This window comes from Sphingobacterium sp. SGG-5 (genome assembly GCF_011043525.1).
GTDB lineage: Bacteria > Bacteroidota > Bacteroidia > Sphingobacteriales > Sphingobacteriaceae > Sphingobacterium.
The window spans coordinates 173,015-224,152 of the sequence record NZ_JAAKGO010000008.1 but is presented as its reverse complement, the minus strand read 5'-3'; the positions used below and the strand labels follow the sequence as shown (position 1 = coordinate 224,152).

Below are 51,138 nucleotides of genomic sequence, written 5' to 3'. Positions count from 1 at the left end.
AAGAAAAAAGCCCCCCGTCATGAACAGAGAGCTTCATTTTTGTTGGTCGGGGTGGCAGGATTCGAACCTACGACCTCCACATCCCAAATGTGGCGCGATACCGGGCTACGCTACACCCCGAAAAGGTATCACCTTTATTTTGTGAGGACAAATATACAGCTAAAAAAAAGCTTTGTCAATAAATAATTTTTTAAAAGCTTTAACCCCTTGATTTATTGTTTTATATTTTCATAAAACACATCGTTCCCATATCCTCAGGATAAGCTTTCTGTCCTATTTTATACTTTTGAACTGCATCAAAACATACGAAACCAAGTATTTGAAAAAACATTTTCAGAATTAAAATAAAACCCGTAATATTGCATTCCGATTTTTACAGGATGTAAATCGTTTATAATTACTCAAAATCATGGATTTAGTAAAATTTGTAGAAGAACAAGCGGTCGTAAAAAATGAAATTCCCGCTTTTAAAGCAGGAGATACCATTAGTGTGCATTACAAAATTCGCGAAGGAAACAAAGAGCGTATTCAGGTGTACCAAGGTGCAGTAATCCAATTAAACAGCGAAGGTGCTAATGCGACTTTTACCGTTCGTAAAATCTCTAACGGTATCGGTGTTGAACGTATTTTCCCTGTAAACTCTCCAAACATTGAAAAAATTGTAGTAAACGCACACGGTAAAGTACGCCGTGCTAAGCTTTTCTACTTACGTGGTCTTACCGGTAAGGCAGCGCGCATCAAAACAAAGCGTGTTTAATCTTATCTAAAGATTTAAATAAAAAAGGGTTTTGGCTATATAAAAGTAAGCTAAAAGCCTTTTTTTTATTTTAAATAAAGACTCGCCAAGCATACCCAACCCGGGATTATGTATAACAACCTATCTTTCTTCCCCAATCTAAATGCTCTTCGTTTTTTTGCCGCATTGCTCGTCATATTTCATCATGGAGAAGTTATACGTGCTAAAAATGGGTTTGATGCTTTTGAATCGGCAAGCTTCTTCCTCAACGGCGGAAGTGCAGTTAAGTTTTTTTTTGTGCTCAGTGGCTTTTTAATCACTTACCTTTTATTAAAAGAAAAGAAAAAAACTCGCAACATCGCGATAAAAAACTTTTATATGCGCCGGATTATTCGAATATGGCCGCTATATTTTCTATTGTTTTTTATAGGTACCGTGCTGTTTCCCTCTTTATTTCGTTTGCTACACATTGACTATGCCTTTCCTTACAACCTGAGCCAATCTTGGGTATTTTTCTTACTTTTTATCCCGAGCATTGTAACATTCAGATATGGTTCTCATCTTCTAGAACCACTATGGTCTATTGGCGTCGAAGAATGGTTCTATCTCCTATGGGCTCCCCTATTCAAATGGACTAATAAGCCATTATTCCTTATTTTAACAATATTGCTTACCAAAATCGGATTATTAGTTGCGGTAAATCAGCATATTATACAGAATCCATTAATATGTCATTTCATAACTACATACGCTTTCGAATCCATGGCTTTCGGGGGAATTGGTGCTTATTTCCTCTTTTATACCAAAAGAAATATACAGCAGCTTTACCATAAATACCGAGCCGTTAACATCTTCTTTTTAATACTATTACTTGGATACATTTTTCTCAAATCAAACAGCTTTCTTCTAACGTATTTCCCCTTGTTCGAATCTGCCCTTTTCTATTGGTTTTTTTTGAACATCCTTTTCTTAAACCTGATAGTCTATTGTGCGATAGTCCTCCCCAACACATCTTGGCTCAATAACAAGTGGCTTGACATAGGAGGAAAGATATCTTACGGTATATATATGTACCATATGATTATAATTTTTACTGTTATCTTTTTTCTCAAACCATACCTGCTTACACTTTCCGCTGTCTATAGTTTTTTAGTTTTCTATATTTCCGTTATCTCGGGAACGATATTGGCTGCTTATCTTTCAAAGAAGTTTTTCGAAGATTATTTCATGCAATTCCGAAATAGATTTATGTAAATTCACGAAAGAATCTTATCTTTGTACCCCGTACATATATGTAGACAACGGGAGCAAAAATCCCCCTGTCTCTAGTTAGAAATTCCATTAATTGCTATGACTAAATATATTTTTGTTACGGGCGGCGTAACTTCGTCGTTAGGAAAAGGTATTATTGCAGCATCACTCGCTAAACTTCTTCAGGCTCGTGGCTTCAAAGTTACCATTCAAAAATTCGACCCTTACATCAACATCGACCCCGGCACACTTAATCCTTATGAACATGGTGAATGTTATGTCACCGAGGATGGTGCTGAAACAGACCTGGATCTTGGTCACTACGAACGCTTTTTGAATGTCTCCACATCACAGGCGAACAATGTCACTACGGGCCGTATCTATAAATACGTCATCGAGCAAGAGCGCGCAGGGGCTTACTTAGGGAAGACAGTTCAAGTCATTCCGCATATTACCGATGAGATCAAGCGCAGGATGCAATTGTTGGGACAGTCTGGTGAATATGACATCGTTATCACAGAACTCGGTGGTACTGTCGGCGACATTGAGTCCTTGCCGTTTATAGAGGCTGTCCGCCAGTTACGTTGGGAGTTGGGCAACAACGATTCGTTGGTCATCCACTTGACACTAGTTCCTTATCTAGCTGCAGCCGGTGAATTAAAGACCAAACCTACGCAACACTCTGTAAAAACGTTACTGGAGTATGGTGTACAACCTGATATTCTGGTCTGTCGGACAGAGCATAAACTCAATCAGGAAATCCGAAAGAAGCTGGCTTTATTTTGCAATGTCAACGTCAATGCCGTCGTCGAATCGATCGATGCATCGACTATATATGACGTACCTTTATTGATGCTTAAAGAGCAATTGGACAAAACAGTACTCACCAAGCTTAAACTTTCTACAAAGCATGAACCTGATCTTGAAAATTGGAAAACATTCTTGGGGCGCTTAAAAAACCCGACGACAGAAGTGAATATCGGCTTGGTCGGTAAATATATTGAACTTCCTGATGCGTATAAATCGATATCCGAGGCATTCATTCATGCCGGATCCACCAATGAAACAAAGGTTAAGGTAAAATTCATCGCAGCAGAAAGTATAGATAGCAAGAATGTTGCGGAGAAACTCAGAGGTCTGGATGGGGTATTGGTAGCTCCGGGCTTTGGGGCTCGCGGTCTAGAAGGAAAATTGAGTACGATTAAGTATGTACGTGAAAACAAGATCCCTTTCTTCGGTATCTGTCTGGGTATGCAATGTGCTGTTATTGAATTTGGAAGAAATGTGCTGAATTTAAACGGAGCCAATAGCTATGAGATGGATGCCGACACGCCTTACCCTGTGATCAATTTGATGGAAGAGCAAAAAAATATTACGGATATGGGAGGTACCATGCGCCTTGGGGCTTATGATTGTGATGTGAAGAAAGGCACTAAGGCTTTTGCCATATATGGAAAGGCAAAAATTTCTGAGCGCCACCGTCATCGCTATGAATTCAACAACGCTTATTTGAAGGATTATGAAAAAGCCGGGATGATTGCATCAGGAGTGAATCCTAAAACTGGATTAGTGGAGATCATCGAATTAAAGGATCATCCGTTTTTCATAGCCGGGCAATTTCACCCGGAATTGAAATCGACCGTTGCAAATCCTCACCCACTTTTTGTTAGCTTTGTAGCCGCTGCTTTAACACATAAAAAATCAGCTACTAAATAATTGAATATCGAAACACAACTTTTTAGATGGACAGAAATAATATTATTGGATTAGTACTCATATTTGTAATCTTCGCAGGTTCCTTTTATCTGATGAAACCTACGGATCAAGAAATAAAACAGGAGCAGGCTTTACAGGATTCGTTACGAAATGTCCGGGAAGGAACAGTCGTGTCCAACGCCACCACCAAACCGGTAGACACGGTGACAGCAGCTATAGATTCAGCTGACCTATCCAGTCCTTTTGGCCTGGCAAAACGAGGAGAAGACAACCTCATAACGCTCGAAAATGAGCTTATCAAGGTTCAGCTTACCAACAAGGGGGGAAAGGTAAAAACAGTAGAACTTAAAAACGAAAGCAATTTCGACGGATCTCCACTTTATCTTGTCGAAGGTGATAATAACGGTTTCGGCTTTATGTTTAATACATCAGGCCAGAACATAAACACTAATGATCTATATTTCTCTACTGTCAGCACTACAGAAAATGGAATTACACTTCGTTTAAACTATAATGCTGATCAATACCTGGAGTATAATTATTCATTACAGCCAGATTCGTACAACCTGAAACTAAATGTACAGGCTGTGGGTATCCAGAACTTGATCGATCTCAAGCAAAAAACAATTTTGCTGAACTGGGAATCAACTCTGCTACAGAAAGAACCGAACATCAAGTCTGAACGTGAAAAATCGACGATCTTCTATAGAGATAATGAAGGTGAAGTAGACCATTTGTCCGAAACGAGCGACGATCAGGAAAAAATTGAGAAAACCAAAGTGGAATGGATTGCTTTTAAGCAACATTTCTTCTCTTCGATCTTATCTTCAAAGCAACCTTTTGAAAATGCAGACTTTTCGGTAGCGCTACAGACAGCGGAAGGAAAAGTTAAACATTACAAATCTACTGTAGAATTGGCTTTTAACACCCAATCGAATAATCAGTATGACTTTAATTTTTTCTATGGCCCTAATCAGTACAAGATCCTAAAAGCAGAAGGCAAGGACTATCAGGAAATCATTAACATGGGTTGGGGTCCGATACGTTGGGTCAATCAATTCATTACTGTACCGTTGTTTAATTTCTTAGATGGCTTCCATATGAGTTACGGTATCGTCATTCTTATCTTGACTTTACTGTTAAAAGGAGCGATGTTCCCATTGACACGTAAATCTTATCTGTCTATGGCAAAAATGCGCGTACTGAAGCCACAGCTGGACGAAATTAAGGAAAAAGTCGGCAGTGACAACCCGATGCTTTTGCAACAGGAGCAAATGAAGTTGTATAAACAAGTCGGTGTAAACCCGCTCGGAGGCTGTCTCCCTATGCTCTTGCAGATGCCTTTTACACTAGCTTTCTTCTTTTTCTTCCCTAATTTATTTGAATTGCGGGGAGAAAGCTTCTTATGGATGAAGGATTTGTCGACGTACGATGCGCCTATTACATTTGCACCGATATTGGGGGTAAATCACATCTCGTTAATGTGTATTCTGATGACACTGACGACCTTATTGACGACCTGGTACAACAATGCTATATCCGGCGCAGCTGCAAATAACCAAATGAAATATATCGGTTATATCATGCCATTGATGTTCTTCTTTATGTTGAACAGCTTCCCTTCGGGATTAAACTACTATTATTTCCTGGGTGCCGTGTTTACATTCCTGACTCAGGTCATCATTCGCCAGGCTATCGATGATGATAAAATTTTGGCTAAACTGGAGGAAAATAAAAAGAACCCCAAAGCGCAGAAAAAATCATCATTCGGATCACGCATGGAAGAACTCATGCGCCAACAACAGGCTGCTCAGAAAAACAAAAAGAAATAAGCGTTTTAGGAATAAAAAAGGAGCGACATTAGCCTTCGCTCCTTTTTTATTCCTTAATTCTCGATTTACACAAATGCACTATGCCCTGTGATACTACGGCCCACAATTAAAGAGTTTATCTCCTTCGTTCCTTCATAGGAATAAATAGCTTCTGCATCTGCCAGGAAACGGGCTACATTATACTCGAGCAATATACCATTCCCACCCATAACTTCCCTTGCGCGCGATACGATATCCCGCGTCCGCAGCGTGCAAAAAACCTTAGCCAATGAGGCATGTTCATCTTTCAGCTTATCTTCATCCTGCAATTCCGACAGTCGAAACACCAACGTTTGCATGGCAGTCAGATTGGATAACATTTCCACCAGATGGTTTTGAATCAGCTGAAAAGACGCTATAGGCTTACCGAACTGTTCGCGCTGTAATGTATACTCCAGTGCATTTTCATAGGCTCCACGCGCACAGCCTACAGCCATCCAAGCCACCCCTGCTCTCGTCATCCTTAATACCTCTACCGTATCCTTAAATGTATTGGCGTAAGGCAGGCGGTCTGTCTCTGGCACCAGACAATCAGTCAGCGTAATCAAACCATTCTGCACAATGCGTAGCGCCATTTTATCTTTTATCTTCTCGACAGAAAAACCTGGGTTTTCCTTGCGAACGATAAATCCTTTTACCTGATTATCATCCAGATCCCGGGCCCAGATAATTGTAATATCCGAAAAAGTCGAGTTTCCGATCCATTTTTTCTGACCATTCAGAATCCAGCCTGCATCCGTATGCTTGCAGGTTGTCGTAAGACCTCCCGCTGTACCGGAGCCCACCAAAGGTTCTGTTAAACCAAAAGCCCCTATTTTCTCGAGACGTTGCATAGGTGGAAGCCATTCCTGTTTTTGGGCCTCCGAACCACATCGGTATATCGACCCCATAGCTAACCCACTTTGTACACCCAGAAATGTGGCTATAGAGGGATCTATCCGTCCGAACTCACTGGCAATTATTCCGTCCATCAACGACGTTCCTCCCGCGCATCCATAGCCCTCAAAGACATAACCACATACATTCAGTTCGGCCAGCTTCGGAATAAGCTCAAAAGGAAATTCGTCTCGCAACCAATATTTATTCACAATAGGTTTTACTTCTTTCTCGAGGAAATCACGAATTTTCAATTGTAAAGCACGGTCTTCGGGAGACAACTTCGCTTCGACCTCGTAAAAATCAGCGTTGATCGGAGGCGGTACTCTCTTTTTCTTACTTCCTGTCAACATCTTCATCGCCATCTGAAGTTGCCTTTCATCCATTTTAGATACCGCACCTAATACCTCACCCAGGTCAACTTTTTTTGATATTTTTTCAACCTGCTCGAAATCAATAGATTTCATCAGAGTCATTATACTTTTTAGCTTCTTGAACATATTAAAATCCTTATAGTTTTGACAACATTTTTAATCTCGTTTAGTTTTTATTGTTGGATATCAATAAAAATACAGAATTATTCTCTTGATTTTCAATACGATATTTTAATTTTTAAAAATATACCTTTTTCAGGGTTACCTTTTGAGAATAGCTGTATTAAGAAGTGTAAAACAAATTTGTTTCAATTAAATAGAAAATTAAGAAAATGAAAAATTTATTCGCATTCGGGTTTTTAGCATTCGCTTTAACAGCTGTATCATGTGGTGGTAACCAAACTAAAACTGAAGAAGCTGCAGATTCTTTAACAGAAGTTGTAGATTCTACTGCTGAAGCTTTGGTTGATTCAATCAACAATGTTGCTGATTCAGCTACAACAGCTATCGATAACGCTGCTGACTCTGCTCAGAACGTACAATAATCCGATTAAGGGTTTAAAATACGCGAAAGCCTGTGTTTTGGAAACACAGGCTTTTTTTTTGGAATGAAATTTTCTAAGTTTGAACAAAATTTTTAACATGACTTTATCAGCTTTAACAGCCGTCAGCCCAATCGACGGTAGATACCACACAACGACAAAAGAGCTTTCCGCGTACTTTTCAGAATTTGCTTTAATCAAGCACCGGGTGCTTGTCGAAGTAGAATATTTTATTGCCCTGGCTGACACAAAAATTCCGCAGTTGGCGGGCTATGATAGTAAGTTGTCTGAACAACTGAGATCGATATATAGAGATTTTTCGATAGAAGATGCATATTGGATTAAAGACACGGAAAAAATCACCAATCACGATGTCAAAGCTGTCGAATATTTTCTGAAAGACAAGTTCCATAAACTTGGTTTACAAAACCACTTAGAATTTATTCACTTTGGATTAACCTCGCAGGATATCAACAATACGGCCATTCCCTATTGCTGGCGAGAGGCTCTTCAGAACACTTATTTACCCCTATTGGCCGAAATGACCAACGAGTTGGATGTACTTGCCACGGAATGGAAGGATATCGCTATGCTAGCCAGAACGCACGGGCAGCCGGCATCTCCGACACGGTTAGGTAAAGAAATGAAAGTTTTTACCGAGCGTATTTCTAAACAACTGGAATTATTGGGACAAATACCGCATTCTGCAAAATTTGGAGGTGCTACGGGTAACTTCAATGCACATCATATTGCCTATCCTGACCAAGATTGGGTTGCTTTCGGAAACAATTTTGTCAACAATATACTAGGTTTACACCGGGCACAAACGACTACGCAGATTGAGCATTATGACAATTTTGCAGCGAGCTGCGACGCGATCAAACGTATCAATAATATCCTGATCGATTTGTGCCGAGATATCTGGACCTATATATCTATGGATTATTTTAAGCAAAAGATTACAGCAGGCCAGGTCGGATCATCAGCCATGCCACACAAAGTAAACCCCATAGATTTCGAAAATGCAGAAGGGAATTTTGGCTTAGCAAATGCTATTTTTGAACATTTGGCCGCGAAACTGCCTATTTCAAGATTGCAGCGCGATCTTACCGATTCAACAGTATTACGCAACATCGGTGTTCCGCTCGCACACACGATTATAGGCATAAAGTCTACTTTAAGGGGGATCCGGAAGCTGATACTTAACGAATCAGCACTCCGAAATGACCTGGAAAACAACTGGGCTGTAGTTGCTGAAGCTATTCAGACCATATTGCGAAGAGAAGGATATCCTAAACCTTATGAGGCGCTGAAAGATCTGACCAGAACCAACACACAGGTCACGCAAGAAACTATTGCTATGTTCGTAGATGGCCTGGCCATTCCGGACGCTGTCAAAAACGAAATAAAAGCCATTACACCCTGGAATTACACAGGAGTAACCTGGTAAGCTTTGACGTATAGATGACGAGAGCTAAAAAACAATTGACGTATATTTGTAAGCAGGAGGTTTTAGGCGTAAGCCGTAGGCAAATGTCTAAATACTAAACACTAAGAGTCTAAACACTAAAAATGGCAACTATAAACGTATATACCGAAGCTACACCAAATCCGGCGACCAGAAAGTTTTTGGTCAATAAACTCTTAATCAATGGAAGTGTAGACTATCCCGATAGAGAGGCGGCGGAGTCCTCGGCCTTTGCAAAAGAACTGTTTAAATTCAATTTTGTAAATGGCGTTTTTTTTGCCAGCAACTTTGTAACCGTCACCAAGGCAGATAATGTAGATTGGGAAGATATTGAAGCGATTTTAAAAGAGTTCGTTAAAGGAGCCGTCGAATCGGAACTGCAGATAAAGGAAGTGGTCGCAGACGAGTCGGCACACTTTGATGGTACGGAAACAGAAGTAAAAATACAACAAGTATTGCACGACTATGTTCGTCCCGCGGTAGAACAAGATGGAGGTGCTATAACGTACAAATCATTCGATCAAGGAGTCGTAACGGTACAGTTGAAAGGTTCATGCAGCGGTTGTCCTTCTTCGATGATTACCCTAAAGGCCGGTATCGAAGGTTTACTAAAACGTATGGTTCCCGAGGTAGAGGAAGTTGTAGCCGAATCCTTATAGCGCCGGCCTCAGGGCAAGGACCAATATCAGGCCCTTACCCTTTTAATCTTAATCTGAAGCAGAATAACCGAAGCCACAAAAGTTATGGCAGCAATGATGGCTAGCCCCCATATAGACCCTCGCACATATTCAGGCGTTCCGCTTTCTATAATCATCGTCCGAAAGATCTGTAAATAATGCGTTAATGGGATCATATCCGCTATATAGACGACCCATCTCGGCATTTGGCTCAAAGGCCACGTAAATCCACTCAGAATAAACGAAGGTGTCGCAATTACCATCAAAATTTCTGTTGCCTTAAGCTGGCTGGGAATTGCAATACTAACCAAAATACCGATAAAGCACACCGCCAGCAGAAACAACACTGAGACACCCCAAAAGGCAATATCTCCCACATGCAGTGGCATCCTATAATAGAGCGAATAACCATAATACAACGCATAGATGCCGATGGACATCAACAGGTAGGGCATGACCTTGACCAGAATCAAAACAAATACATTGGAGGACTTGTCTACCAATTCTTTAAACGTTCCTTTTTCGAACTCTGATGCAAAACTCAACGCCAAGCCCAACATCATGACCTGTTGCAGCACTGTAAGCAATACACCAGGCAACATGAAATACAGATAGTTTCCGCTACGGATATGCTGTCTGATAATGGTCGTCTTAAAAGGTTCGTACTGCTGTGAAGCTACGTAGGCCGGTACTCCCCTTTTCTCCTGAGCCTTGATCTGAATCCCTGCTTTCAATGTTCCGGCACATACATTGACCGCCATCATGGCATAGTTAGAAGTCAGTGTGTTGGAAGCATTGACAAATAAGGTCAACTCCGTACTCCGGTTGTAATTGACATCCGATGCAAAGCCACGGGGTATATGTACGACGACCGTTGCTTCTCTTTTCATCGCCGTTTCATTGGCTTTAAAAGCGTCCGGTAATACATCCGAAACGTAGATGACCTCGCTTTCGTTGAACATATCAATCAGCTGACGGCTCAACGGGCTACGATCTTCATCGACCACAACGATAGGTAAATGTGTGACCTTACCCTGCTTATATACATTACCCACCAATACGCCGTACATAATCGGTGCACCCAAGAATAAGATAAGCAAAACTTTATTCTGATAGAATAACGTAAACTCACGTTTGATCAAATTCCAAAAATTTTTCATTAGCATATTTTTTCAATGGCCATTCATAGAGGCTTCAGACCTGTTACTGTCTGTCGCTGATAACGAAAGTTGCTTTGGTCAACAGCTCTTTGCTCTCGTCCCTACGAACCGGTTTCAAACGAACCTCAAATAACGTTTCCTGCTGCTCAAAGTCAGGATACGCCGTACTGATATTCGCATACGAGCTCAGCGGTTTGATAGTCTCAACCACAGCGGCTATCTTCTTATTGTCCAGATAAGGGATCGTCACGTCTTTTTGTGTTCCTTTCGCAAAATCCTTAACCTTACTTTCCGGTACTGTCACGCGAAAATAGGTACCCTCTTCTATATATCCGGACACCAAGCTATAACCTGCCAAAGCCAATTCGCCTACTTTCAAGTTGATGGTTTCGACAGTCATATCTTGCGGAGCGATCACAAAACGTTCCTTAGCCGCCACATTGACTTCAGAAACTGCCCCCATAGCACGCTCCTTTTGCCCCAAAGCCATTTTTTGTTGTTCCACACGTGCACCATGTCTCACATCGACCAACTCGGCCTGCGCAGCAAGGTATTGGTTTTTTGCACCTTGGTATTTGGCATATACCTCATCGTATTTCTGTTGGGAGACCAACGAATCCGCCAATAGGTTGCGCATACGATCCAATGATTTTTGGGCAAAATCGTATTGCTCTTTCAGTCCATCGACCTTGGCATTCAATTGTACCAATTGGCCATCTGTCGCCCCTTTCAAGGCCATCTCATATTGTGCCTGTGCGGCTTCCAACGCCCCTTGAGCCTGAAGGGATTTTGCATCGACCTCGGGCAATTCCAAAATCAGCAGCGTATCTCCTTTTTGAACAAATTGTCCTTCTTCGACCATTATCCGATGTACCTTGCCCGGGATCTTGGTGGTGACCGACAGTTGATCACGCTCAATCTTTCCTTCAAAAGATTTGGGATTTGCTGTGCGGTTTGAACAGCTCTGGAACAAAAATAATGTACCTAAAATATATAGTGCTCTTTTCATGATTTATTGCATTATTGTCTGATAAAGATTTCCGTTTGCTTTCAATAGTTCAGTGGCCATACTCCGTTGGTTTAAGACCTGATTGAAATAATTGAGCGAATGTTTGTAGTATTCATTTTCAGCTTCCAATCGTTCCGTCACGTCCAACAATCCTTCTTCAAACTGGCGGGAGGCCAATCGCATATTATTTTTGGCAATGGTGACCTGTTGTTGATTGACAGCTATTTTCTTCAATGCCAGTTCGTAATCCGATTTGGTTTTTCGTTGGAGTAATGACAGTTTTTCACGTGTATCATCCAATTTATTGGCATTGATCTGTAAATCCAAACGAGCCTTTTCTATAGATGATTTATGCGACTTCCCTTCGAATATATTCCATGTCATCCCTACGCCTACGGCATAGCTGGGAAAAGCTCGCAAATGGTTGCTGGACATCTTCACGTCTCCGATATGCGGTATATCCTGCAAGGTCATACCCGTACCAAACGCATTGACATACGATATATTGCCAAAAGCAAACAGTATCGGAAGCTGTGCGCCTTTTTCTTTCTTCAAGACATATTCAAAAGCTTTTTGCGAAGCCTCCAGCGCCTGCAATTCCTTTCTGTTCATCTGCATCGCTTTTCCCCCGTCCAATACAATTTCAGACAAAGCGTACGATATGGAATGCAGCTCCCGCTGTGGCAATCCGGTCAACTCTTCGAGCTTATAGTACAACAGCTCACGATTGCTCTGCACTTCCGCCTTTTTACTTTCCAATTCCAACATAGCCAGCTTGATTTTATCCCTATCGTAAGGAATCGCAAAACCATTTTCTATCGCCTTGACTACCTTTTGGTGTTCCTTGCGCAATCGCTTGTCCGAATCATCGATCAGTAGGTCCACCTCCCTCAGCAACATCAATTGATCAAAGGAAAGAATCACTTCTTGTGCCAACTGATCGTAGCCTGCCGCCGTCATCAATTCCTGCGCCTTGGCTTTATGTTCCAAAGCTTTCTTTCCATTGGTAATCTGCAAGCCGCTAAAAATAACTTGTTTGGCTGTAACTCCGGCGAGGCCTACCTGCGTAGAAACCGTACCTTTTTGCGATCCTTCGAACAGGTTAATCCCCGTCAAAGGCAACTGTTGGGTAGGCAGATCCAGATCAAAACCCGAATGCAGATAGCCGTAACCTGCATTCGCCGTAAGGGTAGGCAGCAACTTACCTTGAACCATCTCTTTATCTAAAAGGGTCTTTTGGTTCTCTAAGATCGAGTTTTGTAAGGATTTGTTGTGTACGACAGCCTGCCGAACAGGTGTCTTAAAGACATCGAACGGCTGCTGGGCATACAAGCCAGTGCTCCCTCCCACCAAAAAAGCCGATAGGATGATAAAATAACTAAACAACTTCTTCATACCTTTTGACATGTTTCATTTTTAACAGAACAAAGTTGCGGGTTATCTCTCAAATAAATTTTCAGATATCTTAAAAAAGCACATCACTTCATCCCGCGTATCACGGATAGCGTCTGTTGCGAAATCCCCAGATAGGACGCAATATGCCCCAAAGACACATGCTGAAACAATTCGGGATTCTCGGCAATCAGCGAGTGATAACGTTCATGTGCTGTTTCGAATTGGCTGCGATAAAAACGTTTGGAAAAGGCAATCAACATATCCAACAAGATTTTTTGGATAATCTGATTAACCGTGATATCGGTCTCTGCCAACTCTTTGATCGGTGCAAACGGCAATATAGTTATTCGGGATGGAGCCAGAGCCTGAAAGCCCACGTAGCTCGGCTTGTGATACATCACGCTTTCTACAGCGGTACTCAACGTCTGTGGAGCAAAGAAATAATGGGTAACGTCTTTTTTATTCTTGAAATAAAAAATACGAGCAAAACCATCTTCTATAAAATAGATATGCCTGAGATAGCTCCCTGGTTCAAAAATAATATCCCCCTTTTGATATTGCTTTGTTTCCGTAATCGAATCAAAGAAGATTTCGAGTTCTTCACCAATCTTATATTCTTGTTTTAAATAATTTATCAGGTTCATACCAGTCGTTCTGCAATACCTAAAGTAAGGCATTTTGCAGAGATATGAAAATAAATATCTTCCCTTGTCTGTTTCCAAAGTTTCTATCATTTTTAATTTTGACTTTTTAATTTTTAAACCTAACTTTGCACTTCCGTAAATGCGGAATTGTTTAGTTAAATAAAATTTATAACACAAAAATGCAACAGTACGAATCTGTAATCATTCTTACCCCGTTGCTTTCAGAGGAAATTGCGAAAGAAGCAATTGCAAAATTCAAAAGTATCCTTACTGAAGGCGGAGCCGAAATTGTCGCAGAAGACAATTGGGGTTTGAGAAAATTAGCGTATCCGATCCAGAAAAAAACAACTGGATTTTATCACTTAACTGAATTCAAGGCTCCAGGTGAAATCATTCAAAAATTAGAGCTTGAATACAAGCGTGATGAGCGTGTAATGCGTTTCTTGACCGTTGCGCTGGACAAGCATGCCGTAGCGTACAACGAAAAGAAACGTAGCGGTGCATTCAACAAGAAAGTAGAACCTAAAACCGCGGAGGTAGCAAACTAATGGCAAACGATAACATTCAATACGTAACTGCCCCTAAAGTAGAGGACAACCGTAAAAAATACTGTCGCTTCAAAAAGAACGGTATTAAATATATCGACTATAAAGATGCTAACTTTCTTTTGAAGTTTGTAAATGACCAGGGAAAAATCCTTCCTCGCCGTCTTACAGGCACATCATTGAAATTCCAACGCAAGGTGGCTCAAGCGGTGAAACGTGCACGTATCATCGGTCTCTTGCCTTACCTAACTGATTCATTAAAATAAGGAGGATACGATCATGGAAGTTATATTAAAACAAGACGTTAAACACCTTGGCGAAAAAGATGATATCGTAGTAGTAAAACCAGGTTATGGCCGTAACTACTTAATTCCTCAGGGATTTGCGACATTAGCTACCCCATCGGCAAAAAAGGTTTTGGCAGAGAACATCAAACAAGCTCAGTTCAAACAAGATAAAATCAAGAAAGATGCTACAGCACTAGCTACTAAGTTAGAAAATGTAAAACTTTCTATCGGTGCAAAAGCTGGTGAGAGCGGCAAAATATTCGGTAAAGTTAACAGCATTCAAATTGCTGATGCTTTGAAAGCTCAAGGTTTTGAAGTCGATCGCCGTCGTATCACTTTTGAAACAGAACCAAAAACTGTTGGTGAATACGTAGCAAACCTAAACTTACACAAAGAAGTAAAAGTTCAGGTTCCATTCGAAGTTGTAGCAGAGTAAACCTTTATCCTGCACAAAAATATAAAGGAGATAGCGTATGTTATCTCCTTTTTTCTTTATGTTTGTGGGGGAATAAGTTATGAAGCCAAAGACCATCATCATCGCTATACTATTAGCTCTTGTAGCTATTGTTCTTTTCAAGAATAAAGAGGAAAGCTCATTTTGGTTGTTTACGGAAATCCGTACCTCCAAACTGATTATATTGGGTAGCTTTTTTATTATCGGCGTAGCCACTGGTGGCATCGTATTTCGCCGGCGCAAAAAACATCCGAAGGAATATGGCATAAGTAACCCCAATGTGTCTGAAGCACAAGCGGACACCACTTTGGAACAACACCCCTACTCCACATCCCATTTGTCGGAGGAAGATCGGGACTTTATACGGCGGGATTAATCCGGCCTTGTACGCAATTTAGAATGCGAATAACCATACATGAAGTAGATCAGTAGCCCGATGGCTAACCACAACGCGAAAATAATCCAGTTACTGACCCCCAGTTCACTCATCAAATACAGATTCACCAGTATCCCTATTACCGGAAGTAATGAAAAATTGTGCCGGTAACTCAACACGCTCAGTACTGCCCACGTAGCCCAGAAAATGAATACAAGTGATTGATGTAAGAGTTCTTTCATAGATCCCAATGCTTGTCCCGTAACAAGGCTGTCCCCCCCATAGCGATACATCAAGATTAACCCCACGATAAAGCCGGATCCCACGATATATTTCCCGTTTACATAAGGCACCTTGAACGTAGACTTCTCAGACAACCCCGTTTTATCCATATAAAGAACACCCGCGCAAACAAGAATAAAGGCAAAAAAAGTACCCACCGACGTCAAGTCCACAAAAAAGTCCATCTTAAAGAATAAGGCCGGAATAGCCACCACAATCCCTGTGATTATCGTTGCGAAGGAAGGCGTCTTATACTTCGGATGTATAGTAGAGAATTTCTTCCAGAGGAGCCCATCACGGCTCATGGTCATCCAGATCCGGGGCTGAGCGAGCTGGAAGACCAATAGGGCACTTGTAATCGCAATGACAGAAGTCACGGATACAATCCCCGCCATATAGTCGAACCCCACATATTCAAACACATAAGCCAAGGGGTCTTTCACGTTAAGTTCCGTGTAATTGACCATGCCCGTCAATACCAACGTAATAGCAACATAGAGTACAGCACAGATCAACAGGCAATATATCATGGCTCTTGGCAAATCTCTTTGGGGGTTTTTACATTCTTCAGCAGTAGTCGAGATCGAATCAAATCCTATAAATGCAAAAAATACCGCCGCGACACCGCTCAACACGCCACCCAGCCCATTTGGAGCAAAAGGAGTCCAGTTATCCGGCTTCACAAAAAAAACACCACCTACGATCACAGCTATAATCACGCCGATCTTTATCATTACCATAATATTGCTTACACGCTGTGATTCCTTTATTCCAATATAAACCAACCAAGTTACCAATACCGTAATCATACCGGCAGGCAAGTCAAAAATCACAGGCATATCCCCTATCCGCGGAGCTGTTGTATAAGCCTGCCAAGCTATTTTATCAATACCCGTCAAACTTGCAATACCGCCTTCCACCACCTTTTGATGCGCGTCCCATGCATAACCCGGAGCCATGGTCAACCATTCGGGAATATGTAACCCAAAGCCTGCGCACATCGATACAAAATACTGTGACCAGGAAATGGCGACAACCATATTCGAAACGGCGTACTCCAATACGAGTGCCCAGCCGATAATCCAGGCAAACAACTCCCCAAAAGCAACATAAGCATAGGTATAAGCACTTCCCGAAACCGGAACGGTACTGGCAAACTGCGCATAAGAGAGTGCCGTAAACACACAGGCAAATGCGACGAAGACAAATAGCATAGAAACGGCTGGCCCTCCATTAAAAGCTGCCAATCCAATGGTACTGAATATACCTGCCCCGACAATCGCCGCAATCCCTAAAGAAACCAAATCACGAACGCCCAGAACTTTGGCTAGGCCTGAACTGTGAAGTATGGAATCAGACAATATGCGGTCAACACTTTTCTTACGGAAAAGTTGATTTCTCATATATGAAGCTTAAAAGTGATCGTGTTATTCTATTTTATCCTGAATAAAGGTATAAATTTCCCGATAATTTTCAAGATAACGTATCTGATATTCCTTTAGCCGAACCGACAGTTCATCCACATGCTTTTGCTGAGGCTGAAAATCCCACACTCGCTTACATATATTATACAATGCATGCGGAATATTCGCTATATCTGCGTAATCGTATATATATTTGGATGTAAGGAAGCCGTCATAAAACACAAAAAAACGGTCGACATCAACCTCTCCCAATTCCTTAAGGTACAACCCGACCACGGGACGGTCTACTGCGGCTAAATGTTCATATAAACGCGTGACATTCACGATATGATCCGCAATTAACAAATGATCCAAGAGCAGTTCCAATGCAATATGAGCCAGGAAGGATGCACGCACAGGCAAATCCTCCACCACAGATTCAATATGTTTGCGTAAATGATGGGTATGTGTATAGAAAAAATCAGATCCATGAAACAACTTATCTACCTCCATATGTCTTCGCCATCCCTCCGTTATTGCAGTGCCCTTGGGATGAAAATCCAACTTATGCTCAAGTTTCTTCAATTGAAAAGAATAATCCTTATCCACGTTCCGGAGCAGGTCGGGAAGAAGTCCTCCCAGCACTTGTTCAGATTCGGAGGCGAAACGTTCGAAATAGTAGTGTGACAAAAAGTTCATAACATCGACGTTATGTGGTAATTAATACCGTAAGATACATCATAATCTCTTATCTTTGCAATCTTAATTCATTTTTTTAAATCATCTTGTTATGAACTTTGTAGAAGAGTTACGTTGGAGAGGCATGCTTCAAGACATCATGCCCGGTACGGAAGAGTTGCTTAATAAAGAGAAAGTTTCGGGGTATATCGGTTTTGATCCAACGGGCGATTCCTTACACGTAGGTCATTTAACCCAAATCATGACATTGATCCATTTCCAGAATGCGGGGCATAAGCCCGTGGCCTTAGTAGGCGGTGCCACTGGAATGATCGGAGATCCTTCTTTTAAGTCTGCAGAAAGAAACCTGCTGGACGAAGCCACCTTACAGCATAACGTCGCTTGCTTAAAAAAGCAACTCTCTAAATTTCTAAATTTTGGCGAAGGAGAAAATGATGCCAAAATGGTGAACAACTACGAGTGGTTCAAAGACTTTACGTTCCTGGATTTTATCCGTGACGTCGGTAAATTGATTACCGTCAATTATATGATGGCTAAAGATTCGGTAAAAAAGCGCTTAGAAGGTGACAGTGGGTTGTCTTTTACCGAATTCACCTACCAGCTTATTCAGGGCTATGATTTCTATTATCTATGGAAACACCACAACTGCAAAATTCAAATGGGGGGATCAGATCAGTGGGGAAATATCGTTACGGGCAGCGAAATGATCCGGCGACAAGACCAGGGGACTGCTTTTGCGCTGACCACACAATTGATAAAAAAAGCAGATGGCCAAAAATTTGGTAAAACCGAATCGGGCGCGGTATGGTTGGATCCAAAGAAAACTTCACCCTATAAGTATTATCAATTTTGGCTCAATACCACAGATGATGATGCCAAAAACTGGATCCGGATTTTTACATTAAAACCCCAAGAAGAAATCGACAATATTATTGCTGAACACGATGCCACCCCACATCTGCGGTTGGTACAGAAGGCACTCGCAAAGGATATCACTATCCGCACCCATTCCGAGAAGGACTACGAAATGGCGATCAAGACCTCTGAATTTCTCTTTGGGAATGGTTCTTTGGATTTTCTGGCAGACATGGACCACGTATCGGTGCTCGAAGTATTCGACGGCATAGCACAGTTTAGTATCCATAGGACCGAATTGACTGAAGGCATCAACATCTTAGATCTCCTGGCAACAAAATCCGGAGTTTTCTCTTCGAAAGGTGAGGCAAAGAAAATGCTGCAAGGAGGTGGTGTATCATTAAACAAAGAGAAACTCACCGATATCGAACAGGTGATCGACAACAGCTTTTTGATTAATGACAAATACCTAGTAGCCCAGAAAGGTAAGAAAAACTACTTTTTGCTTATCGTTGAATAAACCCCAGCAGAAAACAAAAAAATATATGCATTAAAAAAGCCCCGATCAACGATCGAGGCTTTTATTTTATAGAAAAGATCTACGTTTTATTTCGATTTTTTCTCGTCACCTTCCATTTGCTCTTTTAATTGAGCAAGGATATCCAGGTCACCTAAAGTCGATTTCTCGACAGAGTCTTTCACTTTCTTCACCGCGCTTGACGCTGCTTTAGCATCTTTCCGGCGAGAACTTGATTCCTCTTTACGAGCTTCTTCTTTAGCTTCTTCCCAAATACGAGAGTGAGAAATTACCAAACGCTTATTTTCTTTGTTGAACTCAATAATCTTGAAGTCGTTTACATCGTCAACCTTCAATGAAGTACCGTCTTCTTTCACAGCGTGTTTCGAAGGACAGAAACCTTCTACACCATACTGCAAAGCAACAATATCTCCCTTGTCGCCAACTTTGATTACGGTACCCTCGTGGATAGAACCTTCCACAAAGATCGTCTCAAAAGTATCCCAAGGATTCTCTTCCAGTTGTTTATGTCCTAAAGAAAGCTTACGGTTTTCCTCATCAAGTTCCAACACAACCACTTCTAATGTTTCACCTACTTTGGTAAATTCATTCGGGTGATTGATTTTCTTCGACCAGGAAAGGTCAGAGATGTGAACCAGTCCGTCGATACCATCTTCCAGTTCTACGAACACGCCGAAGTTGGTCATATTCTTCACAACTGCAGTTTGCTTCGATCCAATCGGATAACGCTCTGCAATATTCTGCCAAGGGTCAGGAGTCAATTGTTTCACACCTAAGCTCATCTTACGCTCGTCACGATCCAAAGTCAAAATTTGAGCTTCGATTTCGTCACCTACTTTTAAGAACTCTTGTGGAGAACGTAGGTTTTGAGACCAAGACATTTCAGAAACGTGGATAAGACCTTCGACACCCGGAATGATTTCTAAGAAAGCTCCGTAATCCGCTACAGTCACCACTTTACCTTTTACTTTAGAACCTACTTCCAATGACGTGTCTAAAGATTCCCAAGGATGCTCTGACAATTGTTTCAATCCTAAAGCGATACGTTTCTTCTCGTCGTCAAAGTCTAAAACAACCACATTGATCGTCTCATCCAAAGACAATACTTCTTTCGGATGCTCGATACGGCCCCAAGAAATATCTGTAATATGAAGCAATCCGTCAACACCACCTAAATCAATGAATACACCGAAGTCTGTAATATTCTTGACAGTACCTTCCAATACTTGTCCTTTTTCCAACTTCGCAACGATTTCTGATTTTTGGTTTTCCAAATCGTCTTCGATCAACACTTTGTGCGACACAACAACGTTTTTGAATTCGTGGTTGATTTTTACAACCTTAAATTCCATTGTTTTGCCCACATAGATATCATAATCACGAATAGGTTTGATATCAATCTGTGACCCCGGTAAGAAAGCTTCTACACCCTTGATGTCTACGATTAATCCACCTTTTGTACGAGATTTGACAAAACCTTCTATTACTGCATCATTATCTAATGCATCATTGATGGCTTCCCATGATTTCTGAGTTTTAGCGCGTTTGCGTGAAAGCACCAATTGACCATTTGCATCTTCTTGCGATTCGACAAATACGTCAACCTTGTCACCGACTTTTAAGTCAGGTAAATCACGAAACTCCGTTTTTGCTACAAGACCGTCAGACTTAAAGCCTACGTTCAAGACAACATCTTTGTTGTTCATTGAAACAACAATACCTTCGATAATTTCACCTTGATTAATCTGGTTGAAAGTACCGGCATACTGCTCTTCTAATTTTGCACGTTCAGCGTCGCTGTAGTTACCGAACGCTTTTTCATCGGCATCCCAATCAAAATCGCCCTCTGGTGTAATCCAAGTGTTCGATTTGATTTCGTCAATTAAGTTTGAATCTGCTTCAGACTCGATTTTTTCAGTGTCTTTCACTACTTTAGTGTCTACACCTTGTAGCTCTGCGTTTTTCGCTGCTAACTCTTTTTCTGCTTCTTGTTTTTTTGCCATTAAATTTATTATCTCCTTTTCCCTACCTTGTAGGAAGGGCAAAGATACGAAAAAGTTTTATTTACAACATTTTAAGTAAAAAAATATTTACTCCTTGGCGTCCTTAAACGAATTATATACGCGAGGTTTAACAATTTTTATACTTTGCTTGGATAAGGTGATGCTGGCATTCAACTCAAAACCTATCAATAGAATCAGTGAATTCAGGTACATCCATATCATAATGACGATGATCGTGCCTATCGAACCGTATAGCTTATTGTATGCATTAAAATTATCAATGTAAAAAACAAAGCCGGAAAACGATAATATAGCCAGTACCGTAGCTAAGGTTGCACCGGGATTAAACAACTTCCATCTTTTGGAAACCGATGGACCGTATCGATACAACAGGCTAACAGTAAAAAAATAAACGGTAAAAACAATCAACCATCGGGAGGTCTTGATGATGAAAGTCCAAAACCAGGATAGATCGTAAGCAATGTGATTTTTCAGATAGGTAATAACCATCCCTGTCGTTGTAAAAACCGCAATACCTATGGAGAGGGCAACAATAATGGCAAATGACAGCCCCAAGGCCACGAGTCTTCTCCTTCCCCAACTCCGGTTTTCCCGGGATAGAGAAGCCTTATTAAAGGCACGCATCAGATTGGCCATACCATTGGTCGAAAAAAACGTAGCCAACAAAAAACCAAAAGATAATAACCCGCTGTTTTGTTTTTTGATAATATCTTCAAGCGTCGATTGCACCGCAATATAGGCATCTGCCGGTATGACAATGGCTAAAAACTCCATCAACTTGTCCTGAAAATTATCTACAGGTATGTAAGGAATAAGGGTAAACAAAAAGATGATGCCCGGAAAAATGGCCAGCATAAAATTATAAGCAAGTGACGATGCCTTGTTTAATATCGACTCACGCTTGATTTCCTGAAAGAAAAATACAGCAACAGTATACAACGGCAGCTTTCCGAATCCGGGCAAAGTCGCCTGTTTAGACCATTCAATCAGACTATCGTAGGGTTTAAACAGAAGTAAGCTGTTATGTAGCTTTTTCATTATCAGCTAAAATAGACATCCATCTTGTCCTGAAAGACCTGCGGTGCTTTGCAGGGCTTATTTTTTTCCATATCGACAAAAACCAGCTGGGTCATTCCCGAATTAAGCAGATCACCCTGCTCGTTGAATATTTCATACTCAAACTTAATCCGTACATTCGGCCGCTCTCGGATAGTCGTCCGGATCGTAATCAGGTCGTCATACTTAGCTGGTTGGAAATAGCGGGTGTGCAGTTCAATCACAGGAAGCATCACCCCTCCTTCTTCAAGCTCCTTATAGGATATTCCCGTCTGACGGAGCATTTCGGTACGTGCTACCTCATAAAATGAAGCATAATTTCCATAATAGACATACCCCATCTGATCGGTCTCTGCGTATCTTATCCGTATTTTATGTTCAAAAACAAACATGACATTTATCTTTTTATTCCCCGTTCGTCCAACGCTTTTTGGAATTTCCGGGCATTAACCTGATGCTCGGCGACAGTTTTGGCGAAAGCATGGTATCCTGAAAAGTCTTCCCGGGCACACATATAGATATAGTCGTGCAGGGCAGGATTGAGCACCGCATCGATGGCAACAATGGGGGGCATATTAATGGGTCCCGGAGGAAGGCCTCTATAGCGATATGTATTGTAAGGACTGTCCAGTATTAAGTGACGGTTCAATACCCGACGTATCTCAAAATCCTGATGTGCAAAAATAACTGTCGGATCCGCCTGAAGCAACATACCCTTTTTCAACCGGTTGAGGTATAAGCCGGCGATAGCAGCCATTTCATCGTTATGCAAAGCTTCTCCCCGTACTATCGAAGCCAATATGGACACTTCAACAGGCTTCAAATTGAGTTTCCTTGCTTTTTCAAGGCGTTCAGGCGTCCAAAATTTCTGATATTCGTCGTAAAACCGTGCGATAATCTTCTCCGCCGATGTGTTCCAATAAATATGATAGGTATTGGGAATAAACATCGTATAGAAGTTTTCTTCTGTAAAACCGTATTTTTTAGCTAACGTTTCATCATTCAGCAACGCACTAAACGTAGCCGAGTCTGCTTCAAAGCTTTTTCCCAGCAATCCCGCAAAATTTTCCTTTAAACGGATATTAGCGAAACGAAACCGAACCGCATCCTGATATCCGCCGCGTAAGTTGCCGATCAGCCTTCGGTTGTTCATACCCGGCGTCAATTTATACCGTCCGGGTTTCACCCTATCCGTATACCCCATCCTTCGGGCAGCGTAATCAAACAGATCGGGATGTTTTACTATTTTTTGTTCTGTAATACGGGCCAACACCTCCGTATAGCTATCGCCGGTATGTACATACAAATATTCTTCTTCATCGGTGACCGATGATCCGACAAAGGTCTGATACAGCTTAAAACCAATAAAGCCCCCTATCAGTAAAATCAATAAGATGACAATACCCACCCATTTTTTGATTGATCGTTTTTTTGACATACCGCAACCAGACTATTCGTTGGACAATGTAAGATTAATAGGCGTGCCAATACTAATGATACGCGCTGATGTATCGGGTGATTGCGCGACGACCCGTGCCGACAAGGTATCCAGAATGACACCCGAAACGCTACCCAGGTTTAAACCTAAGCCTTGGATGGCAAACTTCGCTTCCGATAAAGTAAGTCCTAATACATTCGGAACTTCCACTTCATTGGCACCCCTACCATTGCCCAGCACCAGCGTTACCCTCGATCCTTTCGATAACATTCTTCCAGCCTTAAGTGGCTGGCCGGCAAACTGTACATCCAACACCACATCCCGGGCGATATCGTTCACATACACCGTATCTCCGATCTTTAGTGCATGATTTTTTAATATGGCGGTGGCTTCAACCAGATTTTTTTCCATGATATCCGGAAAAGCAATTTCAGGAGCTACCTGCGTGATAATCGTCAGATAGATCGTACGTCCACTTTTCACCGGAGCTTTCGCCTCCGGATCCTGCTCGATCACTAAGCCAGGCTTGGCATCCAGCTGATAGACGGAATCAACTTCATATTCCAGACCTGCTTTATCCAATACCTGAACAGCCTGACCTATGGTGAGACCTTTAAGCACAGGTACTTCCTGCGAATCGCCATGTTTGGTATACATGCGTAGACCAAAATAAATGAGCAGAAAGAGCACACCGAAGAAAATCAATGCATAAATGAGATTTTTACGAAAAGTGTCTGTCCGTAAATAAAGTAATAGTTTTGACATGTGTGATATCTAAATTTAGCAAACCGCTGTCTATATTATTTTAAACAAAAATATTCGTTTTTCTGTGTATCACAAATTATATTTGCGAACAACAAACTAACGCGATGAACCCGTCATGATTAAAATAATCATTAAACATACAGAGAAATGATTATTTTAATCATCAAAGGCTCCATCTGACAGATAAAAAACAAAACAGACAGATGAAAACAAAAGTAGCATTAATTACCGGTGGATACACAGAAGAAGCCGAAGTATCATATAAAAGTTCACAATTTGTTTATAGCCAAATCGATAAAAACAAATATGATGTATACCTGATTGATATCCGTAAGGACGGATGGTTTTATAAAGATGACAAGGACATTTCACATAGCATTCAGAAAGCAGATTTTTCCTTACATCTCGGTGAAGAAACTATTCGATTTGACGTGGCTTTCATTATTCTTCATGGCAGTCCCGGCGAAGACGGCCGCTTACAAGGTTACTTTGATATGATCGGCTTGCCCTATACATCCTGCGGTGCATTAACATCTGCGCTGACGATGAATAAAGGCTACACCAAAGCTATTATTCAAGATATCCCGGAACTCTATACAGCTAATTCGGTACTTCTATTCGAAAATCACCGAAAAGAGGCTGTACAGCTGGTGCAGGAAAAACTATCCTTACCTTATTTCGTAAAACCTAATGCTGGTGGGTCCAGTATCGGCATGAGCAAGGTCAAAATACAGGAAGAGCTGGAAGAGGCCTTAAACAAAGCATACGATGCAGAAAACACAGGTAAGCAGGTGTTGGTAGAAGAATTCGTCTCGGGTCGCGAATTTTCACAGGGTATTTTTAGAAATACCAAGGGAGAGCTGGTGGTATTACCTGCCACAGAAGTCAAAACTACCCGTGAGTTTTTTGACTATGAAGCCAAATATGTATCCGGCCTGACCGAAGAGATTACACCCGCTGATCTTACCGTCGAGCAGCAGGAGCGTGCAGCCCGTATTATCCGGGAGATCTATATTCGACTGGATTGCAAAGGAATGGTTCGGGTAGATTTCTTTTTGGAGAATGACACCGACAGATTTTTCTTTATCGAAATCAATACTATTCCGGGACAAACAGCACAAAGCTTCATACCACAGCAGGTGCAGGCTTTTGGCCTGCGGGAAACCGATTTTTATGGGGAATTGATCGAAGCGGCCTTATAAAGTCAGAAAATCTGCTCTCGGGGGAGTGAATGAATCAATCAATTCCCCCGCTTCCAGACATTCGCATCCATGCAAAGTATTGGATGGAATAATACAACTATCCCCTTTCTTAATGATCTGTGCGACATCTCCGATTGTATATTTAAAAACACCTGCACGGACATAAGAAATCTGCGTATGCAAGTGACTATGCAATTCTCCAACCGCACCCGTTTCAAAGCGCACTTTGACGAGCATCAAAGTGTCATCGTGGACAGCTATTTTACGCCTCACACCTTTGCCTAAATCCGTCCATTCAGTTTCTTTGTCAATTTGGAATAGTTCGCTTTTCATGATTATCTTCTCTCCCAAACTTCAAAACTGTAATCGAAAGCATGTTTCCCATCTTTCTGATGATGCTTACTGCTCGTGAGTTGCCATTCATTCTCGGAGAGTTCGGGAAAGAAAGCATCGCCGTCAATAACGGTATGCACCCGAGTGAGATGAACTTTCTGTGCTAAGGATATAAATTGTTTATACACGTTGGCACCACCGATAACAAAGATTTCACGCTCATCCCGGCAGTAGGTCAACACGTCATCAACACTATTCGCAACATCCACATCAGGGCTCGTATAGTTCTGATCTCTCGTTAGAATAATATTCCGACGTTCCGGAAGCGGCTTACCGATGGAATCGAAGGTTTTACGCCCCATTACCACCGAGTGTTCCAGTGTCGTGTTCTTGAAATATTTAAAATCATTAGGCAGGTGCCAAGGCATCTGATTATCTTTGCCAATAGCGTTATTCTCTGCTGCCGCTACAATTAATGTTATTTTGGTATTCATTATTTTTTAGTAAACATTATCTCGCATGAGATATCGCAATACCTGCATACCGCAGGCAGACCCACATCGCAATACCCTATACGCAATACTCAATACGTATTCCCTATACCGCTACCGGAGCTTTGATGTGTGGATGATATTCATAATTGACCAACTCGAAGTCAGCAAATGTAAAGTCAAAGATATCCTTCACCTCCGGATTGATTTTCATTTGTGGAAGAGCTTTCGGCTCACGGGAAAGCTGCAATTCCGTCTGCTCAAAATGATTACTGTAAATATGGGCATCCCCCAATGTGTGGACAAACTCGGCTGCTTCCATATCACACACCTGCGCAACCATCATCGTGAGTAAAGCATAAGATGCTATATTAAACGGCACCCCTAAGAATATATCCGCACTCCGTTGGTACAGCTGGCAGGACAATTGCGGTTTGAGCAATCCCTTTTCCGGATTTGCCGGTGCCACATAAAATTGGAAAAAGGCGTGACAAGGCGGAAGTGCCATATTTTCGATTTCGCCCACATTCCAAGCCGACACGATAATACGGCGCGAGTCCGGCGTATTCTTTAATTGGCGGATGACCTGGGCGATCTGATCGATATGCCTTCCATCCGGTGTCGGCCAGGAGCGCCATTGCGAACCATATACAGGACCCAGATTACCCCGCTCATCCGCCCACTCGTCCCAAATACTGACTCCGTTTTCTTTCAGATATTGAATATTTGTCTCCCCCTTTAGGAACCAAATCAACTCGTGGATAATCGAACGTACATGGAGTTTTTTGGTCGTCACCAACGGGAAGCCTTCTTGAAGATTGAAACGCATTTGATAGCCAAATACACTGCGTGTTCCCGTTCCTGTTCTGTCTGTCTTTTCTGCACCCGTCGTGTACACATGCCTGAGCAAGTCCAAATACTGTTTCATGGTTATCCTTATTAAATGAATCCTACGAAGATACTGGTTTTTACATTATTCGAATATCACATTTTTTCAACAACTCAAAAATACAGCACCAATGGGTGAATATTTTACATTTACAAGATCGCAATTACGCGATACACCTATCGCAATACTAAAAAAAAATGTATTTTTGCAGCATTATCATGAATAAAAAAGTTGCTTTCTACACCCTTGGATGTAAGTTGAATTTTTCGGAAACCTCTTCCATAGGCCGAATTTTCAAAGACGCCGGCTATGACACTACACCGTTTCACAGCCAGGCGGATGTATACGTCATCAACACCTGTTCCGTGACTGACCATGCGGATAAGAAGTGTAGGAAAGTAGTCAAAGAAGCGCTTAAATATTCACCGAATGCATACATTACCATTGTCGGTTGTTATGCCCAGTTAAAGCCGAAAGAAATTGCCGATATCCCCGGTGTAGACATGGTATTGGGCGCCGCTGAGAAGTTTAACATCATCGATCATATCAATGATTTAACCAAACAGGAAAAGGCCATTATCCGCAACTCACCCATCACCGAGACCAATCAGTTCGTACCTGCTTTTTCTATAGGTGATCGTACCCGCACTTTCCTGAAAGTACAGGACGGCTGTGACTATTCCTGCACCTTTTGCACCATCCCTTTGGCACGTGGTGCCAGTCGGTCGGGCAAGATCGAGGATATCGTACAGCAAGCCCGAGACATCGCCGCTTCCGGCGTGAAAGAGATTGTATTGACCGGTGTGAATATTGGTGATTTTGGCATCCGTGACGGAAAACGACAAGATAAATTCATCGATTTGTTAACAGCTTTGGATACTATCGAGGGCATAGACCGTTTCCGTATTTCCTCTATTGAACCCAATTTGCTATCCAACGAGATTATTGAGTTTGTAGCGCAGTCTAAGCGATTTGTACCCCATTTCCATATGCCGTTGCAGTCCGGAAGCAATAAAGTACTAGCAAAAATGCGTCGCCGTTATAAGCGGGAGCTGTATAGTGAGCGGATAGCCAAAATAAAATCGCTGATGCCAGACTGCTGTATTGGCGTAGATGTCATTGTCGGCTTTCCCGGCGAAACACGGGAAGACTTTATAGACACCTATAATTTCCTCAACGATATGGATATCTCCTATCTCCACGTATTTACGTACTCGGAGCGGGAAAATACCATTGCGGCCCAGATGGAAGGTGCTATTCCCGGCGCACAGCGCTCCGACCGCAGTAAGATGTTACATATCCTTTCGGAAAAGAAACGCCGTACCTTTTATGAACAAAACCTCGGCCAGATAGGCGAGGTCTTATTTGAAAGTGACATCAAAGAAGGCTATATGCATGGTTTTTCCAAAAACTATGTCAAAGTCCGCACCCCTTATGATCCTTTGTTAGTCAACGAGCTGGTACCCGTCAAGTTCCTGACCATCTCAGACCACGGTGATGTGGACATTGAAGAATTGCCTGAAGTCTTGGTACATTAGTACTACCTCACCGTCGCCAGCCAGCTCTCTGCCATCAGGTTAGCTCCCCCAAGCGTTGTATGCACTCCGTCACTCGTCCAGTATGCCCCTGAATTTCTTTTCTCTGCTTCATCAAAGATGGACTGATAAGGAATAAGTGTCGCTTTATATTCTTTAGCGATATCTCGGGCCGCCTGCTGATATTGTGCAAATTCCGGAAACCAGCTATCATCCACATGCTTGACATTTTTCACGCCAAAAGGCTCACCTATGATCAACTTCACGTTAGGAAACTCCAGCAACGTCCTATCCAATAGTTTGCGATACTGCTCACGATAGGATTCTGCCGATCCTTCATATTTACCGTTCCGCTTATGCCAATAGTCGTTTACCCCCACAAGAATACTCAGGATATTCGGTTTAAGATCCAGACAGTCGGCTTGCCAGCGGGCATCGAGCTGTGGAACTTTATTGCCACTTATTCCTCTGTTGTAGATTTTCAGATTTTTTTCTGCGAATTTGTTGAGGAGAACACTCGCTGCAATCATGGCATACCCCCTGCCCATACCTGCAATATCATTAGGCAGAGCTGTATCCCGCTTCCGGCTGGCATCCGTGATTGAATCCCCTTGAAACAAAATGGTATCGTTCGCTTTTATTTCTATTCCGGATTTTTTTGCGGTCAGGCCTTCTGCCTTTAACAAAGAACCGCTTGCTAATGTCGCTCCAATGGAAAGCGCTGATTGTTTTAAAAATAGTCGTCTATTGCTCATTTGAATAGGTTTAGAAACTAAAGGTAGAGAAACTAACAGAATTTATCAACAGCAGTTCGGATAATTTGGCAAGCCTCTTTTATCTGCTCCCGGGAGATTGTCAATGGCGGAGCCACGCGTAAGGCCGTCTCACAATGCAGGTACCAGTCGATCATCAGTCCCTGTTCCGCACAATTTTTGCTCACCTGATAGACCTGATCAAAGTTTTCCAGTTGCAGACACATCATCAACCCCACACCCCGGATCTCTTTAATCTTCGGATGAGCTAATTCGGTCCGGAACAAAGCCGCCTTTTCATCTACAGTATCCATCAATCTTTCATGCTGGATCACCTGTAATGAAGCCAACGCTGCAGCACACGACACAGGGTGTCCACCAAAAGTAGTGATATGGCCGAGCATGGGATTACTTTTAATGACATCCATCACCGGCTTAGGTGCAACAAAAGCCCCTAACGGCATTCCTCCACCAATGCCCTTTGCCAACAGCAATATATCCGGTATTATCTCAAAATGCTCAAAAGCAAAAAGTTTTCCTGTACGACCAAAGCCCGTTTGGATCTCATCAAAAATCAATAGTGTTCCCGTCTCCGTGCAGCGTGCGCGCAAAGCCTGCATATAAGCTTTATCCGGCACCCGTACACCTGCTTCACCTTGTATAGCCTCTATGACAACCGCAGCCGTTTCCGTTGTAATAGCTTCCAGATCGGCACAACTATTGAATTCGATAAATCCTATTTCGGGTAAAAGAGGTGCATACGCTGTACGAAAATCCGGATTTCCAATGAGACTCAACGCTCCTTGCGTACTGCCATGATAAGCTTGATGTGCCGCGATAATCTGTCGCCTTCCCGTATATTTCTTGGCAATTTTCATAGCCCCTTCTACCGCTTCCGTACCTGAGTTCGTCAGATACACCGATCCAAAAGAAGCAGGCAATGCCGCCAACAGCGCCGTCGCAAACTGAACCTGCGGTGCCTGTACAAATTCTCCATATACCGTCACATGCAGGTACTTCTCCAGTTGCTGCTGTATAGCCGCCAACACCTTGGGGTGACGATGCCCTATATTACTAACATTAAACCCCGAGACAAGATCCAAATAACGCTGTCCTTCTGGCCCATACAAATACACCCCTTCAGCTCTTTCCACTTCGACCAACCTAGGGCTATCTGAAGTCTGCGCGGTATTGCGCAGGAACAGTTCTCTATTACTAAGCATGCCCAAAAGTACGAAAACTTTTACCTCCAAAAGGGAACACTTGTTGACTTTTAGTGATCCCTTTCTCACAAAAAGGGGACACTTTGTCAAAAAATGTGACCACATTTTCTAAAAAAGGGAACACATTTTTTCACAAAGGAATCACTTTTCAGGCCTTCAGCAGCTTCTGATGAGGTCTATAACCCGTCACTACAACACGGATCCGCCACAAAAAAAGCACCACTGCAGAAAAGCAGTGGTGCGTGTAAAACCGTTAAGTAAATACCTAAAACTCCAGAACCTCGACTTCCGTACGTCTATTGGCCTGATGATCGGCATCCGAACATGCCACACCGTTGCTACATTTGTTGATCAGACGTGTTTCGCCATAACCGCGAGCTACGAGACGGCGTTTATCTATTCCCTGACCAATGATATAATTTACCGCTGCTATCGCTCTTCGTTCCGAAAGGTTCAGGTTGTACGCATCACTACCCCTGCTATCCGTATGACTGGACAATTCGATCTTCAAGGTCGGATATTTTCGCATCGTCTCCACCAATTCATCCAGAATTAATGCCGCATCCGGACGGATAAAATGTTTGTCAAAATCGTAATAAATATCTTCCAGGACGAACCTATCTCCGACTTTGAATACAGGCTGTAAATTCATGACCACTTTAATAGTGGTATCCCGTTCTATCGAAGGAATGGAAAATGAAAGTGAATCTGCATAATACCCCTGTTTTTCTCCTAAAATCTTATACGTGCTATTTTCACTTGCGGCAAACCGGATTGTTCCCACCGTATCGGTCTGTCCTTGAGCTATAGATCTTTTGTCTATACCGTCAAACAACGTCACGGTAGACAGCGGCAATAGTTTGCCTGTTGACATTTCCTGTGTCAACCCTTCGATATGCACCGTAGCTTTTGGTTTTACATAGGTGAATGAATAAATATCATCTGCCCCTTGTCCACCGACTCGATCTGAAGAAAAGTAGCCCACTTGCTCTTTGCCTACGCTCTTCGCGAGAACAAAAGCAAAATCATCCGCTGCGGAGTTGACCGGATACTTCAGATTCTCCGCGGGTTTAAATGTATTTTTGCTTCCAATTGCTTTAAAGATGTCCAGTCCACCCATACCGACATGTCCTGTACTGGAAAAAAACAAAGTATCGCCCTGCACATTTGGGAACATTTCATCACCATGGGTATTGATATTCGGCCCTGCATTCTGTGGTTTTCCCCAACTTCCATCACTTTGCAGTTCACTGTACCAGATATCTACACCACCCCAACCTCCGGGCATATCCGACGCAAAGTACACTGTCTTTTCATCCGCGCTCAGTGCCGCATGGCCCAAAGAATATTGTTTCACATCATTATACGGAAAATCTTCTTCTTTCCAACTATCACCATCTTTTGTATAAATCTTCAATGCCAGATTCTGTCTTTTCCACTTCTGGCCGTTTTTAGAAAACCGTTCTGCTTCCTTGTTGCCAACATAAGTTGCCGTCACGTAGAACACATCTTCCTGTGCGTTGGTTGCTACAGGACCGACATGATATGAAGATTGATTAAATTGTCCCGGCATGATCGCTGGTTTTTCCCATCTTCCGCTTGTATTGGGCTCAGCAGCAAGTACGCGAAGATAGGATCTACCTGTCATGCCGCTCTTTTTTATCAACCGATTATCCAGCTCGCCAATATACAATACAGTACGTTTTGTGGGGAAAGCACTAAACTCAGAGTTGGCCGAGTTCAACGTTTCTTCATTATGAATTTGATAAGCTGTCGGATGTTCCATCCACACTAGAGCAGAGTCGACTCCCATTATTGCATCCCTAATCGTGCTGTCTTTACCATATTTCTCCGCATATTTTTGGTACTGTTCCTTCGCCTCCTGATATTTTCCTTTGAGCTTGAGTACCTGCGCATAGTTCAGCAACGATTCCTTACTTGCTGCCGACATCGCTACGACCTTGGCAAACCAGTCTTCAGCGGCATCATATTGATTGATATATAAATAACTGTTAGCCAATCGTTCCATATCCGCAACATCCGGCTTTTTCGTATCCAATATCTTTTCGTAGAATGCTGCAGCCTTTGCATATTCCATCCGGTCATAAAGCAATTCTGCTTTTTGCTGTCGGGTTGGTTGCTCCTGTGCGTAGGAATAGGACATACCACAGAGTATTCCGATGGCTGATAGTAATAAGACAACAGTCTTAGAAGATTGAATTAGTTTCATCATAAATCCTTTAGAAATAACGAGGGCTTAAAATTTGCCTTTGGCCCCGACCAAAAGTAACGCCTAAGGTAACCTCATGTGTACCATTTTGAAGTCCGCTCATCTTGTTCAACATATGGTCATACGAATAACCGACACGAAATTTTGGTGTCACATAAAATTGTACTACACCACTGAATGAATTCAGCGAACTCAAATTATTTGCTGAATAATCTTCATAATCCCGCTTAAATATCCGTGACCGGGTTCTGTAACCACCACCGATCCAAAATTTATCGTTAAAGATAAACATTGTATTAATATCTAAGGAAGTCGGTCCCTGAAAATCATCTTTTATCAATATACTGGGACGCATTAACAGCCCTCTTTCCAGCTTAAATAACGCTCCTGCAATAAAATAACCATGGATGTTACGGTAAATGCTTTCTAGGGCATTTTGGTTGAACTGAAAATCTTCATCACTATCGGTCCCGGCAAACAGATCCTGCACCGAAACCCCGGCATACCAGCGGCTGTTGTTATAATAAATTCCCAAACGTATATCCGGCTTCCAAGTATTGATCATTCCTCCGGGAATTTTGCCATCACCCATATCGTTAGGTTCCAGTTTGTTGCCATCCAAGCCATATTGTGTCACTCCCCCGGCAACGCCTAAGCTCAGTCGATGTTCATCATAGTGGTCAAGTTGCAGCCGGATTGCATAGTTTGCGTAGGCACTCAAGGCACTCTGTGCCCCTAGGCGATCTCCTGTAATTTGCATTCCCACACCATGTCGTCGATTCACTTCATCCAATACACCGTCTATAGATACGGAACCCGTCTGCGGTGCACCTGTCCACCCGGTCCATTGACTACGCAATCCCAGTTGCCCAAACCACTCCTCCTTATATCCCGCATAAGCCGGGTTCACACTCATCGAATTGAAGATATACTGCGTGAACTGGATATTTTGCTGGCCGTAACCCTTCAAACTAAGAAGGGTTATAGCCAGGATATTTAATGTATACTTTAATGTACTTTTCATTGACCGATACTTTTATGATTAATTACGCTTGATGGTGACATATCCTTTATGGACTGTAGACTTACCTGCCCTTATAGCTCTGACAATATAGAAGTATGTACCTTCCGACAAGCCTCTTCCATCCCAACGATTGTTATAATTCTCGTCTCTATATACCTCGTTACCCCAGCGGTTGATAACCGTAAGCTCAATTCTGTCAAACGCCTCATAACCAACGATCTCAAAGTACGGGTTAAATGCATCATCATTTGGCGTGAATATATTCGGTATAAACAATTCAGGAGCCTCCACAATGATCACCGCAACCGCATCGTCACAGTTAGTTGGGTTCAGCACCTCGCAAATGGTGTATGGATACTGATATTCACCCGGCTTCGTGCCCGGAGCCACCTTAATCGTACCGTCAGGATTCATCGACAGGTCAGGATTGCTCGGCATACCCGGTGTCAGCGTAAATTCCCCATCCAACAACGGCGCACCGTTCAAACGGTCGTTCGTCAGTACCGTTTCGATAGAGGTCGCACCGTGGCGCGTATTCTGCACATATATTATATCGTCCACCGCATGGATCGGAGCAGCAGCCACACGTATGGTTGCTGTTGCCTCGTCACAGTTTGTCAAGTTCAACACCTCACAGATACGATAGGTATGTGTATACGTTCCTTCCGCTGTACCCGGAGCTACAGTAATGATACCATGGCTGTCCATCGTCACCGCCGGATCGCTCGACACCAGCGGAGTAAATTCGACGTCACCCGCCGTGACAGCAACACCATTCAACAAGTCGTTCGTCAATACCGAAGCATCAGTGATACCTCCGGTATACCCATTGATTGGCCGAGATGTATAGTCATCATCGATCGCTTCTATGGTCGCTCTTATGACCGTAACAGTGATTGTCGAAGTACTACAGTTTGTTGGGTTCAACACCTCACAGATGGTATATGGATACGGATACGAACCCTCAGGTGTATTTGGCATGACTGTTACTGTACCGTCAGAATTCATCGTCAATCCCGGATGAGGGCTCACTCCCGGCAACAATTTCACCTCGTTCTCATCGATAGGATCACCGTTTAAGGTATCATTGTCGAAGACACTCGGTGTCTTACCGCCAGACTTACCGTTGATGCTTGGAGGAGTATCCGGATTAGCCACAATCGGCGCTTTTGTGACCACAATAGTCGCTACAGCTTGATCACAGTTGGCCGGATTCAGCGCTTCACAGATGGTATACGGATACAGATAAGTATCTTCAGGCGTACCCGATTTCACGGTGATCGTACCCGTGCTGCTCATCGTGATATTAATGTGCGGTGTAGCACCCGGTGTGAAGATAACCTCACTTGGTACGACCGCTGCACCATTCAACAAATCGTTAGCCAAAACTGTAGGTATCGTTAAGCTTCCACCCACATATCCATTTATCGGTTGAGACGAATAATCATCACTCACCGCATCTATCGTTGCTACTGTCACGTTTATCGTCACGATAGCATCGTCACAGTTGGACGGATTGATCAGGTCACAGATCCGGTAATGTATCTGATACGTCGCTGCCGGAGTACCCACCGGTACACTTACATTACCCGTGGCCGGATCAAGTACCGGAACGTTCGTATTGACCGCCTCATGATGAGGTGTCGCTGGAGCAGTTACCGTAATACGTACATTACCTGTCGTTGCACTACCTGGTGTAACGCTATTGAAACGATCGTTTGCCAAGACATTACCTGCAGAGGTATTACCCACACGACCTATTACCGGACCAAAGTTATCATCTTCCGCAACGATCGCCGCACCAAATACTTCGACTTTCACGACTGCTCGCGAACAGTTTGCCGGATTGATCAAGTCACAGATCTCGTACTGTATCTCATATTTACCTACCGGTGTTGTAGCCGGTACACTAACCTGACCAGTAGCCTCGTCAAGTAGGGGCACCAATGTATTCGATGCTCCTGCAACTGATTTTGCCTGATCAACTACACGTAGACTCACGTCCGATAAAGTCGCTGCAGCTCCGTTGTAAGTGTCGTTTGTCAATACATTACCCAAGTTCGAGTCACCATCCGTGCTATTCACCGGGGCGTATGTATTATCTACAGCAGCAATCTGTGGCAAAGCCACTTGGATTAATGCCGTAGCATGATCACAGTTAGTGGGGTTCAACAATTCACAGATACGGTAACGGATACGATACTCCCCTGCCGGTGTGCCCGCAGGTACGCTGATCTGTCCAGTACTTTCATTAAGCACCGGTATGTTTGCAGATCCGTTTATCGGTGCGGCAGCACTTATTACCTCGATACTAACCTGCGCTATATCAGCCTGTACAAAGTTCAACTTATCGTTGTCCAGTACGTTGCCCGCATCCGTCGTTCCCGACACACTGCTGATATTACTATAGAAGTCATCGTCCGGATCGATTTGTGCCGGTGTAATCCATACCGTGATCCAAGCTTTGTCACAAGTAGTCGGATCCGCCACTTCACAAATCTCGTACTCGATATCATATCTGCCCGCAGGTGTATTCGCCGGTGAAGTCACTACTCCAGTAGTCGTATTCAGTACTGGAACATTCGCTGCATACGCTGCAGGTGCTCCAGGCTGTTGTGCTGCCGGCGTCAGTACCTTAATATCGATCTGGCCATTTGTCAAAGCCGTTGCAGCATTCTTTCCGTTAAAGGAGTCAGTACTCAACGCGTTACCGAAGTTATGCGCTTCGATACCCACTACTGGGCCATAGTTGTCATTGACTGCATGAATCGGAGAAGGACTGACAATTACCGTTACAGTTGTATTCGCACAGTTCGTCGGATTGAGAAGTTCGCAAATTTCATACGGAATAGTGTACGTTCCTGCAGGTGTACCTGAAGGTACACTAACCTGCCCCGTAACATCACTCATAATTGGCACAAGCGTATTTGTGTTCGCTGGATCCAATGGAGAAGCCGGTGTAACCGTCAAAATTATCTTATCCAAAGTCACAGGCAGACCATTCAAACGATCATTCTCCAAGGCATTTCCCAAGTTCGGATGGCCAGCAACTGTGGTTACCGGACCATAGAGATTAGGATCTGCCACGATCGGCGCTGCCACCACGTTCACCGTGATGGTCGCGTCATCGCAGTTGGTCGGATTCAATATCTCACAGATCTCATATTCGATCATATAGCTGCCCGCAGGTGTACCCGCTGGCACAGAGACTACGCCCGTGGCAGGGTTCAGTACAGGCACATTTGTATTGCCCACCGGAGCCGTGGCCTGTGGTGTTGCCGGAACAATAGATGCCAACGGAATCGTCACCTTATCCAGAGTAGCCTGTACATTGTTCAGCCTGTCATTCGTCAGGGCATTGCCCACGTTCGGACTGCCCGTAGCACCGTTGACCGGTGAAAGTGTATAATCATCATCAACCGCGTCGATACCAGCTGCTCCAACAACAATTGTTGCTGTACCCGGTGTTGTCGTACAGTTCGCCGGGTTCAGTACCTCACAGATATCGTACGTATAGGTATATGTACCTGCAGGTGTACCTGATCTAACACTGATCGTACCGTCAGGGTTCATCGTCAAATATTGCGAAGCATCCGTCACCGTAGCAGGCCCTCCAGACACCGTACCCGGCACCAGGCGAACATCCGACGGATCAAGCGGATTTTCGTTACCCAACACGTCATTGGCCAAGACCGAAGTGGTTGTGCCTCCATTCGCACCGTTGGTAATAGTAAGTGAAGGATCGGCCACTGCCGTAATGGTCGGAGCCGTAACCGTAATCGTAGCGATACCGGTCGTGCAGTTCGTCGGGTTCAGCACCTCGCAGATCGTGTACGGATAGGTATACGTACGAGCAGGCGTACCCGGTGCTACCGTGATGATACCCGTTGCCGGATCCATCGAAATACCCGGATGAGGGGGCGTGCCAGAAGTTAAACTGATCAGGGCCAAAGATGCCGGATCAGCCGGATCGATATCCACTCCGTTCAGCTCATCATTATCCAGCACGGACAGTCCGGTAGTAGGTGTTGTTGTCTCTGCACCTGTCTGACCGTTAAAAGTATAGGTATCAGCATCCGCAACAATCGCCGGTGCTTCCACATTGATCGTTATTATAGCATCATCGCAATTCGTCGGGTTCAATACCTCACAGATACGGTACGTGATATGGTACGTACCTGCCGGCGTACCCGCAGGTACAGTCACCACACCGTCCGCCGGATCAAGCGTGGGAACAGGTTTACCGGATACAACAGGCGTAGCCGCGTGTACTTCTGTAATCTCCACAAGAGCCGGATCTGCTGCAACTCCATTCAACAAGTCGCTATTCAACTTATCGTTGTCTAAGACAGACGCACTCGCCCCTCCATCTGCACCATTGAACGGACCGAAGCTATCATTGTCCGCTACGATCGGATCAGCCGTCACGACGATAGTAGCCAATGCCTGATCACAGTTCGACGGATTCAGTAGCTCACAGATCTCGTACCTGTACTGATAGGTACCTGCTGTGGTATTAGGAGCTACCGTAATCGTACCGTCCGTGTTCATTGTTATCGAACCTTGGATCGGCCCGGTGACTAAGCCCAAGTCAGCACCCGTCTGGTCAGTGCCTGTACGCTTCAATGTAACTTTAGCCGGATCAAGCAACGTACCGTTCAACAGGTCGTTGCTCAGCACCGAAGTTGTCGAACCGCCGCCTATACTGCTGATGGCCGGATAAAGATTGTCTACCGCGTCTATTGTCGAGCTGCCCACAGTGACGGTCACCGTAGCTGCCTTACACCTATCCACATCGGGAAGGTGTGCATTTAATTTATCACAGATGCTATAGGTGATCGTATATATGCCATCGGGAGTTCCCGAAGCGACAACCACCTGACCAGTATTGTCTATATATGGAACAGGGATCAAAGGATCAAACGGCGCTGAAGTCACAGTCACGTCGGCCAACGTCGGTACCCGTCCGTTATAAATATCATTAATCAGAACATTGCCCAGGTTATCATCCCCCACATTCCCTTTTACAGGACCGTAAGTGTCGGCGTTCGCTTCAAGCGGCGCTGCCACCACATCGATCGTGATCGTCGCGTTATCGCAGTTGGTCGGGTTTAATATTTCACAGATTCTATATTCAATCGTGTACACACCATCAGGTGATACAGGCGTACCTGCAGGTACGCTCACGATACCCGTATTCGGATCCAGTACCGGTACCAATCCATCCGGATGTAACGAATTAGCCGGGGTAACAATGCTAATCTCTACCTTATCCAAGGTAGCCTGTACATTATTCAGCAAGTCATTGCCCAGGATATTGCCCACATTCGGGTGACCCGTAGCACCGTTAATCTCATCATAATCATTATCCACCGCATCGATATCTGCCTCTCCCACCTCGATTGTCGCTGTAGCAACAGTGCTGCAGTTCGTCGGATTAAGTATTTCACAGATCGTATACGTATAGGTATAATCACCCGCAGGTGTACCCGGTCTCACTGTAATAGTACCGTCAGGGTTCATCACCAAATATTGCGAAGGATCAGTCACAGTAGACGGTCCTCCGGCTACTGTACCCGGAATCACGCGAACATCCGACGGATCAAGTGGATTTTCGTTGCCCAACACGTCATTATCCAATACCGAAGTGGTTGTACCTCCATTTGCACCATTGGGAATATTAAGCGAAGGATCGGCTACTGCCGTAATGGTCGGAGCCGTAACCGTAATCGTAGCGATACCGGTCGTGCAGTTGGTCGGGTTCAGTACTTCGCAGATCGTATACGGATAAGTATAGGTCGCTGCCGGCGTACCCGGATCTACCGAAATAATACCATTCGCATCCATAGTAATGCCCGGATGTGGCGAAGTACCCGGTGTAAGCGTTACAGTGCCTGCTGTTGCTGTTGTACCATTCAACTCATCATTGCCCAATACAGAAACCCCGACAGTAGCTGTTGTTTCTGCACCTGTCTGGCCATTGAAAGTGTAGGTATCAGCATCCGCGACAATCGCCGGTGCTTCCACATTGATCGTTACTATAGCATCATCGCAATTCGTCGGGTTCAGTGCTTCGCAGATACGATACGTGATATTGTATGTACCCACAGGTGTACCCGGAGGTACGGTAATCTGACCTGTACTCGTGCTCAATGTCGGCACAGGAAGACCAGGTATTTCTGTTCTAACCGGTACAGCGTCGTGTACGATGGAAACGGTCAATGTACCGTCCGTAACCAAAGCAGCTATACCCGTTGTCGATCCGTCAAAGCTATCATTGGTAAATACATTGTCTATATTGGATTCACCTGTAGCGCCATTGATAGGCCCGAAGATATCATTATCTGCCAGAATAGGTCCTGCCGATACTGTAATGACGGCCACCGCATTGTCGCAGTTGTCCGGATTCAGGATCTCACAGATCGTGTACGGGTAAGTATAAACCCCTGCCGTCGTACCCGCTCCTACCTCAATGGTACCATCGGGGTTCATCGAGATCGAACCTGTTGTCGGCGAAGGCGCAGTACCCGGCGTAAGGGTAACTTTCTTAGTTGGATCCGTAGCCAGACCAATGTCGCCTATAACCAATAGATCGCCATTCAATCTATCGTCTACGATGACGGAAGTCGTCGTACCACCTGCACTACCACTGATCGGTGTAGTGAAATGGTTGTCCTTCGCGTCTATGGTCGCATCACCCACGGTGACTCTCGCATACGACGTCGCGCAGTTGTCCGTATTGGCCGCTTCACAGATCGTGTATGGGATCGTATAGACACCATCAGGTGTACCCTGAGGTACGATAACCGCACCGATGGCCGGATCGCCCGGAGCACTTGGTGCAGTAGTATTTATACGAGGGTAGTTTGTCGGTAGTGTAGAACCTCCATCCCACGTGGCAGTACCTACAGCAAGGGTCACATCAGTGACAGTGGCTGTACTGCCATCCAATAGATCATCCGACAATACATTGCCCAGATCATCTTCGCCTACATTGCCTTTGACAGGGCCGTAGGTATTCGGCGTAGCGACGATCGGTCTGTCCGTCACCTTGATCGTGATCATCGCTTGATCACAATTGGTAGGTGGCCCTGTTAGATTATTCTCACAAATCCGGTATTCGATCACATAATCGCCTGCCGGTGTACCCATCGGCACCGAGATATCACCATTTGGATCCAACACAGGAACATTTGGATTTGCTCCTATCGGCGTTGCAGGTGTAATGGTGCTTACCGTCACGGTGTTGGAGGTCGCTGATGATCCCTGCGTAGCCGGTAATCCATTCAATGTATCGTTGTCCAAGGCATTGCCCACAGGTTGGTCGGCCGTCGTGCTGGCTCTGACCTGGTAAGTACCGTCGTTCACCGCATCGATAGGCGTACGTACCCTTACCGTAGCCACTGCGTCATCGCAGTTGGTCGGATTTAATATCTCGCATATCCGGTAATTCAAGGTATAGTCACCCGATGGCGTACCCGGTGCTACCGTAATGGTACCGTCTACATTCAATGTCAAATGCGTGCTATTCGAAGGATTTTCCTTCACAGATATGGTCACGTCTGCCGGGTTAATATCTGTATTATTAAGTTGATCGTCAGGCAGTACCGATGGTGTATTACCACCGTTTCCACTGATTGGCGAACTGGTAAAATTATTGTCGTTAGCCGTGATATCCGGCGCAACTACTGTAATATAAGCCACAGCATTGTCACAATTGGTCGGATTCGCTACCTCACATATTGTATATGGATATTGATAAGTGCCCGCAGGTGTATTTGGTACTACGGTAATCACACCCGTACTACTGTTCATAGACAGATTGGGGTGATTCGGTGTGCTTGGCGTGATTTTCACGTTGCCAGTCGTGGCCTGTGCACCAGCCAAGAGGTCACGCCCCGCCGAAGGTGTACCGGTATTGTTCAATACCGTTGTCAACGGCACGTTGGTGTCGCCAGCGCCAGTAAAAGTACCGGTCTTGCTGTTGATTGTTGCATAGTAGTTATCTACCGCCTCGATCGTATTGATCAGCGAGCGCAGTGTCGTCTCCGCATAGCTACTCTGACAGGTATTATAGATCAAGGTCCAACGTGCAATCACCTGTGCCCCGATCGGTAGTCGTACCGTCGCAGTGGGTGTCGTAACCGTATGGATTCCTGCTGTTCCAAAACCAACCTGTGCCAAGTCTGCACCTGTCACCGATTCGATCGTCCATCGTCCAGTAACTCTTGTTGCCGCCGGAGCTGTCGCTGTTACGGTAAATGAGGTTACATTTATATCCGATTGAAGAGCTCCCGAGGTGATTGCTGCTATCGGGATATGGATGGGGATAGCAACACGCTCACTTTGGCATTCGCCGTTTGGCACCAATGAACTCGTGACGTAATATGTGCTGTTATTCGTAGCGTTCAAAAGTGTCGTCGGATCAAGAGGCAATCCTCCTGTCGCATTCCGGTAGAAGCGGAGGTTCGGGCCTGTGGCCAATAAATCCGATACCCTTGGATTCTCTGAAGCACAGAACACCTGCCTGTCAGGCGATACGATGGGCGGATCAATGGCCAACACCAACGGTGTCGTACCCTCGTAGATGACGTGCTCGCTGCTCAGACAAGATCCAAATCCCGGAGGACAACCTGTTTGATCCGGGCTAAATAAGCGGAATATGGTTTCTTCTATTGTCCAGTCTCCACAGGCCAACGCTTCCGGCTCCGTGCCGGCATAGCGTATCTGCTTATCTACCAGACCGATGCTTTGACCCGACGGAACATCTCTTTTTAACACAAAGATATACCCGATTACCGGATCCAATTCCACAAATTGTGCCTCTTCAGGAGCGAACAGGTTCTCCGGTTCATCATCAAATACCCAATCTGCCGGCAACTTGATGGAAATACGGTGCCGTTGATCCGGCTTGTTCGTATCCAATGGATCTAAAATAGGGTCAACCGCTCCCCTTAATGGATAAGTATTGCTCGTCGTATTCTGAAATGTCACATTGTAGGCCGCATACAACGGTCCTGGAGGATTAAGCGTGGCTACCGCCACCGCAGTACCGACACTCTTCGCTACCTCAGGGCTCGCACCGTCGTCAGCACCCATTACGGTCACACGAGCCGATGTTGCCGCAGCAGCAGGGACCTTTTTGCCGCAGATATTTTCTGAACCAACCTGGAAGCGGATACGCTGTCCACTGCGGAAATCACACCCATTGACAGCAAGCTTAAAGCCCACATTTATTTTTTGGCCTGCCGGCAAATCTGGAATAATGCCAGCCGGGATGGTAATCCTGATCCATGATGGAGATACAACGATGCTTACATCGGCGTCGTTTACCGGAGTATACCCCGTGCTACTGCCCCAAGCCCAATTATCTGTGTCGTCAAAATCTGCAAGAATATCAGGCTCACCACCAGGATTGGCTACCGATGTCGCCCCTGTATATACCCCTGTAAGTCGCAAAGACCCGGGTACATACGTCAAATGCGCCATGGACACAATAGGTATAGTTACTTCCAAGCCCTTTGAGACAGCCGAACCCGCATTGTTGATCTCAAATGCATAGGGCAAATCTGCACAAAGCATTGGTCGATTTGTGGGTTTGGTTTCATAGATGACCCGTGCTTGTACACGAGGCTGGCCCATAGTAAATTCTAAATCCAGCATACCCACTTCCCCACAGGCAGCACCACCACAAGTATATCCGTACTCCAGATTCAGCCCAGTCTCATCACAAAACGAAGCTAAATCATTCGACTCAATCAAATAATATTTTGCTCCACCCGGAGCAATGGTTCCTAACGTATAATTATCCGCATCCACTGTTGTTAGCGTAGAGCCAACAGGAGTCGCCATATTCGTGTAACTCGTCACCTCGGTCATAGAAGTGATCACCACACCACCTGTTCTCTTCAACCATACCGACTCCAGATTACGGAAAGCCGACCTGTTGTCGATCCGTATCACCCACTTCGGTCCGGTCGCATCGCTCACATACGAGTTAGTCGCAGCCGCGGCTGCAGCCAATGCCTCGTAGCCGGTATTATAAGTCAAGATGCTTGTAACATTCCCGGCATTAACCCAAGCCCCGGAAGTGTTAGGTCTCTGGTATGCGATGTTGACATTGACCGTTCCGGTTGCTGCTGTAGGACAAGTAGACACTGCCGTAGTAGTAAGCCGCACACGGAATCCCTCATCAAGGTAAGGGCCTCCTGTCGGATTGCCTTGTATCGTCTGCAGTGCAGCCGAAAGGTCTATCATACCGCTACCATCAGGCACAACATCTGTAGACCCTGAAAACCCTTGACCCAAAAGCTCCACTTTCACATTGGTGATCTGAATCGCAGCTCCCGATCCCTGTGTAAAAGTTGCCTGTGTAGGGCGAATAAGCCCTCTATATTCCAGTGGGAACAATCCATTGCGCTGGTTATTAATCAGCGAATAATCGAAGGTCACCGATGCTGAAGCGTTACCGTCACAGTCTGTGATATTGCCCGACCCATCGGAGAGCGTAACTCGGTCTGCTGCAAAGTAACCATACGCATCCGTACCTCCTGCACAGATATGTCCTACACCTCCGTTATCCGTCAACTCAGCCGTCACTCCAAAAACTTGTTCGCCTCCAACTGCGGTTCCGTAAGGAGCCGTAGGTCTGACTCGTACGGACATCAGCAATGCGTCTCCTTCCAAAAATCCAGAGAAATCAGCAAGACTGCCGGGCCATGCATTGGTCGAACCAAATGCTGTTATATCCAAGCTCAATGTCACCTCGTTACCAACTTTAGTTGGCGTAATACTTACAGTATGTACATCCCCTCCACGGGTAATCTCGAGACTACCACCGACAATTGACCAATTAGCAGCGGTCACCAAATTTGTAGGCAGAATCACTTTCATAGCTCCATTCGTCCATTCTGGCGAACCGACACTTAGGTTGACCGTAGCCGCTCTCGAAATCTCCAATATATCGTTGGTCGTAAAAGCTGTCGTCCTAATCAGTGGATTTGTCGAAGCGCTCGTTCCGGCAGGAATGCTGTTAGCGGGAACTTGGTCAGGACCAATGTTTACTCTCCGCAATACAGTGAGGCCATTGTTCAAGCCATCGGTACAGCCCGGAAGTGGACAATCCACCATCTCTATCTCTGTCGGCAGACATTGCAATGCTATTTCGCTGCCACATTCGTCACCTCTATATAACGAAGTACTTAAACTATACGAAGGGTCACCAGCAGTACAGTCACCGACTGTAGCGTCAAACAAAATCCGTAGCCCGGCTAAGTTTAGCGTCGTACCTGTCGCCCAGCGCGGAGCCACTCCATACGGAATCTCTAGGGTATATACTCCTGATCCCGGTGCCGATTCTGTCCATGTCAAATCTACAAGCTCTGTTCCCTCATAATCAAAAACCCGAACCGGACCATTAGCTGTTAGATTGTTCAAGGTAAGCACGATACTTGCTTTTGCATTGGTACCAAGCCCTTGCGGATCCACAGTAAAATCAGAAGCCACAAAGTCCGCGAGATAGCTTTCGCCGGCCTGCACCTCCAATGCCCCAATATTCAAGACATCAAAGGAGTAATTGATACTATTTCTCAGCGTATGGCTTATAGCGATAGGCACATCTCCAGTACATCCATTGGCATGTCCGTAAGTTCCTGTTACGGTAGCAAGCCCAAATGATACACTTTCCGGGTTATCACCGCAAGTTGCTCCAGCTGTGTACTGATGTTGCTGGGTCGCCCGCATGAAAAAGGATTCACCCGGTACCAAATCTGGAATTGGACCTGTACTCCATGATGGAGAAGCTATATCAGCAGTCCACTCCATACTGCCGGCTACAGTAGTTATTCCTCCTGTAGTCAGATTCAGATTGATATTATTTGCAATACCCGATCCGGTATTTGTCACTTTCCAAACCAACACATCATTACTACCAGTCAAACATTCGACATGAGTGTTCGTAACCATGTTGACCTCATGCGCTTCGACTTCCAATACAGGATATTTGGAACGATCAAATGCAGTCTGTACTTCCAACGTATCTGCCCCTGGTCTACACACGGGGTTCAAGAGGTCACAGCCGTAATAGGCGACATATTCAGTCTTTAGGTTATCACAGTTGGAGCCGTCGATTCTAAGGTCTTCCAGAAATGTAACAGATTGCCCATTGGTGATGGGACTCGATGCCGTATAAACCAAATTCCCACCGGGAACAGTTTCCCAATCCCAAGTTCCATCGGGAGTGGTAGAGGGAAGAGTTACAGAAGCAAACGTTTCATCTACCAATCCCGTAAATGTACGTTGCAGCACAAAACCGCTTATCGAGCCGTTACCGTTGTTGGTGATGGTAATCGTACGGGCGATTGGATCACCGGCGACACCAACCTCACCATTGGTACTGGTTGTTGTAGTAGCAATGTGAAATACAGCATAATTGACATTCAGCGCTTCAGATTCGGCGACCAAAGAATCGCCGCCGCTAACAAATTCATAGTTTATAACAACAGCTTCTTCTGTATCATTATCCTCTATAATCGCAGCACAAGTAGCCCGTACATCGAATTTATATTCGTTCGTACCGTTCGCGACTATCGTCTGTGAGGCTAAGGTATACTTCGTATTACCGTCAACCGTAACAGATGTGGTAGTTCCATCAAAACCAAGATCACCTGTCTTCCTTACAGGACCAACGAGTTCAAACCCTGCCGGTATCGTAAATGAAAACGAGCCATTCAAGGCCGCAGTTCCTGCTTTGACAGCTACGGTGACTTCCTCTGCGGCCCCACAGGCATTCATCTGCGGCATCACGAAATCCTTCTGTATCTCCTGAGCAGAGAGCTGCCCTATGCCAACAAAAAAGAATAACGCAAAAAACACCAAACTCCGCGGCGTCACTATTAATTTTGATAAACGACTATTGCAAAAATTATTCATATCTTCTGATTCTATGATCTGTGGTTGTTCTAAATATTATATATCGTCCTCGCAGCACCCTACCGTTTTCATCATCTTCTCTTTTCTTTCCTCCAGTATTTTAAACTTGCTGTAGAGCACGAGGGGTAAGACGCAAATGGCCAAAACGATCATGACTATTGTCCCAATGATACGGGCGACAGGAACATCATCTTTAAAGATCATGTCCGTTTGTTCCATACAGTATGAAAAGAAATGGCGATACATCTTATCCATATATTAAGTTAATGTGTCCGCTCTCTCCCGTCACAACATGCACGGATTCTGACACGCGCTAAGGATGAGTCAATACAAAAGTCTCTACATTCTTAGAAAAATATTGTCTCATTTTCGGACCCCAGAAAGTATGAGAACAAAATGAGACAGCAACACAGCGCTCTATCAATCAAAAAACAGACTAATAATCAACTATTTAACTTTAAAAAAAACAGGAAAAAGAAGCCAAAATAAACGTTTTACGTTTGCAGAAAACGTAAAGCATTTGTTTTGAAGCCGGTAATTTTTGAGTAAAAATGAGACATCAAAACGATAGGTTGAGAAGCAATAAAAGGGATAAGTTTACTGTCAAACAGACATCATGAGAATCGATAAAAATTAGATTTGTAGAGGAAACGCTACAAAATAAAATTTTCTACAATGATCTCCAAATAAATGTCAGATCATTATTTATCTTCGACCGATAAAGCGGGAGATTTTTTAGATGAAACCAGACAAATTTTGAGCACAGTGACAACATTATTTTTAACTTTCGTTTACGTTATTTTAAATGTCTTAGTCATAAGCATGAGTGCGGTAACATTGCATCTAAGATGGAGTTATCAGCACTCGATATACGATAAAATCGTCGTATATATACTCAGTGGATTTGCCACCTATAGCGCAGCCTCCTTATTATTCTGGTACCTATTCCCATTAAAGGATTACTATTCTCTGGCATTTCCTTTTGGGCTTACAATGGGACCTATTCTTCTCTTCTTGATGAAGGGTTCCTTAAACGATGAATCGGTAAAAGGAGATTGGATTCATTTACTTCCGTTTATACTTAGTCTTCCGTTCTACGGATTTTTCATCTCCCATAGTGATTTCAGACATGATCACAGCGACGGCTATTTCGGATATATGTATGCGACTACATTCGCTTCAATGATCGGTTACGGCAGCTATTCACTCCTGCTGTGGCATAAGGCCGGGAAAACAAAAAAATCTCCCTCGCTCCTGTTTTTACGGGAAGCTCGTGGTTTCGTACTGTTCCTGGCATTATGGGCAGCTCTGTTTTTTACTCCTATAGCCTTGACAACCGATTTTTACTTGGAACTACAAAGTGCTATTCATGTGTTATTATGTCTATGTACTCTGTTTATAGGATGGAAACTCTATATGTCTACATATAGACGGGTTAGAAGCAACGTGGGACATCGCACCCTTACCGCTGACAGTATTTTTCCAAAAGGAGAGGAAGAAGAAACTCCAAAAACAGAAGCTTATACCCTTACAACACGGAAACGGAGAGAATACGAACAGGGGATGCAGCGGTTTATTCGAAGCAAGGGTTTCATAAACCCCGAAATCGATCGACAAGCATTTGTGGCCATTACAAAGATATCGCCCAAACATCTGCACCATTTCCTGCAAGACCAATACGGAAAAAGTTTTTCTGCTGTTATCAATAAGCTGCGAGTGGAGTATGCTGCACAGGAACTGCGGAAAAGTGATTTTGTAAAAAATATAGATGATTTAGGAGAGGCCTGTGGCTTTCGCTCCCGGGCTTCCTTTTACCGTAACTTTACGACAGAAATCGGTTGTTCTCCCTTGGAGTACCGAGCAAACAACCTGACACTTAGCTAGTCCGACACTGTCGTGCTGAAGAAGAATTGTTACAAACCAATCAACCTGTAGTAACAAGGGTTGCGTTCTGCTTGAGCAGACGCAAATCCTTGTTATTCACTTTAGATTTCGCAAACGCAACTACTTTAATACTTTCACAGTAATGTTGCGGTACCACACATCATCGCCGTGATCTTGTAGACCAATAACGCCTGATTTGCTGTCACCGCCTACATTTTTTAAGAGCGCAAAAGCCTCCGGCCATTTCGCACTTGAAAATTTCCCTGCTTCGAGCAGCGATACCCAGGATGAATCCCATAGGGTATACTCCACCACTTTCACACCATTCTGAAAATGTTGCACTTTACCATCATTGACGACAATCTTTGAATGGTTCCATTCACCATAAGGTTTACTATTTTGTGGTTTTGCAGGAATCATGTCGTACAACGATGCGGATTTACGGTTTCCATCGGCACCAAGTTTAGCATCAGGATGGTTTTCATTATCCAATATCTGGTATTCCGGTGCTGAAATATAGATGGGCTTTCCTTTGATCTCCTTAGCGAGATAAAAAACACCCGAGTTTCCAGCTTTGGATATACGCCACTCAAACTCCAGCTCAAAGTTTTTAAAACGATGGGCAAAGATCAAAGCACCTCCTTCAGGCTTCTCCGCATTCGGCTTGCGGTTAAATTTCAATGTTCCATCTTCGATAGACCATTTATTAGGCACATGCGATAACGCATAACCACGCCACCCTTTTAAGGAGGTCCCATTAAAAAGAATGTACGCCCCGGATTTATTTTTTTTCAAATCCTGCAATTTCACCATGGGAAGCCCTTTTTCCTCGACGAGGTTCGGGAAATCGGTCTGTGCCGTGGCACGATTTACTTTACACGCGCTTACCATACAAGCCAAGACTACAACCAGAGATCCTATTATTGTTCTGTTCATTTTATTGTTGTTTATCGGGATTAAAAATATCAAAAACAATTTATATCTCCAATGTCTTCTAATATTCCATTCCGCTGTCATCGTTCGAGAATCCACTGTCAGTTTTTTTGCTCTTGGACGATTTATCCTGTACACCAAAACGGTAGGAGAACGACAGGTTGATACTACGTCTATGCCAGCGCATGGTCTGATCAATCGTCCGAGTAGGCAAATAACTTACGATACCAAATTGCCTGTTATCGAACAGATCCCGAACGTTCAACGCCAAGGTTCCCTTTCCTTTTAACACATCCTGACGTACAGCCAGATCGACCCCGGACATGGATTTGAAACGTCCCTGCAATGTTTTCATCGGTGCTCTATAATCGGCTCTTGCCTGTAGGGAAAGAGCAGACGTAAACCGCACATTCGTCAGTACATTGGCATTCCAGCCTAAATTTTCCGGCCGGGCAATATTAAATTGCGCATAAGGGATAAGATTATTATAAAAACCATTCAAATTCGTGGTCACATCCCACCACTTGACGATATTCACCTTCGCAATAAGCTCGACTCCTGTGCTGTTTCGACTTCCGACGTTTTCCCATCGGCTAAACGTTGCATTTTTATTGGCATTTAAAAACTCAGCTGCCACCTCGTCGTTTATATCATACTGAAAGGGTTGCGACATATCATTCACACGGCGATAGTATACCGAACTCACAAAGTTCCACTTGTCATAAAACCGTGCATAACTCAGCTCAAATGCATGGATATCTTCGGGCATCAGATTGGGATTACCTTGGCGGAGGTTGGTCTCGTCCGACAGGTTCACAAAAGGATTGACCTGAAAGCCCCGGGGACGCTGTACACGACGGGTATAGCTCAACTGTATCTTGTCGCCTTCTTTATTGACGTCATACGTCAGAAAGGCACTCGGATAAAGACGGAAGTAGTCCAATGTACCAGGCGTCGGTGCCACGTCGGGATCTAAACTTTTATAGAGGGTATTCAGATAAGCATCTTCCGCTCTCACCCCTACTTGCATACCAATCCGCTCCGAAAGCATCCGCTGGTAGTTGGCATATAAGGCATGTACGCCGCTGCGCATTTCAAAGTCATTGCTGACGCCAAAATCCGGTACGATGCCATGGTCTTGTGATAAGGTGTCTGAATACTGACTTTCGTTCGAATTACGCAATATAGTACGATAGCCAGCTTCAAACTTGTGGTTCTCACCTAAAGGCAAGACATAATCCAACTGAAAGTTCCAGTTTTGTCCACTTTCA

General features: G+C 44.0%; 38 protein-coding genes and 1 tRNA gene (1 of these 39 running past the window's edge). 15 read left to right on the top strand and 24 right to left on the bottom strand.

The features are described 5' to 3' along the window. Positions 1-43: 43 nt before the first annotated feature. Positions 44-120 (bottom strand) — tRNA-Pro (locus tag G5B30_RS14030). A 289-nt stretch (positions 121-409) separates the two neighbouring features. Between G5B30_RS14030 and rplS the strand changes: the two genes are divergently transcribed. From rplS to yidC, 4 genes are all read left to right on the top strand, one after another. Beyond that, positions 410-757, top strand: coding sequence for a 50S ribosomal protein L19 (rplS, locus tag G5B30_RS14025; protein ID WP_165320615.1), 348 nt, complete (start codon positions 410-412; stop codon positions 755-757). A gap of 108 nt (positions 758-865) precedes the next feature. Beyond that, the gene (locus G5B30_RS17590; RefSeq protein ID WP_165320614.1) at positions 866-1,990 is read left to right on the top strand and encodes an acyltransferase family protein; all 1,125 of its coding nucleotides are present in this window, start codon (positions 866-868) and stop codon (positions 1,988-1,990) included. A gap of 96 nt (positions 1,991-2,086) precedes the next feature. Next, positions 2,087-3,703 carry a CTP synthase gene (locus tag G5B30_RS14015; protein WP_165320613.1) on the top strand — a complete coding sequence of 539 codons (1,617 nt, stop codon included), beginning with the start codon at positions 2,087-2,089 and terminating at the stop codon, positions 3,701-3,703. 26 nt (positions 3,704-3,729) lie between these two features. After that, positions 3,730-5,535, top strand: a complete 1,806-nt coding sequence (gene yidC / locus G5B30_RS14010) for a membrane protein insertase YidC (RefSeq protein WP_165320612.1) — start codon at positions 3,730-3,732, stop codon at positions 5,533-5,535. Positions 5,536-5,600: 65 nt separating this feature from the next. Here the strand turns inward: yidC and G5B30_RS14005 are convergent, their stop codons facing one another. Further along, the gene (locus tag G5B30_RS14005; protein WP_165320611.1) at positions 5,601-6,950 is read right to left on the bottom strand and encodes an acyl-CoA dehydrogenase family protein; all 1,350 of its coding nucleotides are present in this window, start codon (positions 6,948-6,950) and stop codon (positions 5,601-5,603) included. Between the two features lie 206 nt (positions 6,951-7,156). Between G5B30_RS14005 and G5B30_RS14000 the strand changes: the two genes are divergently transcribed. From G5B30_RS14000 to G5B30_RS13990, 3 genes are all read left to right on the top strand, one after another. Continuing rightward, positions 7,157-7,369, top strand: coding sequence for a hypothetical protein (locus tag G5B30_RS14000; RefSeq protein ID WP_165320610.1), 213 nt, complete (start codon positions 7,157-7,159; stop codon positions 7,367-7,369). A gap of 97 nt (positions 7,370-7,466) precedes the next feature. Beyond that, on the top strand, positions 7,467-8,816 hold the full coding sequence (purB, locus tag G5B30_RS13995; protein WP_165320609.1) for an adenylosuccinate lyase: 1,350 nt from the start codon (positions 7,467-7,469) through the stop codon (positions 8,814-8,816). A 122-nt stretch (positions 8,817-8,938) separates the two neighbouring features. Next, a complete protein-coding gene (locus G5B30_RS13990; RefSeq protein ID WP_165320608.1) occupies positions 8,939-9,493 on the top strand; it encodes a NifU family protein in 555 nt (184 codons plus the stop codon). Between the two features lie 26 nt (positions 9,494-9,519). Here G5B30_RS13990 and G5B30_RS13985 read toward each other — a convergent pair whose 3' ends face one another. The 4 genes from G5B30_RS13985 to G5B30_RS13970 form a co-directional block, all read right to left on the bottom strand. Continuing rightward, positions 9,520-10,671, bottom strand: a complete 1,152-nt coding sequence (locus G5B30_RS13985; RefSeq protein WP_165320607.1) for an ABC transporter permease — start codon at positions 10,669-10,671, stop codon at positions 9,520-9,522. Between the two features lie 43 nt (positions 10,672-10,714). Next, positions 10,715-11,680 (bottom strand): HlyD family secretion protein, encoded by a 966-nt coding sequence (locus G5B30_RS13980; protein ID WP_165320606.1) that lies wholly within the window; start codon positions 11,678-11,680, stop codon positions 10,715-10,717. Between the two features lie 3 nt (positions 11,681-11,683). Next, positions 11,684-13,075, bottom strand: coding sequence for a TolC family protein (locus G5B30_RS13975; protein WP_165320605.1), 1,392 nt, complete (start codon positions 13,073-13,075; stop codon positions 11,684-11,686). A gap of 83 nt (positions 13,076-13,158) precedes the next feature. Then, a complete protein-coding gene (locus G5B30_RS13970) occupies positions 13,159-13,719 on the bottom strand; it encodes a Crp/Fnr family transcriptional regulator (RefSeq protein WP_165320604.1) in 561 nt (186 codons plus the stop codon). A gap of 179 nt (positions 13,720-13,898) precedes the next feature. On the opposite strand from G5B30_RS13970, the gene rpsF reads away from it, so the two are divergent. The 4 genes from rpsF to G5B30_RS13950 all read left to right on the top strand — a co-directional run bounded on the left by rpsF (position 13,899) and on the right by G5B30_RS13950 (position 15,381). After that, complete coding sequence (rpsF, locus tag G5B30_RS13965; RefSeq protein WP_165320603.1) at positions 13,899-14,267, top strand: 30S ribosomal protein S6; 369 nt, start codon at positions 13,899-13,901, stop codon at positions 14,265-14,267. Further along, entirely contained in the window at positions 14,267-14,530 is a 264-nt protein-coding gene (rpsR, locus tag G5B30_RS13960; protein WP_165320602.1) for a 30S ribosomal protein S18, read from the top strand. Before rpsF ends, rpsR begins: the two co-directional genes overlap by 1 nt. A 13-nt stretch (positions 14,531-14,543) precedes the next feature. Next, positions 14,544-14,987, top strand: a complete 444-nt coding sequence (gene rplI / locus G5B30_RS13955; protein WP_165320601.1) for a 50S ribosomal protein L9 — start codon at positions 14,544-14,546, stop codon at positions 14,985-14,987. A gap of 79 nt (positions 14,988-15,066) precedes the next feature. Further along, a complete protein-coding gene (locus G5B30_RS13950; protein ID WP_165320600.1) occupies positions 15,067-15,381 on the top strand; it encodes a hypothetical protein in 315 nt (104 codons plus the stop codon). Here G5B30_RS13950 and G5B30_RS13945 read toward each other — a convergent pair. Both G5B30_RS13945 and G5B30_RS13940 read right to left on the bottom strand, forming a co-directional pair. Continuing rightward, positions 15,378-17,066, bottom strand: a complete 1,689-nt coding sequence (locus G5B30_RS13945) for an amino acid permease (protein ID WP_165320599.1) — start codon at positions 17,064-17,066, stop codon at positions 15,378-15,380. The genes G5B30_RS13950 and G5B30_RS13945 overlap by 4 nt on opposite strands. Positions 17,067-17,090: 24 nt before the next feature. Beyond that, on the bottom strand, positions 17,091-17,765 hold the full coding sequence (locus G5B30_RS13940) for a hypothetical protein (protein ID WP_165320598.1): 675 nt from the start codon (positions 17,763-17,765) through the stop codon (positions 17,091-17,093). A 91-nt stretch (positions 17,766-17,856) separates the two neighbouring features. Here G5B30_RS13940 and tyrS point away from each other — a divergent pair, with 91 nt between their 5' ends. After that, positions 17,857-19,140 (top strand): tyrosine--tRNA ligase, encoded by a 1,284-nt coding sequence (tyrS, locus tag G5B30_RS13935; RefSeq protein WP_165320597.1) that lies wholly within the window; start codon positions 17,857-17,859, stop codon positions 19,138-19,140. Positions 19,141-19,226: 86 nt separating this feature from the next. On the opposite strand, the gene rpsA is transcribed toward tyrS, so the two are convergent. The 5 genes from rpsA to G5B30_RS13910 all read right to left on the bottom strand — a co-directional run bounded on the left by rpsA (position 19,227) and on the right by G5B30_RS13910 (position 24,441). Further along, positions 19,227-21,161 carry a 30S ribosomal protein S1 gene (gene rpsA / locus G5B30_RS13930; protein WP_165320596.1) on the bottom strand — a complete coding sequence of 645 codons (1,935 nt, stop codon included), beginning with the start codon at positions 21,159-21,161 and terminating at the stop codon, positions 19,227-19,229. Positions 21,162-21,248: 87 nt separating this feature from the next. Beyond that, the gene (locus G5B30_RS13925; protein WP_165320595.1) at positions 21,249-22,220 is read right to left on the bottom strand and encodes a YihY/virulence factor BrkB family protein; all 972 of its coding nucleotides are present in this window, start codon (positions 22,218-22,220) and stop codon (positions 21,249-21,251) included. A 2-nt stretch (positions 22,221-22,222) separates the two neighbouring features. After that, entirely contained in the window at positions 22,223-22,630 is a 408-nt protein-coding gene (locus tag G5B30_RS13920) for an acyl-CoA thioesterase (RefSeq protein WP_165320594.1), read from the bottom strand. Between the two features lie 5 nt (positions 22,631-22,635). Further along, positions 22,636-23,676 carry an endolytic transglycosylase MltG gene (mltG, locus tag G5B30_RS13915; RefSeq protein ID WP_165320593.1) on the bottom strand — a complete coding sequence of 347 codons (1,041 nt, stop codon included), beginning with the start codon at positions 23,674-23,676 and terminating at the stop codon, positions 22,636-22,638. A 12-nt stretch (positions 23,677-23,688) separates the two neighbouring features. Beyond that, complete coding sequence (locus G5B30_RS13910; protein ID WP_165320592.1) at positions 23,689-24,441, bottom strand: PASTA domain-containing protein; 753 nt, start codon at positions 24,439-24,441, stop codon at positions 23,689-23,691. A 203-nt stretch (positions 24,442-24,644) separates the two neighbouring features. On the opposite strand from G5B30_RS13910, the gene G5B30_RS13905 reads away from it, so the two are divergent. Then, on the top strand, positions 24,645-25,643 hold the full coding sequence (locus tag G5B30_RS13905) for a D-alanine--D-alanine ligase (RefSeq protein ID WP_165320591.1): 999 nt from the start codon (positions 24,645-24,647) through the stop codon (positions 25,641-25,643). On the opposite strand, the gene G5B30_RS13900 is transcribed toward G5B30_RS13905, so the two are convergent. The 3 genes from G5B30_RS13900 to G5B30_RS13890 all read right to left on the bottom strand — a co-directional run bounded on the left by G5B30_RS13900 (position 25,638) and on the right by G5B30_RS13890 (position 27,395). After that, complete coding sequence (locus G5B30_RS13900; protein ID WP_165320590.1) at positions 25,638-25,976, bottom strand: cupin domain-containing protein; 339 nt, start codon at positions 25,974-25,976, stop codon at positions 25,638-25,640. The two genes, G5B30_RS13905 and G5B30_RS13900, sit on opposite strands and share 6 nt — an antisense overlap. A gap of 2 nt (positions 25,977-25,978) precedes the next feature. Further along, positions 25,979-26,470 carry a dihydrofolate reductase gene (locus G5B30_RS13895; protein WP_206367132.1) on the bottom strand — a complete coding sequence of 164 codons (492 nt, stop codon included), beginning with the start codon at positions 26,468-26,470 and terminating at the stop codon, positions 25,979-25,981. Between the two features lie 103 nt (positions 26,471-26,573). Then, on the bottom strand, positions 26,574-27,395 hold the full coding sequence (locus G5B30_RS13890; protein WP_165320589.1) for a thymidylate synthase: 822 nt from the start codon (positions 27,393-27,395) through the stop codon (positions 26,574-26,576). Between the two features lie 179 nt (positions 27,396-27,574). On the opposite strand from G5B30_RS13890, the gene mtaB reads away from it, so the two are divergent. Beyond that, positions 27,575-28,894 (top strand): tRNA (N(6)-L-threonylcarbamoyladenosine(37)-C(2))-methylthiotransferase MtaB, encoded by a 1,320-nt coding sequence (gene mtaB, locus G5B30_RS13885; protein WP_206367131.1) that lies wholly within the window; start codon positions 27,575-27,577, stop codon positions 28,892-28,894. Positions 28,895-28,896: 2 nt separating this feature from the next. Here the strand turns inward: mtaB and G5B30_RS13880 are convergent, their stop codons facing one another. From G5B30_RS13880 to G5B30_RS13855, 6 genes are all read right to left on the bottom strand, one after another. After that, a complete protein-coding gene (locus tag G5B30_RS13880; RefSeq protein ID WP_165320587.1) occupies positions 28,897-29,646 on the bottom strand; it encodes an SGNH/GDSL hydrolase family protein in 750 nt (249 codons plus the stop codon). Between the two features lie 32 nt (positions 29,647-29,678). Further along, entirely contained in the window at positions 29,679-30,866 is a 1,188-nt protein-coding gene (locus G5B30_RS13875) for an aspartate aminotransferase family protein (protein WP_165320586.1), read from the bottom strand. 265 nt (positions 30,867-31,131) lie between these two features. Further along, on the bottom strand, positions 31,132-33,099 hold the full coding sequence (locus G5B30_RS13870) for an OmpA family protein (protein ID WP_240903221.1): 1,968 nt from the start codon (positions 33,097-33,099) through the stop codon (positions 31,132-31,134). Positions 33,100-33,106: 7 nt separating this feature from the next. Beyond that, positions 33,107-34,120, bottom strand: coding sequence for a type IX secretion system membrane protein PorP/SprF (locus tag G5B30_RS13865; protein ID WP_165320585.1), 1,014 nt, complete (start codon positions 34,118-34,120; stop codon positions 33,107-33,109). A gap of 18 nt (positions 34,121-34,138) precedes the next feature. Then, positions 34,139-47,050, bottom strand: coding sequence for a gliding motility-associated C-terminal domain-containing protein (locus G5B30_RS13860; RefSeq protein ID WP_165320584.1), 12,912 nt, complete (start codon positions 47,048-47,050; stop codon positions 34,139-34,141). Between the two features lie 36 nt (positions 47,051-47,086). Beyond that, positions 47,087-47,305, bottom strand: coding sequence for a hypothetical protein (locus G5B30_RS13855; RefSeq protein ID WP_165320583.1), 219 nt, complete (start codon positions 47,303-47,305; stop codon positions 47,087-47,089). Between the two features lie 567 nt (positions 47,306-47,872). Here G5B30_RS13855 and G5B30_RS13850 point away from each other — a divergent pair. Further along, positions 47,873-48,934 (top strand): helix-turn-helix transcriptional regulator, encoded by a 1,062-nt coding sequence (locus G5B30_RS13850; protein WP_165320582.1) that lies wholly within the window; start codon positions 47,873-47,875, stop codon positions 48,932-48,934. 120 nt (positions 48,935-49,054) lie between these two features. On the opposite strand, the gene G5B30_RS13845 is transcribed toward G5B30_RS13850, so the two are convergent. Continuing rightward, positions 49,055-49,870 (bottom strand): DUF1080 domain-containing protein, encoded by an 816-nt coding sequence (locus G5B30_RS13845; RefSeq protein WP_165320581.1) that lies wholly within the window; start codon positions 49,868-49,870, stop codon positions 49,055-49,057. Between the two features lie 58 nt (positions 49,871-49,928). Beyond that, a protein-coding gene (locus tag G5B30_RS13840) for a TonB-dependent receptor domain-containing protein (protein WP_165320580.1) crosses the window boundary here: on the bottom strand, positions 49,929-51,138 show its 3' end. The gene runs 1,268 nt beyond the window's last position; 1,210 of the gene's 2,478 nt are visible here — the last part of the coding sequence; its start codon lies beyond the right edge, outside the window — the gene reads right to left on this strand; the stop codon is at positions 49,929-49,931.

Bases quoted from the DNA above. Each gene is read 5' to 3' on its own strand.
- G5B30_RS13905 (WP_165320591.1), top strand. From the start codon at position 24,645: ATGAAAACAAAAGTAGCATTAATTACCGGTGGATACACAGAAGAAGCC.
- G5B30_RS13845 (WP_165320581.1), bottom strand. From the start codon at position 49,870: ATGAACAGAACAATAATAGGATCTCTGGTTGTAGTCTTGGCTTGTATG.
- rpsF (WP_165320603.1), top strand. From the start codon at position 13,899: ATGCAACAGTACGAATCTGTAATCATTCTTACCCCGTTGCTTTCAGAG.
- G5B30_RS13895 (WP_206367132.1), bottom strand. From the start codon at position 26,470: ATGAATACCAAAATAACATTAATTGTAGCGGCAGCAGAGAATAACGCT.
- tyrS (WP_165320597.1), top strand. From the start codon at position 17,857: ATGAACTTTGTAGAAGAGTTACGTTGGAGAGGCATGCTTCAAGACATC.
- G5B30_RS13880 (WP_165320587.1), bottom strand. From the start codon at position 29,646: ATGAGCAATAGACGACTATTTTTAAAACAATCAGCGCTTTCCATTGGA.
- G5B30_RS13950 (WP_165320600.1), top strand. From the start codon at position 15,067: ATGAAGCCAAAGACCATCATCATCGCTATACTATTAGCTCTTGTAGCT.
- G5B30_RS13855 (WP_165320583.1), bottom strand. From the start codon at position 47,305: ATGGATAAGATGTATCGCCATTTCTTTTCATACTGTATGGAACAAACG.
- G5B30_RS14000 (WP_165320610.1), top strand. From the start codon at position 7,157: ATGAAAAATTTATTCGCATTCGGGTTTTTAGCATTCGCTTTAACAGCT.
- G5B30_RS13980 (WP_165320606.1), bottom strand. From the start codon at position 11,680: ATGAAAAGAGCACTATATATTTTAGGTACATTATTTTTGTTCCAGAGC.
- G5B30_RS13860 (WP_165320584.1), bottom strand. From the start codon at position 47,050: ATGAATAATTTTTGCAATAGTCGTTTATCAAAATTAATAGTGACGCCG.
- G5B30_RS13870 (WP_240903221.1), bottom strand. From the start codon at position 33,099: ATGATGAAACTAATTCAATCTTCTAAGACTGTTGTCTTATTACTATCA.
- mltG (WP_165320593.1), bottom strand. From the start codon at position 23,676: ATGTCAAAAAAACGATCAATCAAAAAATGGGTGGGTATTGTCATCTTA.
- rpsA (WP_165320596.1), bottom strand. From the start codon at position 21,161: ATGGCAAAAAAACAAGAAGCAGAAAAAGAGTTAGCAGCGAAAAACGCA.
- G5B30_RS13940 (WP_165320598.1), bottom strand. From the start codon at position 17,765: ATGAACTTTTTGTCACACTACTATTTCGAACGTTTCGCCTCCGAATCT.
- purB (WP_165320609.1), top strand. From the start codon at position 7,467: ATGACTTTATCAGCTTTAACAGCCGTCAGCCCAATCGACGGTAGATAC.
- rplS (WP_165320615.1), top strand. From the start codon at position 410: ATGGATTTAGTAAAATTTGTAGAAGAACAAGCGGTCGTAAAAAATGAA.
- G5B30_RS13985 (WP_165320607.1), bottom strand. From the start codon at position 10,671: ATGAAAAATTTTTGGAATTTGATCAAACGTGAGTTTACGTTATTCTAT.
- G5B30_RS17590 (WP_165320614.1), top strand. From the start codon at position 866: ATGTATAACAACCTATCTTTCTTCCCCAATCTAAATGCTCTTCGTTTT.
- G5B30_RS13910 (WP_165320592.1), bottom strand. From the start codon at position 24,441: ATGTCAAAACTATTACTTTATTTACGGACAGACACTTTTCGTAAAAAT.
- rpsR (WP_165320602.1), top strand. From the start codon at position 14,267: ATGGCAAACGATAACATTCAATACGTAACTGCCCCTAAAGTAGAGGAC.
- G5B30_RS13865 (WP_165320585.1), bottom strand. From the start codon at position 34,120: ATGAAAAGTACATTAAAGTATACATTAAATATCCTGGCTATAACCCTT.
- G5B30_RS13875 (WP_165320586.1), bottom strand. From the start codon at position 30,866: ATGCTTAGTAATAGAGAACTGTTCCTGCGCAATACCGCGCAGACTTCA.
- G5B30_RS14005 (WP_165320611.1), bottom strand. From the start codon at position 6,950: ATGTTCAAGAAGCTAAAAAGTATAATGACTCTGATGAAATCTATTGAT.
- yidC (WP_165320612.1), top strand. From the start codon at position 3,730: ATGGACAGAAATAATATTATTGGATTAGTACTCATATTTGTAATCTTC.
- mtaB (WP_206367131.1), top strand. From the start codon at position 27,575: ATGAATAAAAAAGTTGCTTTCTACACCCTTGGATGTAAGTTGAATTTT.
- G5B30_RS13945 (WP_165320599.1), bottom strand. From the start codon at position 17,066: ATGAGAAATCAACTTTTCCGTAAGAAAAGTGTTGACCGCATATTGTCT.
- G5B30_RS13975 (WP_165320605.1), bottom strand. From the start codon at position 13,075: ATGAAGAAGTTGTTTAGTTATTTTATCATCCTATCGGCTTTTTTGGTG.
- G5B30_RS13900 (WP_165320590.1), bottom strand. From the start codon at position 25,976: ATGAAAAGCGAACTATTCCAAATTGACAAAGAAACTGAATGGACGGAT.
- rplI (WP_165320601.1), top strand. From the start codon at position 14,544: ATGGAAGTTATATTAAAACAAGACGTTAAACACCTTGGCGAAAAAGAT.
- G5B30_RS13850 (WP_165320582.1), top strand. From the start codon at position 47,873: ATGAGTGCGGTAACATTGCATCTAAGATGGAGTTATCAGCACTCGATA.
- G5B30_RS14015 (WP_165320613.1), top strand. From the start codon at position 2,087: ATGACTAAATATATTTTTGTTACGGGCGGCGTAACTTCGTCGTTAGGA.
- G5B30_RS13990 (WP_165320608.1), top strand. From the start codon at position 8,939: ATGGCAACTATAAACGTATATACCGAAGCTACACCAAATCCGGCGACC.
- G5B30_RS13890 (WP_165320589.1), bottom strand. From the start codon at position 27,395: ATGAAACAGTATTTGGACTTGCTCAGGCATGTGTACACGACGGGTGCA.
- G5B30_RS13925 (WP_165320595.1), bottom strand. From the start codon at position 22,220: ATGAAAAAGCTACATAACAGCTTACTTCTGTTTAAACCCTACGATAGT.
- G5B30_RS13970 (WP_165320604.1), bottom strand. From the start codon at position 13,719: ATGAACCTGATAAATTATTTAAAACAAGAATATAAGATTGGTGAAGAA.
- G5B30_RS13920 (WP_165320594.1), bottom strand. From the start codon at position 22,630: ATGTTTGTTTTTGAACATAAAATACGGATAAGATACGCAGAGACCGAT.